This window comes from Scopulibacillus daqui (assembly GCF_016908855.1).
Lineage (GTDB): Bacteria > Bacillota > Bacilli > Bacillales > Sporolactobacillaceae > Scopulibacillus_A > Scopulibacillus_A daqui.
Genome location: NZ_JAFBER010000011.1, coordinates 1 through 56320 on the forward strand (window position 1 = coordinate 1; position 56320 = coordinate 56320).

The 56320-nt window shown below is 40.0% G+C and carries 63 protein-coding genes and 2 pseudogenes (1 of these 65 cut by a window edge); 24 read left to right on the forward strand and 41 right to left on the reverse strand.

Annotation, left to right across the window (positions count from 1 at the left end; genetic code table 11):
• Positions 1-125: 125 nt before the first annotated feature.
• The 4 genes from JOD45_RS09175 to typA form a co-directional block, all read right to left on the reverse strand.
• Complete coding sequence (locus tag JOD45_RS09175) at positions 126-416, reverse strand: YxcD family protein (protein ID WP_205003595.1); 291 nt, start codon at positions 414-416, stop codon at positions 126-128.
• Positions 404-874, reverse strand: coding sequence for a hypothetical protein (locus JOD45_RS09180; RefSeq protein WP_205003596.1), 471 nt, complete (start codon positions 872-874; stop codon positions 404-406). The genes JOD45_RS09175 and JOD45_RS09180 overlap by 13 nt, the downstream gene beginning before the upstream one ends.
• Positions 875-1057: 183 nt before the next feature.
• The gene (locus tag JOD45_RS09185; protein WP_338056062.1) at positions 1058-1387 is read right to left on the reverse strand and encodes a YlaH-like family protein; all 330 of its coding nucleotides are present in this window, start codon (positions 1385-1387) and stop codon (positions 1058-1060) included.
• 126 nt (positions 1388-1513) lie between these two features.
• On the reverse strand, positions 1514-3349 hold the full coding sequence (gene typA / locus JOD45_RS09190; protein ID WP_205003597.1) for a translational GTPase TypA: 1836 nt from the start codon (positions 3347-3349) through the stop codon (positions 1514-1516).
• A 170-nt stretch (positions 3350-3519) separates the two neighbouring features.
• Between typA and JOD45_RS09195 the strand changes: the two genes are divergently transcribed.
• Positions 3520-3690, forward strand: coding sequence for a DUF5325 family protein (locus JOD45_RS09195; protein WP_205003598.1), 171 nt, complete (start codon positions 3520-3522; stop codon positions 3688-3690).
• A 65-nt stretch (positions 3691-3755) separates the two neighbouring features.
• Here the strand turns inward: JOD45_RS09195 and JOD45_RS09200 are convergent, their stop codons facing one another.
• Positions 3756-4592, reverse strand: a complete 837-nt coding sequence (locus JOD45_RS09200) for an inositol monophosphatase family protein (RefSeq protein WP_205003599.1) — start codon at positions 4590-4592, stop codon at positions 3756-3758.
• A 169-nt stretch (positions 4593-4761) separates the two neighbouring features.
• Positions 4762-4950 (reverse strand): hypothetical protein, encoded by a 189-nt coding sequence (locus tag JOD45_RS09205; protein ID WP_205003600.1) that lies wholly within the window; start codon positions 4948-4950, stop codon positions 4762-4764.
• 351 nt (positions 4951-5301) lie between these two features.
• Here JOD45_RS09205 and JOD45_RS09210 point away from each other — a divergent pair, with 351 nt between their 5' ends.
• A complete protein-coding gene (locus tag JOD45_RS09210) occupies positions 5302-5943 on the forward strand; it encodes a YktB family protein (RefSeq protein WP_205003601.1) in 642 nt (213 codons plus the stop codon).
• A gap of 57 nt (positions 5944-6000) precedes the next feature.
• On the opposite strand, the gene JOD45_RS09215 is transcribed toward JOD45_RS09210, so the two are convergent.
• Positions 6001-6963, reverse strand: coding sequence for an NAD(P)H-dependent flavin oxidoreductase (locus JOD45_RS09215; protein WP_205003602.1), 963 nt, complete (start codon positions 6961-6963; stop codon positions 6001-6003).
• Positions 6964-7058: 95 nt separating this feature from the next.
• Here JOD45_RS09215 and JOD45_RS09220 point away from each other — a divergent pair, with 95 nt between their 5' ends.
• Complete coding sequence (locus JOD45_RS09220; protein ID WP_205003603.1) at positions 7059-8537, forward strand: aminotransferase class I/II-fold pyridoxal phosphate-dependent enzyme; 1479 nt, start codon at positions 7059-7061, stop codon at positions 8535-8537.
• A 57-nt stretch (positions 8538-8594) separates the two neighbouring features.
• On the opposite strand, the gene JOD45_RS09225 is transcribed toward JOD45_RS09220, so the two are convergent.
• On the reverse strand, positions 8595-8705 hold the full coding sequence (locus JOD45_RS09225) for a GapA-binding peptide SR1P (RefSeq protein WP_205003604.1): 111 nt from the start codon (positions 8703-8705) through the stop codon (positions 8595-8597).
• Positions 8706-9005: 300 nt separating this feature from the next.
• On the opposite strand from JOD45_RS09225, the gene JOD45_RS09230 reads away from it, so the two are divergent.
• Positions 9006-9401, forward strand: a complete 396-nt coding sequence (locus JOD45_RS09230; RefSeq protein ID WP_205003605.1) for a thioredoxin domain-containing protein — start codon at positions 9006-9008, stop codon at positions 9399-9401.
• A 69-nt stretch (positions 9402-9470) separates the two neighbouring features.
• On the opposite strand, the gene lpdA is transcribed toward JOD45_RS09230, so the two are convergent.
• From lpdA to JOD45_RS09255, 5 genes are all read right to left on the reverse strand, one after another.
• Positions 9471-10880, reverse strand: a complete 1410-nt coding sequence (gene lpdA / locus JOD45_RS09235; RefSeq protein ID WP_205003606.1) for a dihydrolipoyl dehydrogenase — start codon at positions 10878-10880, stop codon at positions 9471-9473.
• A gap of 4 nt (positions 10881-10884) precedes the next feature.
• Entirely contained in the window at positions 10885-12150 is a 1266-nt protein-coding gene (locus JOD45_RS09240; RefSeq protein WP_205003607.1) for a dihydrolipoamide acetyltransferase family protein, read from the reverse strand.
• Positions 12151-12399: 249 nt separating this feature from the next.
• Complete coding sequence (locus JOD45_RS09245; protein ID WP_205003608.1) at positions 12400-13377, reverse strand: alpha-ketoacid dehydrogenase subunit beta; 978 nt, start codon at positions 13375-13377, stop codon at positions 12400-12402.
• 3 nt (positions 13378-13380) lie between these two features.
• Entirely contained in the window at positions 13381-14424 is a 1044-nt protein-coding gene (gene pdhA, locus JOD45_RS09250; protein WP_205003684.1) for a pyruvate dehydrogenase (acetyl-transferring) E1 component subunit alpha, read from the reverse strand.
• Positions 14425-14835: 411 nt separating this feature from the next.
• On the reverse strand, positions 14836-15495 hold the full coding sequence (locus tag JOD45_RS09255; RefSeq protein ID WP_205003609.1) for a YkyA family protein: 660 nt from the start codon (positions 15493-15495) through the stop codon (positions 14836-14838).
• 405 nt (positions 15496-15900) lie between these two features.
• Here JOD45_RS09255 and JOD45_RS16975 point away from each other — a divergent pair.
• Together JOD45_RS16975 and def are read left to right on the forward strand one after the other, a co-directional pair.
• A pseudogene (locus JOD45_RS16975) lies at positions 15901-16092 on the forward strand (YjcZ family sporulation protein); the annotation flags it as partial.
• Between the two features lie 121 nt (positions 16093-16213).
• Entirely contained in the window at positions 16214-16762 is a 549-nt protein-coding gene (gene def, locus JOD45_RS09265; protein WP_205003610.1) for a peptide deformylase, read from the forward strand.
• A 72-nt stretch (positions 16763-16834) separates the two neighbouring features.
• Here def and JOD45_RS09270 read toward each other — a convergent pair whose 3' ends face one another.
• Positions 16835-17614 (reverse strand): Cof-type HAD-IIB family hydrolase, encoded by a 780-nt coding sequence (locus JOD45_RS09270; protein WP_205003611.1) that lies wholly within the window; start codon positions 17612-17614, stop codon positions 16835-16837.
• A gap of 393 nt (positions 17615-18007) precedes the next feature.
• Here JOD45_RS09270 and JOD45_RS09275 point away from each other — a divergent pair, with 393 nt between their 5' ends.
• A complete protein-coding gene (locus JOD45_RS09275; RefSeq protein ID WP_205003612.1) occupies positions 18008-18217 on the forward strand; it encodes a DNA-dependent RNA polymerase subunit epsilon in 210 nt (69 codons plus the stop codon).
• A 3-nt stretch (positions 18218-18220) separates the two neighbouring features.
• Positions 18221-19900: a ribonuclease J1 gene (rnjA, locus tag JOD45_RS09280; RefSeq protein WP_205003613.1), complete on the forward strand. Its 1680-nt coding sequence runs from the start codon at positions 18221-18223 to the stop codon at positions 19898-19900.
• A gap of 47 nt (positions 19901-19947) precedes the next feature.
• Here the strand turns inward: rnjA and JOD45_RS09285 are convergent, their stop codons facing one another.
• The 12 genes from JOD45_RS09285 to cbpB form a co-directional block, all read right to left on the reverse strand.
• Positions 19948-20616 (reverse strand): potassium channel family protein, encoded by a 669-nt coding sequence (locus JOD45_RS09285; protein WP_338056071.1) that lies wholly within the window; start codon positions 20614-20616, stop codon positions 19948-19950.
• A gap of 34 nt (positions 20617-20650) precedes the next feature.
• Positions 20651-21664 (reverse strand): cytochrome d ubiquinol oxidase subunit II, encoded by a 1014-nt coding sequence (locus JOD45_RS09290; protein WP_338056067.1) that lies wholly within the window; start codon positions 21662-21664, stop codon positions 20651-20653.
• A gap of 208 nt (positions 21665-21872) precedes the next feature.
• A complete protein-coding gene (locus JOD45_RS09295; RefSeq protein WP_205003615.1) occupies positions 21873-23234 on the reverse strand; it encodes an APC family permease in 1362 nt (453 codons plus the stop codon).
• A 204-nt stretch (positions 23235-23438) separates the two neighbouring features.
• A complete protein-coding gene (locus tag JOD45_RS09300) occupies positions 23439-23981 on the reverse strand; it encodes a peroxiredoxin (protein ID WP_205003616.1) in 543 nt (180 codons plus the stop codon).
• 265 nt (positions 23982-24246) lie between these two features.
• The gene (locus JOD45_RS09305) at positions 24247-25587 is read right to left on the reverse strand and encodes a TrkH family potassium uptake protein (protein WP_239549190.1); all 1341 of its coding nucleotides are present in this window, start codon (positions 25585-25587) and stop codon (positions 24247-24249) included.
• 194 nt (positions 25588-25781) lie between these two features.
• The gene (locus JOD45_RS09310; RefSeq protein WP_205003617.1) at positions 25782-26024 is read right to left on the reverse strand and encodes a YkuS family protein; all 243 of its coding nucleotides are present in this window, start codon (positions 26022-26024) and stop codon (positions 25782-25784) included.
• A gap of 51 nt (positions 26025-26075) precedes the next feature.
• Entirely contained in the window at positions 26076-27188 is a 1113-nt protein-coding gene (locus tag JOD45_RS09315; protein WP_205003618.1) for an N-acetyldiaminopimelate deacetylase, read from the reverse strand.
• Positions 27189-27194: 6 nt separating this feature from the next.
• Complete coding sequence (locus tag JOD45_RS09320) at positions 27195-28403, reverse strand: aspartate aminotransferase family protein (protein ID WP_205003619.1); 1209 nt, start codon at positions 28401-28403, stop codon at positions 27195-27197.
• A gap of 156 nt (positions 28404-28559) precedes the next feature.
• Entirely contained in the window at positions 28560-29279 is a 720-nt protein-coding gene (gene dapD, locus JOD45_RS09325; protein WP_205003620.1) for a 2,3,4,5-tetrahydropyridine-2,6-dicarboxylate N-acetyltransferase, read from the reverse strand.
• A gap of 95 nt (positions 29280-29374) precedes the next feature.
• Positions 29375-30232, reverse strand: coding sequence for a LysR family transcriptional regulator (locus tag JOD45_RS09330; protein ID WP_205003621.1), 858 nt, complete (start codon positions 30230-30232; stop codon positions 29375-29377).
• Positions 30233-30346: 114 nt separating this feature from the next.
• A complete protein-coding gene (locus JOD45_RS09335; protein ID WP_205003622.1) occupies positions 30347-31846 on the reverse strand; it encodes an MDR family MFS transporter in 1500 nt (499 codons plus the stop codon).
• A 68-nt stretch (positions 31847-31914) separates the two neighbouring features.
• Entirely contained in the window at positions 31915-32376 is a 462-nt protein-coding gene (gene cbpB / locus JOD45_RS09340; RefSeq protein WP_205003623.1) for a cyclic-di-AMP-binding protein CbpB, read from the reverse strand.
• A 189-nt stretch (positions 32377-32565) separates the two neighbouring features.
• Here cbpB and JOD45_RS09345 point away from each other — a divergent pair, with 189 nt between their 5' ends.
• The gene (locus tag JOD45_RS09345) at positions 32566-32739 is read left to right on the forward strand and encodes an aspartyl-phosphate phosphatase Spo0E family protein (RefSeq protein ID WP_205003624.1); all 174 of its coding nucleotides are present in this window, start codon (positions 32566-32568) and stop codon (positions 32737-32739) included.
• A gap of 29 nt (positions 32740-32768) precedes the next feature.
• Here JOD45_RS09345 and JOD45_RS09350 read toward each other — a convergent pair whose 3' ends face one another.
• From JOD45_RS09350 to JOD45_RS09360, 3 genes are all read right to left on the reverse strand, one after another.
• The gene (locus tag JOD45_RS09350) at positions 32769-33638 is read right to left on the reverse strand and encodes a 5'-3' exonuclease (protein WP_205003625.1); all 870 of its coding nucleotides are present in this window, start codon (positions 33636-33638) and stop codon (positions 32769-32771) included.
• A gap of 167 nt (positions 33639-33805) precedes the next feature.
• Positions 33806-34804 carry an inorganic phosphate transporter gene (locus tag JOD45_RS09355; protein ID WP_205003626.1) on the reverse strand — a complete coding sequence of 333 codons (999 nt, stop codon included), beginning with the start codon at positions 34802-34804 and terminating at the stop codon, positions 33806-33808.
• A gap of 14 nt (positions 34805-34818) precedes the next feature.
• The gene (locus JOD45_RS09360) at positions 34819-35439 is read right to left on the reverse strand and encodes a DUF47 domain-containing protein (protein ID WP_205003627.1); all 621 of its coding nucleotides are present in this window, start codon (positions 35437-35439) and stop codon (positions 34819-34821) included.
• A 259-nt stretch (positions 35440-35698) separates the two neighbouring features.
• Between JOD45_RS09360 and JOD45_RS09365 the strand changes: the two genes are divergently transcribed.
• The 3 genes from JOD45_RS09365 to JOD45_RS09375 all read left to right on the forward strand — a co-directional run bounded on the left by JOD45_RS09365 (position 35699) and on the right by JOD45_RS09375 (position 39677).
• Entirely contained in the window at positions 35699-35950 is a 252-nt protein-coding gene (locus JOD45_RS09365) for a sporulation protein (protein WP_205003628.1), read from the forward strand.
• 111 nt (positions 35951-36061) lie between these two features.
• Positions 36062-36532 carry a MarR family winged helix-turn-helix transcriptional regulator gene (locus tag JOD45_RS09370; protein WP_205003629.1) on the forward strand — a complete coding sequence of 157 codons (471 nt, stop codon included), beginning with the start codon at positions 36062-36064 and terminating at the stop codon, positions 36530-36532.
• Complete coding sequence (locus tag JOD45_RS09375) at positions 36516-39677, forward strand: MMPL family transporter (protein ID WP_205003630.1); 3162 nt, start codon at positions 36516-36518, stop codon at positions 39675-39677. Before JOD45_RS09370 ends, JOD45_RS09375 begins: the two co-directional genes overlap by 17 nt.
• A gap of 72 nt (positions 39678-39749) precedes the next feature.
• Here the strand turns inward: JOD45_RS09375 and JOD45_RS09380 are convergent, their stop codons facing one another.
• A complete protein-coding gene (locus tag JOD45_RS09380; RefSeq protein ID WP_205003631.1) occupies positions 39750-40028 on the reverse strand; it encodes a hypothetical protein in 279 nt (92 codons plus the stop codon).
• 104 nt (positions 40029-40132) lie between these two features.
• A complete protein-coding gene (gene cidR, locus JOD45_RS09385; RefSeq protein WP_205003632.1) occupies positions 40133-41011 on the reverse strand; it encodes a cidABC operon transcriptional activator CidR in 879 nt (292 codons plus the stop codon).
• 107 nt (positions 41012-41118) lie between these two features.
• On the opposite strand from cidR, the gene JOD45_RS09390 reads away from it, so the two are divergent.
• On the forward strand, positions 41119-41490 hold the full coding sequence (locus JOD45_RS09390) for a CidA/LrgA family protein (protein WP_205003633.1): 372 nt from the start codon (positions 41119-41121) through the stop codon (positions 41488-41490).
• Positions 41487-42167 (forward strand): LrgB family protein, encoded by a 681-nt coding sequence (locus tag JOD45_RS09395; RefSeq protein ID WP_205003634.1) that lies wholly within the window; start codon positions 41487-41489, stop codon positions 42165-42167. The genes JOD45_RS09390 and JOD45_RS09395 overlap by 4 nt, the downstream gene beginning before the upstream one ends.
• A 76-nt stretch (positions 42168-42243) precedes the next feature.
• On the opposite strand, the pseudogene JOD45_RS09400 reads toward JOD45_RS09395, so the two are convergent.
• Positions 42244-42995 (reverse strand): annotated as a pseudogene (locus JOD45_RS09400) (S8 family peptidase); the annotation flags it as partial.
• Positions 42996-43494: 499 nt separating this feature from the next.
• On the opposite strand from JOD45_RS09400, the gene brnQ reads away from it, so the two are divergent.
• The 6 genes from brnQ (at position 43495) to JOD45_RS09430 (ending at position 48738) form a co-directional block, all read left to right on the forward strand.
• Positions 43495-44841 (forward strand): branched-chain amino acid transport system II carrier protein, encoded by a 1347-nt coding sequence (gene brnQ / locus JOD45_RS09405; RefSeq protein WP_380896793.1) that lies wholly within the window; start codon positions 43495-43497, stop codon positions 44839-44841.
• A gap of 192 nt (positions 44842-45033) precedes the next feature.
• On the forward strand, positions 45034-45780 hold the full coding sequence (locus tag JOD45_RS09410; RefSeq protein WP_205003635.1) for a hypothetical protein: 747 nt from the start codon (positions 45034-45036) through the stop codon (positions 45778-45780).
• Position 45781: 1 nt separating this feature from the next.
• A complete protein-coding gene (locus tag JOD45_RS09415; RefSeq protein ID WP_205003636.1) occupies positions 45782-46171 on the forward strand; it encodes a GntR family transcriptional regulator in 390 nt (129 codons plus the stop codon).
• Positions 46164-46853 carry an ATP-binding cassette domain-containing protein gene (locus JOD45_RS09420; protein ID WP_205003637.1) on the forward strand — a complete coding sequence of 230 codons (690 nt, stop codon included), beginning with the start codon at positions 46164-46166 and terminating at the stop codon, positions 46851-46853. Before JOD45_RS09415 ends, JOD45_RS09420 begins: the two co-directional genes overlap by 8 nt.
• 15 nt (positions 46854-46868) lie before the next feature.
• Positions 46869-47792: an ABC transporter ATP-binding protein gene (locus JOD45_RS09425; RefSeq protein ID WP_205003638.1), complete on the forward strand. Its 924-nt coding sequence runs from the start codon at positions 46869-46871 to the stop codon at positions 47790-47792.
• A 1-nt stretch (position 47793) separates the two neighbouring features.
• Positions 47794-48738 (forward strand): ABC transporter permease, encoded by a 945-nt coding sequence (locus JOD45_RS09430; protein ID WP_239549197.1) that lies wholly within the window; start codon positions 47794-47796, stop codon positions 48736-48738.
• Between the two features lie 46 nt (positions 48739-48784).
• On the opposite strand, the gene JOD45_RS09435 is transcribed toward JOD45_RS09430, so the two are convergent.
• Together JOD45_RS09435 and JOD45_RS09440 are read right to left on the reverse strand one after the other, a co-directional pair.
• A complete protein-coding gene (locus JOD45_RS09435) occupies positions 48785-48931 on the reverse strand; it encodes a hypothetical protein (protein WP_205003640.1) in 147 nt (48 codons plus the stop codon).
• Positions 48932-49053: 122 nt separating this feature from the next.
• Positions 49054-50217, reverse strand: coding sequence for an iron-containing alcohol dehydrogenase (locus JOD45_RS09440; protein WP_205003641.1), 1164 nt, complete (start codon positions 50215-50217; stop codon positions 49054-49056).
• Between the two features lie 232 nt (positions 50218-50449).
• On the opposite strand from JOD45_RS09440, the gene JOD45_RS09445 reads away from it, so the two are divergent.
• The gene (locus tag JOD45_RS09445; RefSeq protein WP_205003642.1) at positions 50450-50563 is read left to right on the forward strand and encodes a YjcZ family sporulation protein; all 114 of its coding nucleotides are present in this window, start codon (positions 50450-50452) and stop codon (positions 50561-50563) included.
• Between the two features lie 104 nt (positions 50564-50667).
• Here the strand turns inward: JOD45_RS09445 and JOD45_RS09450 are convergent, their stop codons facing one another.
• The 4 genes from JOD45_RS09450 to JOD45_RS09465 all read right to left on the reverse strand — a co-directional run bounded on the left by JOD45_RS09450 (position 50668) and on the right by JOD45_RS09465 (position 52517).
• Positions 50668-51120, reverse strand: a complete 453-nt coding sequence (locus JOD45_RS09450; protein WP_205003643.1) for a DinB family protein — start codon at positions 51118-51120, stop codon at positions 50668-50670.
• A gap of 105 nt (positions 51121-51225) precedes the next feature.
• The gene (locus tag JOD45_RS09455) at positions 51226-51849 is read right to left on the reverse strand and encodes a histidine phosphatase family protein (RefSeq protein WP_205003644.1); all 624 of its coding nucleotides are present in this window, start codon (positions 51847-51849) and stop codon (positions 51226-51228) included.
• Between the two features lie 174 nt (positions 51850-52023).
• Positions 52024-52257 (reverse strand): hypothetical protein, encoded by a 234-nt coding sequence (locus JOD45_RS09460; protein WP_205003645.1) that lies wholly within the window; start codon positions 52255-52257, stop codon positions 52024-52026.
• A gap of 17 nt (positions 52258-52274) precedes the next feature.
• The gene (locus JOD45_RS09465) at positions 52275-52517 is read right to left on the reverse strand and encodes a hypothetical protein (RefSeq protein ID WP_205003689.1); all 243 of its coding nucleotides are present in this window, start codon (positions 52515-52517) and stop codon (positions 52275-52277) included.
• A gap of 71 nt (positions 52518-52588) precedes the next feature.
• Between JOD45_RS09465 and JOD45_RS09470 the strand changes: the two genes are divergently transcribed.
• Complete coding sequence (locus tag JOD45_RS09470; protein WP_205003646.1) at positions 52589-53044, forward strand: Hsp20/alpha crystallin family protein; 456 nt, start codon at positions 52589-52591, stop codon at positions 53042-53044.
• Here the strand turns inward: JOD45_RS09470 and JOD45_RS09475 are convergent.
• Positions 53041-53259 carry a hypothetical protein gene (locus tag JOD45_RS09475; protein ID WP_205003647.1) on the reverse strand — a complete coding sequence of 73 codons (219 nt, stop codon included), beginning with the start codon at positions 53257-53259 and terminating at the stop codon, positions 53041-53043. The two genes, JOD45_RS09470 and JOD45_RS09475, sit on opposite strands and share 4 nt — an antisense overlap.
• Before the next feature lie 141 nt (positions 53260-53400).
• Here JOD45_RS09475 and JOD45_RS09480 point away from each other — a divergent pair, with 141 nt between their 5' ends.
• On the forward strand, positions 53401-53910 hold the full coding sequence (locus JOD45_RS09480; protein ID WP_205003648.1) for a hypothetical protein: 510 nt from the start codon (positions 53401-53403) through the stop codon (positions 53908-53910).
• Positions 53911-53916: 6 nt separating this feature from the next.
• On the opposite strand, the gene JOD45_RS09485 is transcribed toward JOD45_RS09480, so the two are convergent.
• Together JOD45_RS09485 and JOD45_RS09490 are read right to left on the reverse strand one after the other, a co-directional pair.
• Positions 53917-54741: an alpha/beta fold hydrolase gene (locus JOD45_RS09485; protein WP_205003649.1), complete on the reverse strand. Its 825-nt coding sequence runs from the start codon at positions 54739-54741 to the stop codon at positions 53917-53919.
• Positions 54742-54832: 91 nt separating this feature from the next.
• Complete coding sequence (locus tag JOD45_RS09490; RefSeq protein WP_205003650.1) at positions 54833-55129, reverse strand: hypothetical protein; 297 nt, start codon at positions 55127-55129, stop codon at positions 54833-54835.
• 412 nt (positions 55130-55541) lie between these two features.
• Between JOD45_RS09490 and JOD45_RS09495 the strand changes: the two genes are divergently transcribed.
• On the forward strand, positions 55542-56320 hold the 5' portion of the coding sequence (locus tag JOD45_RS09495; RefSeq protein ID WP_205003651.1) for a glycine betaine uptake BCCT transporter. Its footprint extends 742 nt past the window's final position; 779 of the gene's 1521 nt are visible here — the first part of the coding sequence; it begins with the start codon at positions 55542-55544; its stop codon lies off the right edge, out of view.

Consider the following 56320-nt stretch of genomic DNA (forward strand, 5'->3'; position numbering starts at 1 on the left):
ACAAGATTGGGCGATTTTTTTGTGTACTTTTTTAAATAAAAAATGAAAAAGGGGCGCCAAAAAGTCAGTTATACTGACTTTTTGGACAGCCCCTTCAGGTTGTCGATAAAATCTCGACAACCTTTTTATTTAACATAAGCTATGATGCCTTCTTCATCATCAAGCGCGAGTTCCAAGCCGACTTGAATCGGGTCAATTTCAGTTTCAGCATCAAGCCAAAAGCGAATGGCCTCAATGATGTTAGCAGTGATAAGCACTTGCTTTCTGTCATTCACATGGGCTTCTGCTGAAAAGCCATAATCATCATCGTACAACAGTTCAACTTGAACCTCTTCAGGAGATATCTGCTTTTTATCCGCAAGATACAAACAAATAGCGTTAATAATGTCCTGCTCCGGAATCATTATTTTCTCCATGTGTTGTACTCCTCTTCTTTCTGTTTATTTTTCTTGAAAATCATTGATAAAAGACCGCGAATAATAGCGACTAGGACCGCAATGACAACCACAATAATCAATACATTAATAACCATTCCGAGAACGGAGCCTAAAGCGCCGAAATGGCTTAGCAAACCGCCAAAAAGCATGCCGGCAAGTCCGCCGAACAGCATTCCTTTAAGGAAGCCGCCTTTGCTTGATTTGTTGGCTGTTTTTTTATAGGACGAGATCGTCTTTTGCTTATTCGTTTGCGGATTTTTCTTTTGGAAAAGCGAGTGGGTGCCGCCGCTGTTTCCTTTGTTCATATTAAACGATTTGACACCTGATTTGTATCCGCGGGCGCTAGCCGAATCAGGCCCGTGATGGAAAACGGCGTCTCCAATAGGGACTAAAACAAAACTTAAAACGATAAGTGATGCTATGATCTTTTTAAGCATAAATACTCCTCCTCAATAAAAACCTTCCGTATTGTATCGTCTATAATTATACGGAACAAAAATCAAAAGGTTTCATGAATTTTTCCGGCCCCTTTATTCATTTTACACTTTACTGATTGATATATCTATGACAATGATTTAAACAGCGTTAAACAGGCTAAAACCCGCCATACGGCGAGCATCTTATAACTGCTTGTTAGATTCATTGTTCTTTTTTGAAGCTTTAAGCCTTAGTTTGTAAATAATTAATACGATTGCCGCGAAAAATAAAGAGCCGACGATTGGCAATTGCAAAGCCAGAATCGTTAAAATCAAACATCCGATGAGCAGCAGGCAATAAACGACAGCAGATTTTAAAATAGGCAGTTTTTTTGCAAACCCGAGCTTATACACAATAATCGATAATACAACGATTGTAAAATACAATATCGTTATCGTATGATCCGAAGTGAATGAATGCTCCAGCAGCCACCTGGGATAAAACGAAAAACTAATATTCCCTGAATTGCCCACGCCGGCCCCTCCATTCCCAATGATTTTTCAAAAATATATTTTGGCAGCCCAGTTGCCGGTCAGGCTCCGGCTGCCAAAATACAATTTATTGGATGACCGCAAACAGACATTGTCTTTTCTGCTTCACTACTTCGCCACTTTGGCCTTCTTCTCCTGTCTTTCTCTTTCATTTTTATTCAAGATTTTTTTGCGCATGCGCACATTCTCTGGTGTAATCTCACAATACTCGTCATCATTTAAATAGCTTAATGACTCTTCAAGCGATAATTTTCTTGGCGCTTTTAATGTCGTTGTTTGATCTTTAGTCGCGGAACGGATGTTTGTCATATGCTTGGCTTTTGTGATATTAACCGTCAGATCATTTTCACGGTTATGTTCTCCGATAATCATGCCTTCATAGACTTGGGTATTAGGCTCAATGAACATCACGCCCCGGTCTTCTAATTGTCCCATCGCATAAGCTGTTGCTTGACCCGTTTCCATTGCAACAAGAACACCTTGTCTTCTGCCCCCGATCGTTTCATTGATCATTGGCTTAAAATGGTCAAACGTATGGTTCATCACGCCGTATCCCCTTGTTTCAGTTAAGAAGTCCTTTCTGTAACCGATCAGACCTCTTGAAGGCGCAAGAAATTCAAGTTTTGTTTGGCCGCCGTCTTGCTGTTCCATATTTAACAGTTCGGCCTTTCGCTGCCCTAATGACTCAATAACTGCACCAACATATTCATCTGGTACATCAATTTGCACCCGTTCAAAAGGCTCACACTTTTTCCCGTCAATTTCTTTAATAATGACAGTTGGCTTTGAAACCGCGAGTTCATAACCTTCACGCCGCATGTTTTCAATCAAAATGGATAAATGGAGTTCTCCTCGTCCCGATACAACCCAAGCATCCGGCGAGTCGGTATTTTCCACTTTTAAGCTGACATCTCTTTCTGTTTCAGCAGCTAATCTTTCTTGCAATTTACGGCTTGTCACATATTGCCCTTCTCTGCCTGCAAAAGGACTTGTATTGACTAGGAAAGTCATTTGCATCGTCGGTTCATCTATCTTTAATATCGGCAGCGGATCAATTTTGTCAACGTCGTTAATTGTTTCCCCGATGTTGATATCCTCAATACCTGTGATGGCGATAAGATCCCCCGGCAAGGCTTGATCGATTTCTATTCTTTTCAATCCAAAATAACCGAATATTTTTGTGACACGAAAGTTTTTCACACTGCCGTCTATTTTAACCAAGGATGCCTGCTGGCCGACTTTAATAGATCCCCGGTACACCCTTCCAATCCCGACGCGTCCGACATAATCATTGTAATCAAGCATTGTCACTTGAAATTGCAAACCTTCGTCACGGTTGTCGATAGGCGCTGGAACATATTCAATAATCTTATCAAACAGAATATCCATGCCTTGATCAACATGTTCAGGGTCTTCTCCTGCAACGCCATTTACAGCCGAAGTATAAACAACCGGGAATTCAAGCTGATCTTCATCGGCTCCCAAATCGATAAAAAGATCTAGCACTTCGTCAATGACTTCTTCCGGCCTTGCCATCGGTTTATCTATTTTATTAACCACAACGATCGGCTTAAGTTTCTCTTGAAGCGCCTTTTTTAACACAAAACGCGTTTGCGGCATAACCCCTTCGTAAGCATCTACAAGAAGGAGAACCCCGTCAACCATCTTCATAATGCGTTCCACTTCACCGCTGAAATCAGCGTGCCCTGGCGTATCGACAATATTTATTTTATGATTTTTATATGAAAGGCTTGTATTTTTAGCTAAGATCGTAATCCCGCGTTCACGTTCAAGGTCATTTGAATCCAATGCACGTTCGCTCACATGCTCGTTTTCTCTAAAAGTCCCTGACTGCAGCAGCAATTGATCTACTAAAGTTGTTTTTCCATGGTCAACGTGCGCGATAATCGCTATATTTCTAATTTCTTCTCTTTTCTTTTCCATTTTAATCTAACTCCCTCATTGATACATGCACTAAACTATCCTATTATAACACTGATTACACTTTTAGGAAACTTTAGACTTGGTTTTGTACCATTGGTCTCTTTTAATCTAATGAAAAAACTTTTTATTTTTCTTTGAATGCGCTAAACTTATTGTTGGAGGCGGGAAATATGAATATTATTCTTTTTCTATTTGCTGTTTTGGTTGTTGCCTCACTTATAGGCATTGGCTGCGGCATTGCTTACGGAAGCGTCCTTGGCGTTATTTTAGGAATTATTGGCGCTTGTTTATTCATGGGCCTTGGTTTCATGATCAAGGGAAAAATGAATAAGGCATCATAAAATGCAGGAAAAGCGGGTGAAGGATACCCGCTTTTCTTTTTCGTGATTTAAGACGTATTTTGCCTTTAATCAACAGGCTTTTCAATAAACTTGCCCTCGGCTATTTCAGCTTTTATATGCTGAGTAATTTCTTGATGAATGCCGGGATTGGCAACCAATAAAGAGTTTTGTTTCAAAAGATCTATCGGCGCGCCGTCTACTCTTGTCGCCTTTCCGCCGACTTCTTCAATAAGAATCAGACCTGCCCCGTAGTCCCAAGGCGATAACCGCATTGTAAAATAAGCATCAAGCGTTCCCGCCGCGATATAGGCAAGCTCAATGGCAGCAGAGCCATAAGACCTTGTGCCTCTTGATTTCCTTGCAATCGGCCGCATGATCTCAGGATCAATTCGTTTATTGTCATTAACCCAAGTGGCGTTAATAGCAATGATCGATTCATTCAGTTTTTTATTTTCCAGCTGCGGTAATCTTTTGTCATTAATATATGCGCCTTCACCTTTAATGCAATGGTACAAATCATCTGCCATCACATCTTTAATCAGCCCGACCCGGCCAACACCATTTTCATAAACGCCGATTGATATAGCAAAGTGGCGCTGCTGATGGACAAAATTCATCGTTCCGTCGATCGGATCTAAAAGCCAAATAATTCCATCAAGCGAAGATACTTCATCCCCGAAGCCTTCTTCTGAGACAATCCGATGATCAGGGTAATGTTCATGGATGCGCTCAATTAAATACTGCTCAATTTTTCTATCCATATTAGTAACCAAATCATCATAAGAAGATTTGAACTCAACATCAATTTGTTCTTTAAGCGATTCTTTAAGGAGCTGTGCTGCTTCCTGTATCCATTGCTTTGCCTTTTCATGTACTTGAAGCCAATAATGTTGTTCCCCCATGCTCATTCTCCTTTATTACAATTCCTATACTGTCTATTATGACACAAATATCCCGGCCAAAACATGATATGCATAAGAAATTAACGATAAATTCAAAGCTAAGTACTAAAACCAATCTTTAAATCATAAATAAAAAAGGGCTCATAAAAATGAGCCGCGAAACTATTTTTTATGCCTCTAAACGAAGCATTTCTTGTCTTAATTTTTCAAGTTTGGCTTTACAAGCCTTGATGACCTCGTTATCTTCATTAATCAATGCATCGTGTAGCGTTGCCAGTTCATAATCAATTTCCAACCTAACAACTGGAATGCGTTTCTCAGCGTCCGTTCTTTTCAGAGTTTGAAGAACTTGTTTCATGGTAACCTACACTTCCTTTCTTTTATCATTTATAAAACACAACATAAATGATGACTAAATATTCTGATTATGATGTTTTTATTTAACATTTTATGATTTTAAACAATATTATGCAACAAAATAATAATTCTTGCTTATTAAATTCCACGAAAACCCTTCTTTTAAACCTTAATATCCATTATACAGCTGCATCAGTATCATAAGTTTCAAACAAGCCTTGAGGTTGGACGGCAAGCCAATGACCGCTTTTAACAGGCTAACTGGGACAATGACTGAAATGCGGCAAAGACTTTAAGTTGAAATGAATTGTGGTAAACTATGAATAAACCGCAACATATAGGAGGTAGCCATTTGGATTTTTCAGGTTTCTCACCAGAAGATTTCGATGTTTTTACAATTGACGGTCTTGATGAAAGAATGTCAGCAATTAAATCACAAATTCGTCCGAAGCTGGAGACACTGGGGAAACTCATGTCGCCTGCATTAACTGCTATCACAGGCGATGACATGTATCCCCATGTTGCCAAACATGCGAGGCGGACGGTTAATCCGCCTGATGACACCTGGGTGGCTTTCAGCCATAATGCCAGAGGGTATAAGAAATATCCGCATTTTCAAATTGGACTTTGGAACACTCATGTTTTTGCAAGATTTGCCATCATTTATGAAGCACCGATTAAGGCATCATATGCACGAACGCTTGAACAACATGCCAACGATGTTTATGGGCAAATTCCTAATGATTTTGTTTGGTCGACTGATTATACGAAACCTGACGCTGTTATGCACCGGGATTTATCGATTGAAGATTTTCATGCTATGCTTGACAGGCTCGCTAATGTTAAAAAAGCGGAAATTTTGTGCGGCATACATATTGCCCGTACTGATGATATATTAGAAAAAGGAGATCAGCTGTTAAAGAAGTTCGAACAAACATTTAAAACACTCGCGCCGTTATACGAATACGCTAAAGAGGCAGCTGCAGCGTCATAATCCGATTATGACGCTGCTTTATTTATTGATTAAAAAACGCTTCGAAAAAATAATGGTTTAACATTGACACCATTTATTTCTAATGGCTTCAGCTTCCTCATTCATTCTCTTAAATAACGTTTCTACAGATGGTATATCCTTAATTCTGCCAGCGATTTGACCAGCCCAACCAAAACCTTCGCTCGAATTTCCCCTCTGAATGTAATTGCAGTTGGACTTACCGCTAATATATGTTTTAAGCGCCTCATAAGTCCCTTCATTTTCTTCAATCTCTAAAATTTTTTCCGTCCAATGATTGTGAATAGCTCTTGCAGGAGCCCCTAAGCTTCTTTTAATAACTACAGTATCTGTTTCATCCATTTCCAAGAGCTTATTTTTGTATGAGGCATGAGCATGGATGCATTCTTTGGTCGCAATGAAACGTGTTCCCATTTCAACCCCTTCTGCCCCAAGCGCCAGCGCCGCCATTAATCCTCTGCCGTCGCCGATGCCCCCTGAGGCAACAACCGGAATGTTAACCGCATCTACAACAGATGGAACGAGAACCATTGTTCCAACATCATCTTTCCCCAAATGACCGCCGCCTTCTTGACCAACAACCATCACGGCATCAGCGCCTAGCGATTCTGCTTTAATAGCTTGTCTTTTGGAAGCGACCAAAACGAGCTTCTTAGCCGGACACCCTTCTAACGCTTCAAAAACTGGCGCAGGATTGCCTCCTGTAATCGTGATAACCGGAACATCCGCCTCAACGGCAACATTAAGAAAATCAATGTAGGAGCGTCCATGCTGACCGATGGCGAAATTAACGCCGAATGGTTTATCCGTCATTTGCCTTATTTTATTAATTTCGCTTCGAAGACCCTCGGGGCTCCCGCATGTCATTGCTGTTAATTGTCCAAGCCCGCCGGCGTTGGATACAGCCGCCGCCAATTCAGAATAAGCGAGATATGCCAGCCCCCCTTGAATAACCGGCATTTCAATGCCTAAAATTTCCGTTAATTTTGTACGCCATTTCATGATAAAACCATTCCCTTTCAATGAATTTATAACTTGAATAATGACTTAAACTTAGACTATGATAGATCTAGTTTGAAAAAATGAGGTGCAAAAGATTGACACAACATGAAACACCATTATTTACAGGACTGCTTAAGCATGTAAGATCAAATCCTGTTCAATTTCATATTCCCGGACATAAAAAAGGACAAGGCATGGATCCTGAATTCCGGGAGTTTATAGGAGAGAATGCGCTCTCAATAGATTTGATTAACATCGCGCCCCTTGATGACCTTCATCAACCGCACGGCATGATCAAGGAAGCGCAGGCTCTGGCTGCTGAAGCGTTTAACGCAGATGCCACATTCTTTTCAGTACAAGGGACAAGCGGTGCCATTATGACAATGGTTCTCTCAGTGTGTTCGCCCGGTGATAAGATTATCGTACCACGAAATGTTCATAAATCGGTATTATCTGCAATTATTTTTTCCGGTGCCGTTCCGGTATTTGTCTATCCTGAAGTTGACCGGGAGCTTGGCATTTCACACGGGATAACCATTGATGCCGTACAAAAAGCGATTCATCAACACCCGGATGCCAAGGGATTGCTTGTTATCAATCCGACATACTTTGGCGTGGCGGGCAACTTAAATGAAATTGTTGAGCTGGCCCATCATCACGGCATCCCTGTTCTTGTCGACGAAGCGCATGGCGTGCATATTCATTTTCATGATGACTTGCCGCTGTCAGCAATGCAAGCGGGAGCAGATATGGCCGCGACAAGCGTGCATAAGCTTGGAGGGTCTCTCACACAAAGTTCAATCTTAAATGTTAAAGAGGGGCTTGTATCAGCTAAACACGTACAATCCGTTCTCAGTATGATCACGACAACCTCAACATCTTATTTGCTGCTTGCATCTCTTGATGCGGCTCGACGTTTTCTGGCAACTCAAGGAAAAGAACAAATATCGAAGGCTATTGCGCTTTCAGAAAAAGCCCGCAAGCTTATTAACGATATTGATCACTTGTATTGCGCCGGCAGAGAAATATTAAACGGTCAGGCCGCGTTTGACCAAGATCCGACTAAATTGCTGATCTCGGTTAAACAATTAGGCATTAGCGGGTATGATGCGGAGCAGTGGCTGCGGGAAAAATATCAAATTGAAGTTGAGCTGTCAGATCTATATAACATTCTTTGCCTAGTCACGCCTGCGGATACCGAACAAACGATTCAACAGCTTGTTAGCGCACTCCGCCATATGTCAGACGAATTCAGTTTAATCAACCACGCCGTTAAACATAAAAAAATGCCGGTTCACGTCCCGGAAATGCCAAAGCTGTCACTGTCACCGCGTTCAGCCTTCTATGCAGAAACAGAAAATGTGGGATTTTGGGAGTCTGAGGGGCGCATCATTGCCGAGTTTGTTATGGTCTATCCGCCTGGCATACCTATTTTTACGCCTGGCGAAATCATTACACGCGATAATTTAAATTACATTATCGAAAATTTTCAGTCAGGCCTTCCAGTTCAAGGTCCTGAAGACCCAACGCTTTCGATGTTAAAGGTTGTTAAAGAAACAACGCCTATTAAATAAAAGAGCTTGCCCTTGGCAAGCTCTTTTAAGTGTATACAAAAAATATATCGGAACAAATTATTTTTTTGTTTTTTTACATTTTTTACATGTGCTGTATAAAGTTCTAACTTTGTCATCTTTCACATGTTCAATCGTGCAGTCGCATTTTTGGCAAATGATAATACCCATTTCCCCATCTCCCTTTGTAAGCGCTTGATTTTGTATTTATATAATATGACACATTATTGGCTATGTCAACCCCATTAAGTATAACACATTTATTTTAATTAAAGTCATAATATGATATACCTTTTCAAGATAGGCAGATCTAAATTATTTTACATTTACACCACTTATATTGTAATTTTGTTACATTTTAATGCTCAGTTTTCATTTTCTTAACAAATCTTGTGTTATAAAATCCCACTTCTTTTTACATGATAAAATAGACCTATAATACTCATTATTCATTGTAGCGGATGTGATATAGTGTCTATTTCTAAAATATTAAAACTTCTTCCATTGGTTTTGCTTCTCTTAATATCCAGCGAGGATCTCCATACTTATCAAATCAGCCACGCATTAAGCCCTTTTAAAGGCCACGGCATTCATACAATAATGCTTACAAATGACTCTGAATCCGGTAAATATGACAAACAATATTATTATGCTTTATTGCTTTTAAAAGATCATTATCCAAACAAAGATTGCGACGTGCATATTTATGATGTCAAAAAACATCCAGATTTAGCACCGGAATTTAAAATTCATCATTACCCAGCGCTTATCCTGTTCTCTGATAAAGAACCCATTAAAACGATCCAAGGCAAGCACAGCTGGAATCATATTTATAAGCAAATCAAGCCTTTTTTAATAAAAACGTAAAGCGATATATGTTATGCCAAAGAAAAAACCATCACTTTCCAGTGATGGTTTTTTTTACTTAGTATGATATTATTTCGCAATATGGATAGGTGAACCTAAGGCAACTTCAGCTGTTTCCATAGCAATTTCACCAAGTGTAGGGTGAGCATGGATAGTAAGTGCAATGTCTTCAGCAGTCATACCTGCTTCAATAGCAAGGCCAAGTTCAGCGATCATGTCGCTTGCACCTGAACCAGCGATTTGCGCACCAAGAAGAAGTCCGTCTTCTTTGCGTGTTACAAGTCTCATAAAGCCATCAGTATCGTTAAGTGACAAAGCACGGCCATTTGCTGCAAATGGGAATTGGCCTACTTTTACATCGTAGCCTTGTTCTTTTGCTTCCTCTTCTGATAAACCGACTGTTGCAAGTTCCGGATCAGAGAAGACAACAGCAGGAATGCCGATATAATCAACTTCTGATGGTTCTCCGCTAATGGCTTCAGCGGCAATCTTTCCTTCATAAGAAGCTTTATGAGCAAGCGCCGGACCAGGAACGATATCTCCGATAGCATAAATGCCGTCAACATTTGTTTTGCACTGCTTGTCTACTTTAATAAGTCCGCGGTCAGTCATTTCAACGCCAATCATTTCAAGGTTAAGACCTTCGGTGTTTGGACGGCGTCCAACCGTTACAAGTACATAATCAGCATCAAATGCTTCTTCTTTACCTTTAATTTCGGCTTTAACAGTCACACCGTCTTCTCTTTCTTCAACGCCTTGAGCCATAGCTTCTGTATGGATCGTAACACCCTTCTTCTTAAGACGTTTCTTAACTAGTGCTACCATTTTTTTGTCGAAAGCAGGAAGAATTGATTTTGAACCTTCTAAGATAGTCACTTCAGTGCCGAATCCCGCAAAAGCAGAGCCTAATTCAACACCGATATAGCCGCCGCCGATGACAACCATTTTCTTAGGGACTTCTTTTAATGCTAAGGCGCCTGTAGAAGAAATGACTCTTTCGCTCCACTTAAATGATGGAATTTCGATTGGGCTTGAACCTGTTGCAATAATACAGTTTTTAAATTTATAGCGAGAAGATTCATAACCGTGATTAACGCGGATTTCATCTTTCTCGACAAACAATGCTTCGCCTTCAACAACCTCAATTTTATTGGCTTTTAATAAGCCGGCAACCCCGCTGGTCAGCTTATTAACGACAGAACCTTTCCATTCTTGAAGCTTAGAAAAGTCAAGGCTGACATTTTCAGCAGTGATACCCATGTCTTGAGACTCTTGTGCGTGTTCAAAGCGATGGCTTGCAGAAATCAAGGCTTTGGATGGAATACATCCAACATTTAGACAAACGCCGCCTAGATTACCTTTTTCAATAACTGTCACTTTTTGTCCTAATTGCGCCGCACGAATGGCAGCTACATATCCCCCGGGACCAGCACCTATAACAACTGTATCGACCTCTGTTGTAAATTCTCCTACAACCATTTGCTTACGCCTCCATTATTAGTCGTTGCGGATCGTTCAACAACCGCTTGATTTTGTTTAACGCGTTTTGAGCTGTTGCGCCATCAATAAGACGATGGTCGAAGCTTAATGAAAGAGCAAGTACAGGAGCTACGACAACTTCGCCGTCTCTTACAACTGCTTTTTCAGCAATGCGTCCAATACCAAGGATAGCAACTTCCGGATGATTAATAACCGGAGTAAACCATTGTCCGCCGGCAGAACCGATATTTGTGATCGTGCAAGAGCCGCCCTTCATATCATTAGGAGCGAGTTTGCCTTCGCGGGCTTTCTCTGCATATTCGCTAATTTCAGCCGCCATTTGATACATGGACTTGCGGTCAGCATCTTTGATAACAGGTACAACCAATCCAGCATCTGTATCTGTTGCTATACCGATGTTGTAATAATGCTTGTAGACAATTTCTTCATTCTCGTCGTCAATTGTCGCATTAAGAACAGGATACTCTTTCAATGCAGATACAAGGGCTTTAATAACATAAGGCAAGTAAGTTAACTTAATGCCATGTTCAGCCGCTTCTGCCTTAAACTCTTTACGATGGGCAACAGTTTTCGACACGTCAACCTCATCCATTAGTGTAACATGAGGAGCGGTATGTTTGGAATGCACCATTGCATTTGAAATAGCTTTTCTGATGCCGCGGAGTTTTTCGCGAGTTTCCAAACCTTCTTGCTGCGGCTGAGGAGCTGCTTGTTGTGCTTGAGTTTCCGCAGGCTGTTCAGCAGCTTTTTCAGGTTGGGCATCGCCGGAAATAAATTTATCGACGTCTTCTTTTAAAATGCGGCCGTTATCCCCGGAGCCATGGATTTCACTGATGTTTACACCTTTTTCACGCGCATATTTTCTCACTGAAGGCATAGCAATGACACGAGTATCATTACCCTTAGCTGGTGCAGCTTCTTGTTGTTCCTCTTTGGATTCAGCTTTTGCTTCTGGCTGTTCTTGTTTTTCCTCGCCTGCAGCTGATTCATCAGCATCGTCGCCTTCATAGCCTTCTGCCTCTAAAGTAATAATGATGTCGCCGACAACAGCCACAGTACCTTCTTCAGCTTTAATTTCTAATACTTTTCCATCTACCGGTGATGGAATTTCAACAACAGATTTATCATTTTGAACTTCGGCAAGGACATCGTCTTCTTTTACTTCGTCGCCGGGTTTTACAAACCATTTTACAATTTCACCTTCATGAATACCTTCACCGATATCCGGAAGTTTAAAATTATACGCCATTGAAATTTAGCCTCCTTCGTATTTTTTTGCAGTCGTTCTTAGATGTATGGAAACTAGGAATCCGAATGAAACAGATTCTTATCTGCGGAATACAACCCATGTTGTCCGCTGTTGTATCATCTTAGTCAGTATATCTTGGCAACTATGCACTGATTCGGTGCAGCTGCCAAGATAGGTTGATAGCTGATGCGGGCCAGATCTTGCCGCCGCCCAAAAAGCTTCTTAATCGACAAGCTGCTCTCAGTTAGGTTAGAAGTTTAATGTTTCTTTTACTTTTTCAATTACGTCGTTTTCATCTGGAAGCCATACATTTTCCGCTGAAGCAAACGGGAATATTGTATCTGGAGCCGCAACACGGCCAACAGGCGCTTCAAGATGCAAGATCGCACGATCATTAATTTCAGCAATAACGTTAGCAGCTACTCCTGCTTGTTTTTGTGCTTCTTGTACAACAACGACACGGTTTGTTTTTTCTACGGATTTAATAATCGTTTCGATATCAAGCGGGCTGACTGTTCTTAAGTCGATCACTTCAGCGCTGATATTTTCTTTCTCCAATTGTTCCGCAGCCTTAAGAGAAGTTTGAACCATTGCACCGTAAGTAATGATTGTAACATCATTGCCTTCACGGACAACGTTGGCTTTGCCAAGTTCAATAGTATATTCTCCTTCAGGAACTTCTCCTCTGAACGAACGGTAAAGTTTCATGTGTTCAAGGAAAATGACCGGATCATTGTCGCGAATTGCAGAAATAAGCAATCCTTTTGCGTCATACGGTGTTGAAGGAATAACAACTTTAACACCAGGGCTTTGAGCAAATAGACCTTCTAAGTTGTCCGCATGAAGTTCAGGGGTTTTTACACCGCCGCCAAATGGCGCACGGATTGTGATAGGCGCTTGGTACTTTCCGCCTGAACGGTAACGAAGGCGTGCCATTTGCGATACAACGCTGTCCATTGCTTCAAATACAAACCCAAAGAACTGAATTTCCATTACTGGGCGATAATCTTGCATAGCAAGTCCAAGAGCTAATCCGCCAATACCGGATTCGGCCAGAGGTGTATCAAAGACGCGATCTTCGCCAAATTCATCTTGCAAACCTTCCGTTGCTCTGAACACACCGCCGTTTTTACCTACGTCTTCACCAAAAACAAGCACATCTTTATCACGCTTGAGCTCAGTGCGAAGCGCATCAGTAATAGCTTGGATCATTGTCATTTGCGCCATAGGTTATTTCGACTCCTTCTTAGTGTATTCTTCCAACTGTTCTTGGAGATTGTATGGAAGTTTTTCATTCATAATCTTAATAAGATCTGTTACTTTTTGCTTAGGCGTATTGTCAGCCTCTTTAAGAGCTGCTTTTATATCCTCTTTCGCTTGTTCAACCGTTTTCTCTTCGTCTTCCTTAGACCACAGACCTTTGTTCTCTAGGAATTTGCGGAAGCGGATAAGCGGATCTTTCTTTTCCCACTCGTTATCTAATTCTTCTGTACGATAACGTGTTGGGTCATCGCCGGCAGTCGTATGCGGACCGTAACGATAAGTTAATGTTTCAATAAAGGTTGGACCCTCTCCATTAACAGCATGTTCACGAGCTTCTTTTGTAGCCGCATAGACAGCAAGCGGATCCATGCCGTCAACTTGAACGCCGCGAATACCTGCCGCAACAGCTTTTTGAGCAAGCGTCTTAGAAGCTGTTTGTTTTTCAACTGGCACAGAGATTGCAAAACGGTTGTTTTGTGAGATAAATACAGCTGGAGCTTGATATGCGCCTGCAAAGTTAATGCCTTCATAGAAGTCGCCTTGTGAAGTCGCACCGTCTCCAAAATATGTTAATGCAATATTCTTTTTACCGCGTTTTTTAAGGCCTAATGCAACACCCGCTGCTTGAGTACATTGCGCAGCAATAATAATTTGCGGCATTAATGCGTTAACGCCGTCAGGGATTTGACCGCCTTCGAAATGGCCTCTTGAATATAAGAAAGCCTTTGTCAAAGGTAAGCCATGAAAAACTAATTGCGGAATATCACGATAAGATGGAAGCAGCCAGTCTTCAGCATCCATCGCAAATTGACTAGCGAGCATTGAAGCTTCCTGCCCCGCTACTGGTGCGTAGAATCCTAAACGTCCTTGCCTGTTCAATGACAATGCGCGCTGATCCCAAATTCTTGTGTAAACCATACGGCGCATTAATTCTTTCAATTGATCGTCAGAGAGATCAGGCATTGCCTTTTCGTTAACAACTTCTCCTTCTTCGTTGAGAATTTGCAGCATTTCAAATTGCTTCTCAACTTTATCGAGTTTTTTAGTTGCCAATCTTTTCACCTCTTCTTTTTTAAATAAAAAAATGTATTAATAGCAGTTTGGTTGAATTGATCACTTTTTATAATGTAGGTATGTTTATTAAAAAGTAAAAAGTTATACCATACTTGGTATACCCGTTTAAAACGCCATTTAGTCAATTTATGATATAAATGATGGGTCGTGACTGCTATTAATCTGTCTCATTCATTTTACATATATGACTAGTACAACCCATATCCATTAACAGTGTATAATACTGGCTTTATTTAAGTCAATAAGGAAGGCTCACATTCTGTTCTACAAACTGTTATAATAAAAAACCGGTATCTGTACTACATCTGTAGCAGCGCTTTCATAAAAAAAGGCGCCATAGACGCCTTTTTATTCCTCTTTATCGATATCTGCTACATTATAAAAAATTTTTTTCTGCTGATTAAATGTTTTTGTTGCTTTATTAAAAGCATCTTTATCCTTATCAATCGTCTGATAATGGCTGTTTACTTTTTCTAGCTGTTTTTGCAGCGTGTCCGCTTTCAGTTTTTGATCATTAAATAATTCATACAGCTTGCGGTCATCCGTTAAAGCTGACTGATAGTCATTGTATAGTTTTTGATAATTCTTATAACGAGTGCTCATTGTGTTTGCCATTCTTTCAGCCTCTTGCTTTGCTTCATCATCTTTTATCTTGCTGATTTGCGGAAGGATTTTTTTAAAAGTTTGATAAGCTTTGTCAATGCTATCCTTTTCTTTCTTTATTAATCGGCTTCTTTTTTCAACAGATTGAATGGCTTGTTGACTTAATTGTGAAGTTTTCTTGTCATTATTTTTATCAACGTTAACTAATTGATTGTATAACGTTTGCTCTTTTCCTTCAGCGTCGACAAGCGGCTTTTGCACTTGATTGAATTCTTTTTCTTCAGAAGCTGATTTCTCTAATTGATGATAAATCTTCTCGCATGGATTCTTTAAAAAGTTTAACTGACAGCCAGCCATTATTAACCCTGCCGCTACCATCAAGGGCACTGCACGTAAAAATTTCAAATCAGGACCTCCTCTATTTCTCTTTCTGCATTAACCAATATAGATCATAACAAATTGTGAAAAGAAATGACATCGAATAGAGGGAAAACCTTATGGGCAACTATCCAAACACATTTATACCCAAGACATATGTTATGAATGTACCCATTTTTTATAGGAGGAATTGGCATGGAACATTTTGATAATTTGGATCATTGGGGTCATTGGGATGACTGGGATCATTGGGCAAATATTGATCATTTAAATATTGAAAATCCTGTTATGATGCATCATTATTACCCGCATCATCATATGCATCATCATAAGCACCATTTTCATAAACATCATCACAAACATCATCCGCATCATCACCATTTTAAACATCCGCATGCCCATGCAGTTCTTGCGGAGCCGTATGGGGCGGGATACGGTTCCTATGGCTTTGGGGGGCCAGTAAATTGGGATTGCTGTGACGGCTATTATCCTGTGCATCGAGAATACTGTTATCCGATGTATGCAGACGGCTGCTATGGTCCTTGCGGCAATAGACATTTTATTTTAATAGTCGTACTGTTTATTTTATTAATTATCGTAGGGGCTTCTACTATAATTAATTAGTGCACGCCGGACTTGCGTCAATGATGCAAGTCCTTAATTTGATTTTTATGTTTAATATTTGTTGTGATAAACTATACATATGACAAAAAATGCAGATCGACTCAGATGAGGAGTGTTGTTAATGCTGACTATGGATGACATCGTGAGAGAAGGAGATCCTATTCTTCGTCAAGTAGCCGAAGAAGTGCAAATACCTGCTTCAAACGAAGATAAAGAAACATTAAAAAAAATGATGGAATTTCTGATTAACAGCCAAGACGAAGAAATTGCAGAAAAATATCAATTGCGGGCAGGCATTGGTTTAGCTGCTCCCCAAATAGGCATAAGCAAAAGAATGATCGCTATCTATTTAACGGACGATAAGGATAAACTTCATCAATACGCATTATTTAACCCTAAAATTATTAGCCACTCTGTTGAACAAACTTACTTAGAAGGCGGAGAAGGATGTCTCTCGGTTGACAGGGATGTTCCGGGGATCGTGCCGCGCAAAGCAAGAATTAAAGTTCATGCTTATGATATAAATAACAAGGAAGTGACATTAAGGCTAAAAGGTTTGGCTTCCATTGCTGTCCAACATGAGATTGATCATTTAGACGGCATTATGTTTTACGATCGTATTGACAAAGAAAATCCTTTTAAAATTCCTGAAGGCGCGCTCAGCGAGTAATTCAAGTTTTAACGCGCAGCAGGCATTTATTCTTTTCTTATATAAAAAAATGCTGGAGTAACTCCAGCATTTTTATACGTTTAAAAGTCCTGCTTGTTGTAAACCATAATAAATGCCATCATCTTGAACGTGCTTTGTCACATATTTTGCTGCTTGCTTAGCTTCGTCAACGCCATTTCCCATCGCGAAGCTGTGCGGGACAAAAGAAAGCATTTCTATATCATTTAATGCATCTCCAAAGGCATAGGTATTTTTGATATCGATATTAAGTTTGTTTAACAAATACTTAATTCCTTCAGCCTTCGACCCGCCGCTTGGCACAACATCCATTGAATACTCATGCCAACGGATATATTCAAAATCACTGAACATATCAAGATAATCCATTTTGTCGCTTTGTTTGCAAAAAAGCAGCGCTTGATAAATCTCTTCATTATGGTGAAACATGCGATCTTCCAGCGGAGGGATGATTTTAAGGTCGTTAAAGCTTTTTTCAATAAAAGAATGGCTGTTATTGGCCGCCATTGTTTCAGAGCCTAAGAAAGCCATTGGATGCCCGTTTTTTTCGGCCTGCTGTTCAAGTTTAAAGAGCGACTCTTTAGAAAGCGGATTTTTAAAGACGGGTTCGTTGTTGTGTACAACATACTGCCCATTAAAGCTTACAAATGTCTGTATATTTAATTGTTCTCTAATATGTTTAAACATAAATGGCGCCCGTCCAGTCGCTATGGCTGTTATCACACCGTTTTCTTGCAGCGTTTTAACGGCTTGGACTGCCGATTCCGGAATCTTCTTCTCGTCATCAACTAATGTGCCATCTATGTCAAAGAAGACTATCTTTCGGTCCTGCATGCCGGTTCCTCCTAGTTTAATTAAAAGTTAACAGTGATGCCAAATGAAGATTTAAGCAAAAATCATTTTAAGCTCATAACAGATATATATTTTACATGGTTTTATGCCAATTGTGCAAACTAATAACAAGCCATGTGATATGTGGTCAAGCTTTCCTGGATCAGCACCTAGACATGCTTCAAGGAGGGTGGCCATGTTTAGAAGAGTTAAGAAAAAATGGCTGAGAAGAATGAAAGAGCTTTTGGCTAAAAACCGCTTAGCTCAAATTTAACTCGCAGGGACCGGCGCTTCTGATAGTGCCGGTCAATAATAATATTTTACTGAAAAACAGTTTTATTTCATTTATAATAGACACAGGAAAAATATTCAGGACATATTAAGGAGAGGTTTTACATGATTTACAAAGTACTTTATCAGGAATCAATTGAAGAAGTGCCTATCAGGGAAAATACAAAAACGCTTTACATTGAAGCGGAAAGCGAACGAGAGGTTCGCGAAAAGTTAGCGGAAAAGCCATATAATATTGAGGTTATCTTAAAGGTAGACGGCGCATACCTAGACTATGAGAAACAGTCGGAAGACTTTAAAGCGGAGCAGATATAACATATGAAATTTGTAAAAAATCATCAAACCGCGGTCTTTGCCCTTGGCGGCTTAGGCGAGATCGGAAAAAATACTTATGCTGTTCAATTTCAGGATGAAATTATTCTCATAGACGCCGGCATTAAATTCCCTGAAGACGAGCTTCTTGGTATTGACTACGTTATTCCTGATTATACTTACTTAATTAAAAATGCGGATAAAGTTAAAGGGCTGTTTATTACCCATGGCCACGAGGACCATATCGGCGGTGTCCCGTATTTGCTTAGGGAAATTAACGTACCTATATATGCGGGAAAACTTGCTATTGGACTGATCCGCAATAAACTTGAAGAACACGGCTTGTTAAGGCAAGCAAAACTGAATGTGATCAATGAAGATGATGTCATTAAGTTCCAAAAGACATCCGTTACTTTTTTCCGTACAACACACAGTATTCCTGATTCGTACGGCATTGTTGTTAAAACACCGCCGGGAAATATTGTCCATACCGGTGATTTTAAATTTGATTTTACGCCGGTAGGCCATCCCGCCAATTTAACTAAAATGGCTGAAATCGGCAAAGAAGGCGTGTTGTGCCTGCTTTCAGACAGCACTAATAGTGAAGTTCCCAACTTTACAATGTCTGAACGGCAAGTCGGCGCCAATATCACAGACATTTTTCGAAAAGTTAAAGGGCGAATTATTTTTGCGACTTTCGCCTCTAATATCCACCGCCTGCAGCAAGTTGTTGAAGCTGCAATCAGCACAGGACGAAAAATTGCTGTCTTTGGACGCAGCATGGAGGCTTCAATCACAATAGGACAAGAACTTGGATACATCCGTGCACCTAAGGATACTTTTATTGAACATCAAAAGATTAATCGTCTTCCTGAGGATAAGGTAGCGATTCTTTGCACCGGAAGTCAAGGAGAGCCGATGGCTGCATTATCAAGAATCGCTAATGGAACGCACAGGCAGATCCAAATTATCCCAGGTGATACAGTTGTCTTTTCTTCATCACCTATACCAGGCAACGCAGTGAGTGTCAACAAAACCGTTAACCAGCTTTTCCGCGCAGGCGCTGATGTTATTCAGAGCAATATTACTGATATCCATACTTCAGGTCACGGCGGACAAGAGGAGCAAAAATTGATGCTTCGTTTAATCAAACCGAAGTTTTTCATGCCGATCCACGGCGAATACCGCATGCTGAAAAGGCACGTTGAACTCGCTTATGATTGCGGCGTTCCTCTTGACCACTCTTTCATTATGGATAATGGCGACGTCCTTGCATTAGATGCCGACGAAGCCCATATCGCCGGAAAGATTCCTTCCGGTTCAGTATTCATTGATGGCAGCGGCGTTGGCGATATCGGCAATATCGTATTACGGGATCGAAAAATCTTATCTGAAGAAGGGCTTGTGATCGTTGTCGTCAGCATTAATATGAAAAATCACAAGGTGCTTGCCGGTCCTGATATTATTTCAAGGGGCTTTGTCTATATGAGAGAATCCGGAGATTTAATCAGCGATGCGCAAAGCTTGTTAAGCAAACATTTAGATACCGTCATGGAAAGAAAAACAACCCAGTGGACAGAAATAAAAAATGAAATTACAGAAACGCTCGCTCCGTTTTTATATGAAAAAACACGGCGCAAACCGATGATATTGCCTATCATTATGGAAGTTTCTGAAGATAAATAAATGAAACAGACCCTTCGTTTAAGGGTCTGTTTCGTTGTTATAGACGCTTATTCATTATCCAGCATTTGTTTTTTGAAACGGTCAATATCCGGATCAGAGCCAATAATAATTAAGATATCGCCCTCGTGAACCGTTTGGTCTGCACGCGGAGACACATTAATATATCCATGTTCTTTTATAGCAACAATATTGACGCCATAGTTAGCACGAACATCCAAATCGCTTAATGTTTTTCCATCCATCTTCTTTCCAGCAATAACTTCAACAATACTATGTTTATCAGATAATTCCAGATAATCTAATACGCTTGTTGAAGTGATGTTATTGGCGATTCGAACACCCATATCCCGTTCTGGGTGAATCACAAAATCAGCGCCGATTTTTCTTAAAACTTTCTCATGATAATCATTTTGCGCTTTTGCCGTCACCTTTTTAACGCCTAATTCTTTTAAAATAAGCGTTGTTAATATACTGGCATGTATATTATCGCCAATGGCCACAATGACATGGTCAAAATTGCGGAGCCCTAAACTTTTTAATACTGATTCATCGGTTGAATCGGCAATGACCGCATGAGTGGCAATCGGCGTAAATTCATTAACCCTTTCCTCATCAATATCCACAGCGAGGACTTCTGCTCCCTGCTCGCTTAATGTGCGGCAAATGCTCCCGCCAAAACGCCCCAATCCAATCACTGCAAACTGCTTTTTCACAATCATTCCTCCATATGATCACAATAAATTTTAAAAACTACATTACATTATCTCTATTCTGCTTGTTTTTCTTTAAAATATATAGTCTTAGCCAGAGAATGATAAATGGGATAAGAATCGCCAAAAAAGTAACAGCTGCAAATAGCCATATAAGACTGGCAAATGGCAATGAAAAGTTGACATGAAATTCAACATACGGATATAAAAGAAATGGCAAATGGCTTAATCCATAGCCGAAAAAAGCAAAATAGAATTGAAGCAGAACTAAGAAAAATGCTAAACCATAATACTTTTTTCGAAAAATAAGAGTTACAGCAATGAAAAAGCAAACAAGAGATAATTCAAACATCCAAGCATGATTTAATACTTGATTAAAATGTTCAGGGTTATGCACTTGCAATGCGGCAAAAACTAATGCACAAGCCAATATTGTCGGTACACTCCAACAAAGCGCTGCCGCACGCATTTTTTCGGATGCCTGCCTCTCATTTACCTTATTCGCATAATAAGTTAAAAACATAGCGCTTATATACAGCACGCTGACTATCGCCAACATGATAACAGCCCAAGAATAAAAACTGGTCAGAAGCTTGCTGATGAGTAAATGACCTTTATTATTCTTTAAACTGATAAAGCCGCCTTCACTAATCGTTAAAACCGTCGAAAGAACAGCAGGTATCAGCAATCCGGTCACACCATAAAAAGTTCTGAATATCTTCCCATCTCTGGAGGTGTAATAATAAAATGCATATAAACAACCTCTAAGCGCCATTAAAATAAGCGCAAAACTTCCAGGCACTAACAGCCCCGTGCCATAATAAAAGGCCGTTTGCGGGAAAAGTCCGATGACACAAACAAACAGCAGAACAAAACAAATATTCAGCCCTTCCCATGCCGGCGACAAATAACGATTAATAACCGAACTCACTGCCTGTTTATTTTGTATTCTATCGTAAAATGAAAAAAATCCTGCACCGAAATCAATCGACGCTAATATTAGATAACTGTAGAGAAAAATCCATAGTACCGTTATCCCTAACCAGCCAACCACATCAGTCCCCCTCTTCATTTGTACAAACAATCGCTTTTACTCGTTATTTTAGACAAAATCTAATCCATTCAGTATTATACAATATAAAATGTCTAACTTGTCCAAGGATAGACAGCATATAAAAGCCGTCAATTTAATTAAAACATAAATTTTTTATAAAGTCTTGCACAAAAAAACGTTGCGGCATGCCACAACGTATAACCCAATACTATAAATTAGTTTCTGCAGACTTCTCTGTTTGCTCAAAGCCGAAATCTGCTGCTTTCGTCCTAAAGAACCTTGTTTTATACAACATATAAGCAAATCCGATCATCACCCAAACGATACCGCCTTTTAAAGCATCTGAATGCAGAAAATACCATAGAACGCCTGTACAGCCGGCCCCTATGAGAGGCAAAATAATAAATGAAAAAACGTCTTTTGCCGTTTTATACCTTTTTTTGCGAAATACAAAATAAGCAATAACTGAGAAATTAACAAAAGTAAAGGCGATCAAAGCCCCAAAGTTAATCACTGATGAAATAAGATCCAAGCTTGGCGTGATCGCAAACAACGAAATAACGCCGACTAAAATGATGTCAAAGATTGGTGTTCGAAAGCGCGGATGGACATACCCGAATAACTTTCTCGGAAATACGCCATTGCGCCCCATAACATACAAAAGACGGGATACACTTGCATGTGAAGAAAGCCCTGAAGCAAACGTACTTGCAAAGCCTCCAGCTATAAAAAGGGCTTGAAATATTTTTCCTCCTACGAACAGGCCGATTTCCGGCAATGTATCATCTTTATTTTTGAAAATTGAGATATCTGGAAACAAAGCTTGTGTAAAATAGGCTGCAATAAAAAATACGCCTCCGCCGATCAGCACTGTTAAAATAATTGCCTTCGGAACGACCGATGGATTTTTCGCTTCTTCAGTATACATGGTTACAGCATCAAATCCGATAAATGAAAAGCAAACGACTGTTGCCCCCATCAGAACTTGAGAAATATGCACATTTGCATGAAAGAGCGGCTGAGTTGTGAAAATTGTCCCCTCCCCCATACCGTGTGCCAACTGTATAAAGGAAAGTATGATAAAAGCTATGATTAAAGTTATTGAAAAGGCAAGAAGGAACATATTAAGATTCGATGTCGAGTTCATACTCCAGATAATAACGCCCGTAACAATGATGACGTAGCTTACAACCCAAACCCACGCGGGAACATGAGGAAACAATGACTGCATATATATCCGAATAATCAAGGCATTGACCATTGGCAAAAGAATATAATCTAATAATGCCGCCCATCCAACCATAAACCCCAAATGCGGATTCATTGTCTCCTTTGTATATGTATAAGCTGAACCAGCGCTCGGAAAGACCCTGACCATTTTCCCATAGCTCAAGGCCGTAAATAACATTGCGACCATTGAAGCTAAATAAGCAAGCGGAACAACACCATGTGTATCTCCGGAAACAATACCAAATGTGTCAAAGATAACAGTGGGCGTCATATATCCTAATCCCAATCCTACAATTGCCCAAAGCCCAAGCGTTCGCTTAAGAGTCGTTTTTTCTGACAATATCAATTCCTCCTTTTCAACATTAAATTACAAAATTGAATATTGCAAATTTTATGCCAGAATAAATAGACGTTTAAACCTATTTGTTTGACTATGAAGTTATTATCATTTGCATAATTTATTCTGCTTTGAATAGCAATTCAAAAAAATTATCAAATAAAAAAGCCGTTGACTGTTACGTCAACGGCTTTTATTAAGATTAAATTAAAGTGTTTTTTGACCTGGTTTCCAGTTAGCTGGGCAAAGTCCGCCAGTTTGAAGCGCTTGAAGCACACGGATTGTTTCATCAACGTTACGGCCAATATTATTGTGATGAACAACACTGTATTGAAGTTCGCCTTCTGGGCTTATAATGAAGAGACCGCGCAATGCTACGCCTTCTTCTTCGATAAGTACGCCATATTTCCGAGCTACTTCATGATTTGTATCTGCAGCAAGCGGATATTTAAGGTCACCTAGACCATTGTCTTCACGAGGTGTTTTAATCCAAGCCAGGTGAGTATGAATTGTGTCAGTAGACACGCCGATAACTTCTGCATCAAGATCTTCAAATTCTTCATAGCGATCGCTGAATGCAGTAATTTCTGTCGGGCAGACAAAAGTGAAGTCCATAGGATAGAAGAACAACACTGTCCATTTATCATTTTTCATGTTTTCTTCTAAGCTGACTTTGCCAAATTCTTTGTTTGGCATAACTGCATCCATTTCAAAGCGTGGTGCTTGTTTTGCTACCGTACGTTCTGGCATAATAGTAATCCCTCCTAGATAATTTCCTCTACCTGAGGTTACATAAGTCATTATAGTACAAGGCTTATTTCAAGTCAATTTTAAATGATAATAAATTTAATCTAGTTGAATCTATTGATAGACAAGGTCTTTTTCTACTTCCCTAAAGATAAACTGCTATCATTTAATGACATTGTTTATTATTGATGAAATTTTTCCCTTTCAGCCAATCATATAGAAAGTCAACATTTTTATAATAGATGAAAGCATCCCATCATCGTGTTTTTTAACCGGTAAAAACGTCGCCGTTCGGAAAACGAATATTCCCTTTTTTTGGTACAGACAATGAGAACGCAAGCGTTAACGGACCCACTCGCCCAAAGAACATCATAAACATTATGATTATTCTCCCTGCGGTTGACAAATGATCTGTCAATCCCATTGTTAGACCAACCGTTCCAAACGCAGAAACAGCCTCAAATAAAATCTTAATAAATGGTGCATGTTCCGTAATGGTTAATAAAAGCACGGCTACAAACAAAGCGGTTAAGCTGATAATAACAACAGCAAGCGAACGCATAATCGTTGATGGTCTGATTGAACGTTTAAACACTATTGTTTGATCCTTTCCGCGAATAAATGAAAAAACAGCCAGAATGATGATGATGAACGTCGTTACTTTAATCCCGCTGCCTGTTGAACCGCTGCCGGCACCAATAAACATCAGCATAATCGTAATGATGGCCGTTCCATCGTGGATTTGGCTGAAATCGATTGTATTAAAACCGGCAGTACGCGGCACAATGCCTTGGAAATAAGAAGCAAGCCACTTGGTGCCGAATGAGAGCTTGCCAAGCGTACCTGGATTACGGTACTCAAGAACAAAAAAGAACAAAATTGCAGCAGCATTAATAATGACTGTGCCAACGATCATTAATTTAGAATGAAGCGACAGTTGGCGAAATTCCTTACTGTACCAAATATCCGATAAGACAGTAAATCCTAGTCCGCCTGTTATAATCAATAGGGAAATCACGATGTTGACAACCGGATCACCGACAAAACCGGAAAGGTTGTCTTTCCATAAAGCAAACCCTGCATTATTAAAAGCAGAAACTGAATGAAACAAACTATAAAATAACCCCTTAAACCATCCCATCTTCGGCACCCATTCAAGAGACAGCAGAATAGTTGCCGACAGCTCAATGGTCAGCGAAAAAATAAACAGCACGCGAACCAGACGGACAACGCCGCCTACGGAAGGCTGGTTAAGCGCTTCTTGGATAAGCATTCGCTGCTTGAGGCCAATCTTTTTCCCTAAAAGCATAATGACTAGAACAGCAAAGGACATAAAGCCTAAACCGCCGACTTGGATAAGACACATAATAATTATTTGACCAAACAATGTATATGTACTTCCAGGATCAACTACATTTAACCCTGTCACGGTTGTGGCTGATGTTGATGTGAACAGCGCATCCAAAAAACTGATATTTTTGGTTGTTGATATTGGCAGCCACAGTAAAAACCCGCCGATAAAAATTAATGCAATAAATCCTAAAGCTAAAATTTGCGGCGGATGCAGTTCCCCTAATAATTGTTGCTTTGTTTTTCTTTTTTTAAACAAAGACCTATCCCCTTTTTTAAACAAAAATTAGCATCGTTCATTGTTCGATATATAGAATGGTAAAACTTTCAATTATTATACCTTAAACAACCTCGGATGTCATGGTTTCGATGATTGAATCTTTCCGCCTGTCATCATCTCTTCAATTTTAGCCAATTCAAAAGGCAGCTAGTGTTAGCTGCCCGTCATCATATTTAATGTAAGCGTGATTCAACCTCTTCGCAAACTTCATTAGCATTTAGACCTCTTGCATCAATTACAGGACCTTCTATAACGATATCTTGGATGCCCATGACATTAACATCGCCGCCTGTAACCACACAGCAGTCGCATCCTTTTGCATCACTTTCTGATTTTAGCGTTATAACTTCATGGCCTTTATTTTCAAGAGCGTCTTTTACCGCAGTCAAAGAATCTTCAACAGCAATTTTTGCCATGATCACACCTCCTTGACTTATAGCTTGCCAAATTATTATAAACGCTATACCTTAAGAGCCTTTATATCTTATAAAGCCGCTTACAATATCGACAGCCTTGCTCAATGCCCCTTCATCCGGCATTAATTTTGAAGAATGAAGACCCGCTTCAGAATTAACGCCGAGCCAGAACATAAAGCCTGGTATTTCTTTCAAAAAGTAACCGAAGTCTTCTCCCGTCATTGCTTCCGGGCAGATCGTAAACGCATAATCATTTTCCTTGCAATAGTTGATAAATGATTCTGTTAAGGTATGGTCATTGTAGACTTGATAGTAATTGGCACCGTAATCAATTGATGCCTGGCACTGATAAGATGCTTCAATACCGGCAGCGTGCGCTTCAATATTCTTTTTAATCTCTTTCATAGTATCTGGATCCAATGCGCGAATAGTCCCTTCAATGCGCGCTTCTTCAGCAATAATGTTTTGTTTCGTACCGGCGGATATTTTGCCGATTGTGATGACAGCTGAATCCAGCGGGTTTATACGGCGGGCAACAATGCTTTGAATTTGCATAACAAACGCACTGGCCGCTACGACCATATCATTGGCAAGGTGGGGGTATGCCGCATGACCGCCTTTTCCTTTAAGGTCAATAAACAACTCTGATGTATTTGCGAATAATAACCCTTTTTTGACAGCGACCATGCCTGTCGGATATTCAGGCGCAATGTGCAAAGCTAAAATAATATCCGGACGCCATGCTTTAAACACGTCACTTTCAAGCATTGGCTTGGCTCCGCCGGGACCTTCCTCAGCCGGTTGGAAAATAAAGACAACATGATCTTTTACAGGCTGACGGGCTAATTTATCCAAAACACCTAACGCAATGGTCATATGGAAATCATGCCCGCACGCATGCATCTGTCCTTCATGATCAGATTGAAATGAATAGCCTGTCTCTTCACGGATCGGCAATCCATCAATATCACAGCGGTAGCCGATCGTTTTAGCCGGATCGGTGCCCGCTACTTTTACCAGAATACCTGTCCGCCATGTTCTTATCTCTAAATGTTCCTGGGGCATTTGTTTGATTTTATTCAGCAAAAACCTCTGCGTTTTAAATTCGTTAAAACCAAGTTCCGGTATACGGTGAAGTGCTCTCCGTGTTTCGATAAGATCCATAGCGTATCAACCTTTGTCCAAAGATAACAAGTGTTTTTTAAACGTTTCTATAAAGCGGTCAACATCCGTATTCGTTAATGTTAAAGGCGGAAGCAAACGAATGATTGTTTTTTGGGTCACATCGATGAGAATGCCGTCATTTAACAAGTTTGTCCGCAACGTCTTAGCATTTTCAGGATTTCCTTTTAATACAATGCCCGTCATAAATCCTTTGCCTCGGATATCTTCGATTAAATGGTTGCAGGAAGCTTTCAAATCTGTTAATTGTCCCCATAAGCAGCTGGATACTTGGCGCGATCTGTCAAGAAGTCCATCTTCTAATAAAATATCAAGCACTGTGTTTCCTAAAGCTGAACTTAGCGGCGACGGCGCAAAAGTCGTCCCATGATCGCCTGGGGCGAATAGATCAGATAGATCCGGTTTGCTGATAATGCCCCCAAGAGGCAGCCCGCCGCCGACTCCTTTGGCAAAAAGAATCAAATCAGGCTCAATGCCCGCTTGTTCATAAGCAAACAGCGTTCCCGTGCGGCCTATGCCGGTTTGAATTTCGTCCATGCATAAAAGGACATGATTAGTCTTACATAGTTCTTCAGCTTTTTGCAGGTAATCTTCAGGCAATGGGTAAATTCCCGCTGATCCGAGTACAGGTTCCATCAATACAGCCAAAGGTTTTTGTTTAATCGCTTCTTCTAATTCTTCAAAATTCCCAGGTTCAATCTCGATAATTTTATACGGCGGCAGCGGGAAATCCTGGTAGACCCCAGGCTGTCTTGTTAATTTTAATGCACCTAAAGTTCGGCCATGAAAGCCTTTTTTAAGAACGACAATCCCTTCTCTATCAGGTGCTTTCTTCTGCTGATATTTATGAATAAACTTGACTGCAGCCTCTGAAGCTTCCGCGCCGGAATTAGTAAAAAATACTTTCCCGCCAATTGTCAAATCCGATAAGCGTTTGGCTAAACGAATAGCGGGCGGGTTCAGATAAACGTTGGAGATATGCAGAAAGCGCTCCCCTTGCTCTTTTAATGCCCGAACAATTTTTGGATGTGAATGACCGACGACATTTACCGCAAGCCCCGTAAATAAATCCAAGTAAGCCTTGCCTTCAGTGTCATAAAGGTAGTTGCCTTCACCTTTTTCAATCGCAATCGGTAATTTCAGGCTTGAATAGGTTGGCATTAAATAACGGCGATCCAATTCCGCCCAGTTTTCCATTATTGGCGCCCCCTGTATCCATTGTTGTTATGATAAAGAAAACTTGAGGTGCCAAGCCTTAGGCGCAGCCAACTGCCTTATTGCAGCGGCTGCAAAGCAGTGAAATGCCTGTTCAGCTTGGCAACCGTCTGATCTTTATATTAGTCAACGCATGACTTAGTCTTCTTTAAGCTGGCGAAGTTCTTGTTTGATCTCCGTTTTCGATTTGGTTTGTTCATCTAATTGTTTGATAACACGAGCCGGCGTACCTGCAACTACGGTATTTTCAGGAACGTCCTCAATAACAACCGCTCCAGCTGCGACTACTGAGCCTTTGCCTACTTTAACGCCTTCTAGAATAACGGCGTTAGCGCCTACGACAACATCATCTTCAATAATAACAGGACGAGCGGAAGGCGGCTCAATAACACCTGCCAAAACAGCGCCTGCACCAATATGGCAATTTTTTCCGACTGTGGCTCTGCCGCCTAGAACTGCGTTCATGTCTATCATTGTGCCTTCGCCGACAATTGAGCCAATATTAATCATTGCCCCCATCATAATTACGGCATTTTTGCCAATTTCAACTTGATCGCGAATAATGGCACCAGGTTCAATGCGAGCTTGTACTTTTTTATAATCAAGCAATGGAATCGCAGAGTGTCTGCGGTCATTTTCTAATACATAATCTTCAATTTTGTCGCTATGCTCTTCAAGAATCGGTCTAATCGTTTTCCATTCACCGAACAATACGCCGGCATCACCGTTTATGAACGTCTTAGTATCGGCGCCGAAATCAATGCCTTCTAAATTCCCCTTTATGTATACCTTCACCGGGGTTGATTTTTCACTGTTTTGTATAAAAGAAATGATTTCATTTGCATCCATCATTTTCATGATTTATGGCCTCCTCTAGTTTTATAATCTTCATTATCGTAACGAATTTTTTGTCGAAAGTCTATGAGAATGAAAGGTATTTTTATGTTTTTTCCTTAAGCGTCAGACAACAAATCGACGAAAGCTTTGACTTGTTTATGCTTAAGCGCTTCATCTGAACTCAACAGCCATGTTTCTCTTGTCAGCAGGCGGCCATGCTTATCTTTTAATGGCATTTTATAGACATTGTCTTTTTCAGTAAGGCTCATTGACGGAAGTATGGCATAACCAATACCATTTATAGCCATCTGCTTGCATGTTTCTATTTGGTCAACATATATTGTTCTTTCTGGGGGCTTTAGAGAGTGTTGATGCCACCATTCTTGTATTTCTTGATAGTAGCTTGAATCACTCCGAAATTGAATATAGGCTTTTTCACTCTTTCGCAATTCCTTAATTGAAGATAAGGATGTATCAACGAGATTAAGGGTATCGGAAAATAAGTGCTGTTTTCTTCCCCGCCATTTAGGATTTCCTCTAATGATCCCAATATGACATCCCTCGTACATATGTCTCAGTATTTCACTTGACCAGCCAGTCACCAGTGAAATCTTAACCAATGGGTATTTTTCAACAAACTTCTTTAATACACGGGGAAGCCAATATTGGCCGGTAATGGTGGCAACGGCTAATTTCAGCGTTCCATAAATATTCGTTTCGTTTGAGACAATTTCTTCTCTTACTTGCTCTTCCCGGGAGAGTGTTTCTTTTGCAAAAGCAACAATTTTTTCGCCGGATGCTGTTAAACTAAGGCCTCTTTTGGATCTGACGAAGATCGTCGTTCCCCAATCTTCTTCAATGCCTTGAAGCCTTTGGCTTAAGGCCGGCTGAGACACAAACAGCCTTTCCGCAGCTCTCCTCATATTCTCTTCTTCCGCTAATATTGTAAGAATTTGCAAATCGCTTCTTTGCATGATGCTACCTCTTCTTATAGTCCTATATTGATATACAAATTAATTATAACTTTTTCTTATTAAAATTCATCCTATTCATCGATTTTTCTATCAGCCAGACAAGCAAAAATGGGATTAATGATTTTCATTATCCAGCTCCGCTATCGATTGCTTTGGAGTAAATAAAATCAAAATAAGAGAAATCACCGCAAAAATAAAAACGGCGATATAAACAGTATGCAAAGCAAGGGTTAATCCTTCTCTTAACAGCGACATGGTGCGGCTTGAAAAGTGGCTTTTCTGGCCGGACAGCACTGCATTTGCAGAGTTAACTGATAAATGGCTGCCTGCCCCTTCAGATTCAATAAAAGTATTCAACCTTTTATTGAGAATACCGCCAAGCAAAGCCGCTCCAACCGAGTTGCCCATCTGTCTCATAAACATATTGGAAGCAGTAGCGACGCCTCTAAGCTTCCAATCGACGCTATTTTGGATAGAGATGATATACACGGTGGTTGTCATGCCCATGCCAATGCCGATAAAAAAGGAACCTATTCCCGCCCAAACAGGACCTTTGCTTGGACTTAATAATAAGAAAAAACAGCCGCCGATGATTAAACTTACGCCGCCAATCACCGCAAGCGGACGATAACCCATTCGTAAAATCAGCCGTCCGGTGATTGTTGAGGCTATCGGCCAGCCAATCGACATGGTGGTTAACGTAAACCCGGCTACGACTGCCGGCTCTCCCATAACTATTTGCACATAGGCAGGCAAAAAGCTGGACAGCCCAATCATAATCACGCCAGTAGTTAAATTAACACTGTTTGCAATAGCTATTAACGGCTTCTTCCATACAGCCAGAGGGACTATTGGCTCTTCTGCTTTTGTTTCTTGAATGATAAATAAACTAAAACAAACAAGAAACAGCAAAATTAATAATATGATCGGAAGACTTGTCCAACCCCAGGCTGTTCCTCCTTCAATAAAAACTATCATTATAGAAGAAATGGCGAGAAATAGAAGCGCTGATCCTTTATAGTCGATGTCATGTGTTGTCTTTTCAAGATTTTCATGGAAAAAGAGGCTGATGCCGATAAGGGATAGCAGACCTAATGGAATATTCATCCAAAACACCCATGCCCAATTCAAGTATTGAACAAACACCCCTCCGAGCGCCGGTCCGATAATAGCTGAAATCCCCCATACACTTGATAAATAACCTTGAATCTTCGAGCGTTCCTGAACGGTGTATATATCACCGACCATTGTTGTCGCAATCGGTTGAACGGCACCAGCACCAATCCCTTGTATAAAGCGGAATAAGATAAGTAATGTCATAGAAGAAGACAACCCTGCCAGCAATGAGCCAATGACAAAGATGCTGATGCCGAAAATCATAACAGGCTTTCTGCCGAATAAATCTGCCAGTTTTCCATAGATTAAAATCGTTAAAGCTGTCATCAGCAAATAACCGGAAAAAACCCAGCTGTATAAAGAAAAGCCGCCAAGGTCTCCGACAATGCTCGGCATTGCTGTTGACACGATCGTTCCTTCTATAGCAGACATAAACATCGCCAAAATAATAGATGACAGAACGAGCGGCCTTTTAGATGTCCTCGTTTTATTTGCCATGGTTTCACCCCCAATTTAATTTTACATTGGACCGAGCGGTTATGCATGCAAAAAAAAATCTGTCAGTTCTATAGACTGACAGATTTTTTCGTGTTTTTATCTCTTAAATAATGATTTAAGAATTTCAGCAAGGCGCTTCGGGGTAAAATCCCTTGAAATATATGATTTTCATCTTCAACACATAAGAAAGTTTCATTGATCGACAATTTGACGGCTTCTATAAAAGGATCGTCTGTTTTTAAAATCGGCATGCTTGTCTTCATCACTTCGGAAACCCGATGATCACTTAACTTTTCAAATTCAATTCTTTCAATGCCCAAAATAAAATCAAGGATTAATGTTTTGCTGACAATCCCTCTTAATTTATAGGATGCATCCAAGACGGGAATAGCGGAATAGCCTGTTTTTACTAGAACTAACAGGGCATGTTCCAAAGGATTATCAACTTGAACATGAGCGACTTGATCGCTTGGAATAATCAAATCCATGATATCTTTATTTAAAACATCTTCAATGGTCAATTTTTTCATAAAATCATCCCTTCCTCCACACAAGGAATGGTTTTTTTCAAACAAAAAACTTTCAAAACAGCATATACGAGTGGCCATCTGTCGAATTTTGGTATATTTAGTTGAAACCCTTTAATTGTATAACTATTTGTACGATAATATAAGCAACCTGCTCTTTCCAGAGGAATTTGAAAAGGGGCGCCATATTATATGACAAACAATGAGATTGAAAAGAAACGCATTCAATTAATCGAAACGGCTAATCAGCACGGCTTTACTTCTACAAAAACTTTACTTTGCAGCCAAGAACTGGACCGTTTATTAATTAAATATCAGCATCAGCAAAAGACGAATGCGCCACGGCGAAAAATCCAGCCCATGTAAATCCCTTTCATGATATAATGCCAGTTATCCTACGATGAAGGCATCATGGCGTCCAGCAAAGAACGAAACTCTAATCTTTCAAATGTTTTCTTCATTTTCGAATGTTCAAACCTTAATTCTGATTCCATCAAGTGGATATTAATCGGAACACCACAATCTATCCTGGCCAATTTTCTCGACAACAGGAGCATATCGATATCCTTCTCAATATTCGAGCGGATTCTCATCGAGAGATCTTCTTTATTTTTCAATATTTCATCAACACTTCCATATTCTCGGATCAGTTTTTGAGCTGTTTTCTCTCCGATGCCTCTAACGCCTGGATAGTGATCGCTCTGATCTCCCATTAACGCTTTTAAATCAATTAATTGCTCAGGTGAAAAACCTTTTTCTTCCTCAAATTTTTCTTTTGTATACACATTGTAGCGTCCGAATCCTTTTGCCATGATAATAACCCGGATACGATGATCAATGAGCTGCAAGGTATCATGGTCTCCCGATAAAATATCGACATCAATGTCAATTGCATATTTTTTTGCTAATGTTCCAATGAGATCATCTGCCTCATAACCTTCATAACTTATATTAAGTATTCCCATGCTCTCAATAACATTTTGCGCGAGCTGAAATTGCGGTATCAGCGCTTCCGGCGGGGCAGGACGGCCAGTCTTATATTCACTATACATTTTATTCCTAAAGGTTGGCGCAGGTGTGTCCCAACAGCAAACTAAATGGGTTGGCTGAAATGTTTGGATTGTATGCCACAAATATTTGACCAGCCAATGAACAGCATTGGTCGGCAGCCCTTCTTTTGTTTTTCTTATTCGCCCATAGCCTGCTGTTGCATAGTACCCTCTGAATAGCAAAGACATACCGTCTACCAACATGATTCTTGACATCGCGAGCGTTCCTCTCCTTTATCCCTGATTTTAGCATAACATATTTCATATAAAAGATGAGCCATTAAAAATAACAAAAACGACTTCTCAATTTTTTATTTGCAGAGCGAATTCACAAAAATAAAAAGCTCGCCTTAAAAAAGGCAAGCCGTCTAACGTTATTGGCATTAAACAAATATCGCTAGGATTTTATAAATAATGGCAGCTAAGATAGCTGTAATCGGCAATGTAATAACCCAAGTGATCACAATATTAATCGCAACGCCCCAGTTTACATTTTTCACTCTTTGCGCTGACCCGACACCCATGATTGATGAAGAAATAACATGCGTGGAGCTGACTGGCAAATGCAAGGCTGTAAAACCAAAAATGATAACTGCAGATGTTAGATCAGCTGCCGCACCGTTTACCGGCTTGATTTTCATAATCTTTCCGCCGACGGTTTTAATAATTTTCCAGCCGCCGATCGATGTGCCGAAAGCCATGGCAAAAGCTGATGCCAGCCTTACCCACATTGGAATATCCATCGTTGATTGATATTGTCCAGCAACCAAAGCTAATGTAATAATTCCCATTGCTTTTTGCGCATCATTTGTCCCATGTGTAAAAGACTGCAAAGCTGCAGTGAACACTTGAAACATCCTAAATCCTTGATTGCCTTTAGATAAACTAATATTTTTAAATACGATGCTAAAAATGGTCATCATTATAAAACCGCCGGCCAGTGCAACGATTGGTGAAATAATCAGCGCTTCAATAATGCCGATAAAACCATGATAATTAATCCCGCCGAATCCCAAAGCCGAGATGCCGGCTCCGGCTAAAGCACCGATAATGGCATGCGACGAACTGCTCGGTATGCCGAAAAACCATGTAATAAGATTCCATATAATAGCCGTAATTAAAGCAGCAAGGACGATAACTGAGCCGTTTTTAATTTGGAAAGGATCAACGATGCCTTTGCCAATCGTTTGCGCGACACCTGTAAAGGTTAAGGCGCCAATAAAGTTCATTGATGCAGCTAACATAATTGCAGCCTTTGGCTTTAACGCTCTTGTCGAAACAGACGTGGCAATTGTATTAGCCGTATCATGAAAGCCGTTAATAAAATCAAATAACAAGGAAAAAATGACGATAAAAACCGTTAAAATCAACAGACTATCCATACTCAGAGCTCCCTTTATGCATTCCTCATGATAATGGTTTCTAAAGTATTAGCAACATCTTCACAGCTGTCGGCGATTTCCTCAAGCATTTCATAAAGCTCTTTGTATTGAATAATCTTAATAGGATCTTTCTCTGTCATAAACAGCTGGCGAATGCTTTCTTGAAGCAATTCATCGCATTCCGATTCATAATCATTAATTTTAATAACATTATTGCGAATATTTAACAGCTTCTTTTTATTAAGCAATCCTGCAGCTTGGGCAATTTCTTTTGTCGCGCTTAATAAAATATCAACTGTTTTTTGCATATACTCATCCGCCTGCGTGATGTTGTATATGCCGAGGCGTGAGGTCCATTGTTCTAAACCATCTAGAACATCATCCATCTTCATAGCCAGTGCGAGAATATCTTCGCGTTCCAATGGTGTTATGAATGTTTTATTTAAAGCTACGATGAGTTCATGAATATAAGTATCGCCTTTTTTTTCATAACTCTTCATCACTTTAGAAAACTCTTGAAGCTCATCTTCATTGTTAATTTTAAAATCAACAAAATATTGGGCCGCTTCTTCTAAATTCGTAGCGATCTTGCATAGCATGTTCAAAAACTTGTCATTCTTAGCTGGAAATAACACAAATGCCACCTCACAAATATTATTTAAATGATCAGCCTTTTTAATTTTAGCAAATCATGTCGGATTTACAATTGTTTTTAATATCCTTTACAATAACTTAACAATTCAATGCGTCAATCTTGGGCAAAATATTAACTTAGATGTCAGCGGCAGCAACTTTTACTTCACTTTTTTAGATTTAAACATTTGTTGGAAATCTGTGCCTCGTATGATGAAACCGCTTAGAGAGGCATGATAAATTGAAAAGGAGGGATGACTGATGGATTATACGCTCGACTATTTAAAAGAAGCTTTATCAAATTGGGCAGATCGCGATGACCGCGCCTTAAATCTTTTTCAAAAAATAGATGATCATCAATTTCCCAACGAAGAAGCTTTTGCTGAAGTGCTGAGCGAAGAAGAAGCACAATACTTATCCGGCATTCTGCGAAAAGAAATGGCTTACGCGGAAAATGAACAAGATGAAGTGAGATTTAATGAGCTGAATCATGTTTATGAACAGCTGATTTAAGAAGCTGTCACCATTGACTTCATTGTTTGACAGATGAAATAGCGCAATTTATAGTTAAACACATGAATAGTTAAACAAATAAATCAATTGTCCATGGGAGAGGAGATTTTTATGGATGAACAGACATTAAGCGCCATTATCGAGCGTTATTTTAACGTTGTGAAAAAGGCCGAAGCCCTGATAAAAACAGAAATCAGCGAAGAATTGACAAAAGACCAGCACGCTGTTTTGCGGTTTATAAAAGCAAACGGTCAATGTACATCCTCACAGCTCGCCAAAGCTTTTTTCGTAAAGAAAAGCGCCATCACAGCCATTGTTAATCGCTTGGCCGAAAAAAATATCATCGCAAGGCAACGTGACGCTAATGATCGGCGCGTTGTTTACTTAACATTGACTGATTACGGAGAAAAGCTCTATCAGCATTGCAGCGAAAATATTCGCACCCTTGCCGCTTCGCTCACATCCTATTTTAAACAAGATGAAGTAAAAGCCTTTTTAAACATTTATGAAAAACTGGATCAAATATTGGACCAGAAAATAAATGACGCACTGAAGGGTGTTAAAAATGAAGTACATACTTAAAGGCAAATGGGCTGTTTTTGCCATTTGGATTATTGCGATTGCCGCTCTTCTCTTTTTAGCGCCTAATATGGCTAAGCTCGTACAAGAAAAAGGACAAGCGACGGTGCCTGAGGGTTATTCATCTACAAAAGCAGCAAAAATTATCGATGAAATGAATAAACAAAAAGGCCGTCAAAAAACATCTTCCGCGACACTCGCCTTTTATAATGAACACGGCCTTACCAAAAAAGATAAGGAAGATATCAAACATGCGATCTCAGAGTTGAAAGAAAAAAAGAATCAACTCGGTATAACCCAAATAACCAATCCTTTTGATCAGCCCAGTCTGCAAAGTCAGCTGATCTCAAAAAACGGAAAAACATTGCTGGTATCGCTAAACATTAACACGAACGGGAAAAATAAGGAGAAACTCACAAACGATTTATATAAAACGATAGACGATATTCGGGTTGATCACTATTATACAAGCGACTGGATGGTCAATAATGACATGATGACCAGCACTCAAAAAGGTTTGCATAAAACGGAATGGATTACAGTTATCTTTATTCTCGCTGTTTTGCTTATTGTTTTCCGTTCAATCGTCGCGCCTTTAATTCCGTTAATCACAGTGGGTGTATCTTTTTTAGCATCACAATCTATTGTGTCCTTTTTGGTAGATTGGGCGGATTTCCCTATCTCAAACTTTACGCAAATCTTTCTTGTTGCAGTATTGTTTGGCGTCGGTACCGATTACTGTATATTGCTTCTTAATCGGTTTAAAGAAGAATTGCCGAAACACGAGACGGTTAACGATGCGATAATTTCAACATACAAACATGCCGGCAAAACAGTCTTTTTCAGCGGATTAGCGGTTCTTATCGGTTTTTCTGCGATCGGGTTATCGCAATTCAGCATCTATAAATCCGCTGCCGGAGTTGCTGTCGGTATATTTGTTTTGCTCATTGCTTTGGTGACAATTGTTCCATTTTTTATGTCTGTTCTCGGCAAAAAGATTTTTTGGCCTGCCAAAGGTTCGCTTGAACATAAGCAAAGCAAATTGTGGGATCGTGCCGGACGCTTTGCTTTAGCAAGAACCTTGATTGCTTTTGTTATTGTTTTAATCATTACAGTGCCGTTTCTAATCAAATATGACGGCCATCTTTCTTTTAATACATTAGATGAGCTTGGTGACCAATATAAGTCTGTCAAAGGATTTCATATTATTTCCGATAACTTCAATCCCGGCGAATCAATGCCAACGAAAATCGCCATTAAAAATGACGATAAAATGGATGGACGAGAGCCTTTGCAAACCATCGAGGCCATAACACGTGAAGTGAAAAAAGTTGATGGCGTTGAAACCGTTCGAAGCGTCACTCAGCCAATGGGGAAACCTGTAAAAGATTTTCTTGTTCCGAATCAAGCGCAAACATTAAGTGATGGCCTATCTCAAGCTAATCAAGCCATTAATAAAATCAGCAGCGGCCTTAAAGGTGCCGATTCGTCAATCATGAAATCCGGACCGCAATTGAATCAGGCGACGGGCGGCGTGGATGAGCTTATTAATGGAACCAGCGCCTTAAAAAACGGCATTTCCCGATTATCAGACAGCATGTCCCAGCTGCAAAAAGGGCTTGAAACAGGATCTGCCAGCGCCAAACAATTGCAAAGCGGCATCAAACAAAGCGTGCAAGGCGCAAGGCAGCTGCAAAGCCAAAGCCAGCAGCTGTTAAATGGATACGAACAAATCGGAAACAGCATTAGCGACATTAACAATCAAATCAATAAAAGTTACCAAGACATTCAGCCTTATTTAAATAAAGTTGACAGCGGAGTATCTGTCATTAGCGACCGTTTTAACAGCCTTGAAAATAAATATCCGGAAATTAAAAACGATGCTAACTTTGAAATCATCTCCCAAGCGCTGCCGCAAGTGAAGTCAACGATGAGCCAATTAGAAAATCATCTTAAACAACTGTCCAGCGGCATGAATACATTGTCAGAAAAAATGAATGAAGCCAATAGCCATTTTGCCCAACTTATTGACGGGCAAAAAACTGTGACATCCAGCCTTGGAAGACTGGCAGACGGTATGGGGCAGTTAGAGCAAGGCATCCAAAGCGCCGCCAGCGGACAAACTCAAATTAACCGCAAATTGCCCGATTTAGAAAACGGCGCTTCATCGATCCAGCAAGGCCAAGAAAAACTCAAAGAAGGCTTCTCGCAATTTAATGGTCAAATCGGCCAATTATCGAGCGGATTAAATAACAGTGCAAAAGGTCTTGACAAAGTTTCAAAAGGATTGCAGTCAGCCAATGATTTTCTAAATGAACTTTCAGCATCTAACAGTTCACTGTCAGGCTTTTACATCCCTGATCAAGCGCTTAAGAGCAATCAATTTAAAAATGCTCTTGATACTTATATGTCTAAAGACCGCAAAATCACTACGATTGATGTTATTTTTAAATATAATCCATATTCTACGGAAGCAATGGACCAAATTGACAAAATTAAATCAGCGGTTAAAAGAGCAGCTAAAGGTACGCAGCTTGAAAATGCCGAAGTCGGGATCAGCGGCATTACGAGCACAAACAACGACTTAAGAACCATTTCTCACAAAGACTACACAAGAACTGCAACGCTCATGCTGATCGGCATTGGGCTAATATTGATCATATTGCTGCGTTCACTGATTATGCCGGTTTATATCATTGCTTCGCTCATTTTGACATACTTTACATCACTCGGCCTTTCGGAAATCATTTTTGAAAATATCTTGGGATACAGCGGACTAAGCTGGGCTGTTCCATTCTTCGCCTTTGTTATGCTCATTGCACTCGGTGTCGATTACAGCATCTTTATTATGGATCGATTTAACGAATACTTTGACCTCCCGATTCGAGAAGCAATCATTGAAGCGATGCGGAATATGGGGACAGTCATTATGTCTGCGGCACTTATTCTCGGCGGTACATTTGCAGCCATGATGCCATCCGGTGTATTAACGCTCATTGAGATAGCTGTCATTATTATCATCGGATTAATCCTGTATAACCTAGTGATCCTGCCGCTGTTTATTCCGATAATGGTTAAAACGTTCGGCAAAGCCAATTGGTGGCCGTTCAGGCGATCAGAAACGATGAGACATCATCATGAAGATTAAACAAGAGCAGCGATGGCGCTGCTCCTGTTTTTATTTAAGACTTTTGTAACTGTAGATCTTTTTGTTTCAATATCACCCAATTTTTTTGAACATGTTCCTTGCATGCATGTAATATCGCAAGGTTTTCATCCACCTTTTAGCATGCGGGCCTTCAACGATCACAAGCATTTCCCTCTCTTCAGCTGTTAAGAAAAAGCAAATCAGTTCTGTCATGCGTTCAATCTTGCAAGTTCTGCCTTTATAGAACAAATAAATGGTTTGGCCTGCATTCATGGAATAAAAATAAAAATCAATTAAATCTACTAGTTTGACCTGCGGCGTCGATACTTTAAACGAGACAATTCTCTTCATGGTGAAACCCCTTTGCCTTATAAACTCCATTATCTATTTTCACATAATCCAAAAGTTTTCTGAAGCGGGTATTTTTGTCGATAAGGCACTATTTTTATAAAAAATTACAGAAACTTTTTCGTAAAAGCAATCCATTCTCTCGCCGCAAAAGATAAATATCTGTCTTTTCTCCAAACAATAGCTAATTGCCAGGGTATCACAGGTTCTACCAGCTTGATTACGCTCACTTTTTTGCGATTTAACTCCTTACAGATGGTCTCCGGCAAAAGAGCAACCCCGAGTTTGGCAGCCGCTAGTTGGCTGATAAAATCCCACTGTGAACTTTCGTAAGCAATTTTCGGTTTATAGCCGGCTTGAATACACGTTTGGATAATTTGATCGTGAAGAGCAAAATCTTCGCGGAATAAAATAAATGGTTCATCTTTCAGTTCAATTAACTTAACTTCTTCTTTCACTGCCAAGGGGTGTTCCGGATGAACAACTAAGCGCAAGGATTCTTTGACGAAAGATATCGTATGAAACAGCTTGAGGTCAACTGGCTGAACAACAACCCCTATTTCCAGCGCCCCGCTCTCGACATCATTCATAACCTTTTTCGCTCCGGCTTCAAATACTTGAATCATAATATCCGGATAAGCTTCCCGAAACCGTCCGAGAACCCGGGGAAAAAAATAAGCCCCGACCATCGGCGGTAATCCTATCGTTATCTTCCCCCGCTTAATATTCATTAAATCAGAAAGTTCATTAGTCAAATCATCAAAGGATTGGACGATTTTCTGGGCGTGCTTAAACACAATTTCACCCGCATCTGTCATCACTGCTTTCCTGCCTGTCCGTTCCAAAAGCGGTACACCATATTCATCCTCAATATCTTTAATCATCTTACTTATGGTTGGCTGAGTAATATGGAGCGTTTCTGCCGCTTTTGTAAAACTTTTTTGTTTGACAACTTCTAAAAAGTATTGCAAGTGTCGAACATCCATTCATTTTATCCCCTTATTATAGATTTTTTCTATGGAAGTTATTCAAAATATGTATTTTACCTATATAGAAAACTCTTGTAAACTTCCTTATGAGAGGAGATCTGTTTATGAAAAAGGTGTTGCTAATCGTTGTTCAAGTCATTTTGCTCAGCTTGTTTTCTTTAGCAGGAAATTTTATTTCAAAAGTTTTTTATTTGCCTATCTCAGGCAGCATTATAGGATTATTCCTGTTATTTATTTGTCTTCATTTTAAAATCATTAAATTATCTTGGGTTGAAATCGGCGCCGGCTTTCTTCTGGCAGAACTGCTGCTTTTCTTTATTCCTTCAGCTGTCGGAGTGATTCAATATAAAAGCGACATGATCCACAATGGATTGAAATTTATCATCATCATTGTTTTAAGCACCTTGATTGTCATGCTGGTTACCGGCTTCTCAGCGGAATTCTTACTCAGAAGAAAGGAGCGCTCTAAGCAATGACCGCAGGATTTATCAGTTTTATCGCCACTGTTGCCATTTACTATTTATCTAAAAAAATTTATCAAAAAAAGACTTGGGTGATTCTCTCTCCGCTATTGATCGCCCCGGTGATTTTAGTTGCATTGCTCTCAATCACACATACAACCTATAAATCTTATAGCTCCGGGGGACAATGGCTGACTGAAATCCTTCAGCCCGCCACTGTGGCTTTTGCTGTTCCATTATATAAATACCGCCATATTTTAAAAAAACAAATGGCTGTTATTGCTCTAAGTATGACAGCAGGCGTTACCATCGCTTTTATTAGCTCTGATTTCATTGCCAGGCTGACTCATGTCAGCCCCAATGTCATCTTAAGCATGCTGCCTCGTTCCGTTACAACACCGATTGCTATGGCTGTGTCTATAAACATTGGCGGCATTCCTGCGATGACAGCTGCCTTTGTTATCATGACCGGAATTACCGGCATCATCATCGGACCGTTATTGATTAAATGGCTGCCGATTAATGATAAACTGTCAAAAGGCTTATTACTGGGCATGGGAGCTCATGGCGCCGGTACTTCTAAAGCTCTGGAAATCGGCAAAGAAGAAGGCGCCGCCGCAAGCTTGGCTATGGTTATTGCTGCTGTCTTTACACTGGCGCTCGCTCCCGTTTTAATGACCTTTCTCACTTAATAAAGTTCAATCCCCGGGCGTCCCGGGGATTTCCTAGATTAGAAGGTAAAAAGCTAATGATTATTTATGAAATGCTTGATGTTCCTGAAAGTTTGGCATATTTGCCGCCCATATAAGTTGATAGAATCTCTACGCCGGGAGCAACAACATCTATTTCATTATTGGTATTAGAAAATTCAGCTATTTTGAGGTCGAAATCAACCGCACCGACTTCGATAACCTCATATAACTTCCAGGATAACTGAGCTCAGGCGTATCGTCGCGGCCGTCACCTTCGTTTCCTGCCGCACATACTACCAAAATATTGTTTTCAACCGCGCGTTTGACCGCCTGATGAAGTTCAGGAACATCTTGCGGTCCGCCAAGCGACATCGAGATAACATTGACTTTCTCTTTATTTGGCCCTTCCCAATCTACGGCATAATGAATGGCATCAATAATCCATTCTAATTGTCCGCTGCCATCTTTGCTTAAAGCTTTTAAGACAAGAAGATTGGCTTTTGGCGCAACACCGAGGATGCCTTCATTATTTTCATTCGCTGCGATTGTCCCGCAGACGTGTGTGCCGTGACCGTTATTATCTAAGTAGTTTGTTTCGCCGCTGTTATAATCTGCGGTAAAATTTTTCCCATCGATGACGCGGCCTTTTAAATCAGGATGGTTAATATCGCAACCTGTATCTATGACAGCTACAACAATACCTTGACCTTCTTCACTTTCTTTCCAAACATCTGGCGCTTCAATCAATTGCACACCTTGAGGGATGACTTCTTTTGACTGCTCAACCACTTCTTTTACTTCAAACGGTATCAGTCTTACATCATTCATGTTACCCCTCCTAAAAATGTTTTGCCATACACTTCTGGTATGTTATCTTCTAATAAAAATACGATAAATCAATTGATAATCCTGCAAGACTTTTAGACTATTGTTAATTCTTCCAAATTATAGATAGACCTTTATAACGGTGCCCTTATTATCAAATCATTGATAAGATTCGACATAAAACGGGGTTTGCAAAATATTATAAAATGTTTTATGATAGTTGTCAGACTTGAAAGTTTAGAAACATAGTGAGCCGTTTCATCATATGTCTGAAAATTCAATCCAATAAAACTCGGCGATGGCGATTCCGATCCCAAACACGCAATGAGCTGACAGTTGAGCAGATGCTTAGTACCCTTCTATCATGAGCATCGCGCATACCCGCGATACTTGGAACTTTAAATTGGCAACGCGTTGAATCATTACACTGTCGCTGATTGATGCAATTAGTATAAAAAAACAAACACTTACAGCAATGTCTGACAACATCTAGGAGGTATACATCGTGGACAAAAAGTTCTCATTTAAGGACACATTTTTTATCGGTTTAATGATGTTCGCATTATTTTTCGGTGCGGGTAATATGATTTTTCCGCCATCATTAGGTCAAGATGCCGGAACAAATGTATGGGTCGCTATTCTCGGTTTTCTGATCACCGGTGTCGGTCTGCCTTTATGCGGTGTTATTGCCGTTTCCATTTCAGGAAGCAGTTTACGAGATTTATCTAATAAGGTTCATCCTGTTTTCGGTGTTATTTTTACGAGCATCTGCTTCTTAGTCATCGGGCCGTTTTTTGCAACACCAAGAACCGGCACCGTTGCTTTCGAAATCGGTGTCACACCGTTCCTGCCGCCATCAGTGCATGCGCATGGCTTACCGCTTGCCATCTATACTATTATTTTCTTTGGTGTAACGCTTTGGTTATGTCTTAATCCGACAAAGCTTGTTGATCGTATTGGGAAAATTCTAACACCTGTCCTGCTGTTAGTGATTGCAATTATTGTTGTTAAAGGGATTATTCATCCAATCGATCATTATAGTCAGCCTGTAACATCTTATGCGGCTCATCCCTTTTTTAACGGATTTCTCCACGGCTATTTAACAATGGACGCTATCGCTTCTTTAATATTTGGCATTGTTGTGACTAAAGCTGTTAAAGACAAAGGGATTACAAGTCAAAAGAAAATTTCCAAAGTGACCATCGGTTCCGGAATTATCGCAGCGATTGGCTTAGCGCTTGTATATATATCACTTGCCTTTATTGGCGCTACAAGCAAAGGGCTTGTCGGTCAAACTTCAAACGGCGGAGATATTTTAACGACTGTTACGCAATATTTATACGGCGGAGCCGGACAGATGCTATTGGCCCTTGCCATTACCTTTGCATGTTTGACAACAGCCATAGGTCTCATTACCTCATGTGCGGAATACTTTTCTAATATGATGCCGAAAATTTCGTACCGATGGTTTGTCGTTATCTTCTCGGCCTTCAGTGCATTAGTTGCAAATGTTGGATTAACGCAATTAATTATGATCTCAGCGCCTGTATTAACAGCTATTTATCCGCTTACGATCGTACTCATTATTTTGACTTTTATCGACAAATCGATCGGTGTTTCAAGAGGGATATACGTTGGTGCACTCATCGGTGCAGGAGTGATTAGTATTTTTGACGGCCTCAAAGGTGCAGGCATTCAATTTCAAGCAGCAGAAAATTTGCTCGGCCACTTGCCGCTATACACCGACGGAATGGGTTGGCTTATTCCTGCCTTTGTTTGCGGAATCATTGGACTGGTCATTTCTAAACTTAAAGCTTCTAAAACAGCACAGCGCAAAAATGCTGCATAGTGAAAAAACGTTGGCGTCTCTTATAAGCGCCAACGTTTTTTGTGTCTTTCAATAATTTTATGTTTTTCGTCCCCACCAAATCGGGGTTTTTCTTTTATTAAGAAAAGGGTTTGACAATTTTATACGAACCAGTGTATTATGTCACTAGTACACCATTACACTATGACAATAAAAGTTGTTAGGAGGATTTTAATGTCTGCTTGGTTAGGCTTATTGAAAAAAGAATGCCGATTAGGATTCATCGGCTTTTTGATTGCATTCATGCTCATGATGGTTATTTTAATCTTCGGGGTGATTAACACATTCCGATATCACGCACCTGAAGCTATATTTGCAGTCGGCGCATTTATCATTGGCGGCCATATATTTTACTTTCTAGGCTATATGATTGTCAGCCTATCTCTTGAAAGAAAAACGCTGCACCTGTGGCTCAATTCTCCGCGGTCCGGAGCGGCTTTGCTCAGCGCTAAATTAGTCAGCGGCATTTTAGCATTATTAGTGTCTATGGCAGCCGCTGGTCTATACACTCTTTTTGGGGTGCTTTTTAATACTCATTTACTAAAGGAAATGAATTTAACTTTAAGCGAAATGATCCGTTCCGGCTTAAGTATCTGTGTCATCATTTCATTAAACGCTATATACATCGGACTTATTTTTACATTTATTTGGACGTTGTATCAAACATTGCGTTCAAAGATTGGAAAATGGGTATGGCTTGTCATTATTGCATTGATTTTTATTGCGCCATCGGTGTTAGGCAAGCTGGAATTCACTGGTCTTTACCGGCTGTTAACACATTGGGGAGCAATCAACTTTCACCTTATAGCAAACAGCGCAATAACTGTCTATTCCGGCACTTTCATCTTCCACTTTGTTATCGCAATGATTTTATTTGCAATATCATCATGGCTATTAGACAGACAAATCGAGGTGTCTTAATGTGGTTGAAGAATTTAATCCATCTACCCCCATTTACTTGCAATTAGCTCATCGCATATTCCGGCAAATTATTAGAAATGAGTTAAATCCAGGCGATAAACTGCCGTCCGTCCGCGACATGGCAGTCCAATCGGGTGTCAACCCAAATACCGTACAAAGAACTTACCGGGAATTAGAAGGGATGGAAATAGTGGAAACTCGGAGAGGCCAAGGCACCTTTGTGAGTGAGAATGAGACGGTTTTGAACAACATGCGTGAACATTTAAAAGAAGAGCATATTTCCCAATTTGTCCGTGATATGAAGGAAATGGGCTACACTGTAAACGAAATGCTGGACGGGCTGAAACAATATGTAGAAAAACAAAGCAAAGATGGTGATGATCGTGATTAAGCTTGAAAATGTATCAAAACGATACCTGACTAACACTGCTTTAAAGGATATTAATTTGGAAATTAAAACCGGCCATATCATTGGTCTTGTCGGATCCAACGGAAGCGGAAAATCAACAACACTGAAACTCATGTCCGGTTTAGTAAGGCCTTCCAAAGGAAAGGTTCTCATTAACGGCAAGAAAGCTGATCGGAAAATTTGCACTGAAGTGGCATACCTTTCAGAGCTTGACACCTACTACTCTTTTTATACTTGTGAACAAACGATCTATTTTTATGCGAGCCAATTTAAAGACTTTAATGTCGAAAAAGCGTTTAGTATTTTGTCATTTATGAAGTTGGATCCAAAACAAAAGGTGAAAAACCTATCTAAGGGCAACCGCGGACGGCTTAAAATTGTTCTGACACTGGCTCGCGAAGTTCCTTATATCCTAATGGACGAACCTTTGTCAGGCCTTGATCCAATGGTTCGCCAATCAATCGTTAAAGGGTTAATTTCATTTATCGATTTAGAAAAGCAAACACTCCTTATCACTACACATGAAATTAAGGAAGTTGAACCATTGTTCGATACTGTTATCGCCATCAAAGATGGTCAAATTCTTGACGTTCAAACCGTTGAAGCCATCAGATATGAACAAAATTTAAGCATTGTTGAATGGTTGACAAAACGCTACGAATAAGAGGAGGAATTTTCATTGGAAAAGCCTGCAATTACATTAGAAAATGTCAAAAAGGTGATCGGAGGGAAAACGATTATTCACGGCCTGACTTTTGGTATTTATCCTGGAGAGGTGTTCGGATTTCTCGGTCCGAACGGCGCCGGGAAGACAACAACCATTCGGATGATTGTTGGCCTCATGTCAATGACCGAAGGCAATATTTATATTCAAGGACACAGCATAAAAAAAGACTTTAAAAAAGCCATTAAAAACATTGGCGCTATCGTTGAAAATCCAGAAATGTATAAATTTCTTACCGGATATCAAAATCTTCTGCATTACAGCCGGATGGCCGGCGGGGTTTCGCGTGAAAGAATCAGTGAAGTGATTGAGCTTGTCGGCTTAAAAGACCGCATCCATGAAAAGGTGAAGACTTATTCACTTGGGATGAGACAAAGGCTTGGATTAGCTCAAGCTCTGCTCCATTCACCTTCTGTATTGATTCTTGATGAACCGACAAACGGGCTGGATCCGGCAGGCATTCGCGAAATTCGCCATTATATCCGCAGGCTCGCTGAAAAGGAAAGCCTTGCCATCATCGTTTCAAGCCATTTATTGTCAGAGATGGAGTTAATGTGCGACCGGATTGGCATTATCCAAAAAGGTCAATTAATTGATGTTCAAACTGTCAATGACTTTGTTCAAGATGAAAAACAGATGAGTGTCGCTTTCACTGTTGATGATATTGACAAAGCTGTCCGAGTGGCGGCAGAACAATGTCATTTCAAAATCGTCAAAACTAAATCTGACGGCATAGAACTGCAATTAGAAAAGGAACAGATTCCAATCGTTGCCGAGACATTAATGAAAAACAAAATCAAACTTTACGGCATAGAATCAACAGCAAAAACATTAGAAGATAAATTCCTTGAAATAACAGGAGGTAAAGAAATTGTCTAGTATGCTCCGTCTTATTCAAAATGAAAATATGAAAATTTACCGCAAAGGCACAAACCGCATCATGCTGCTGATGCTTGTCGGACTCATTCTGGCTGCCGGGCTTATTCTCAAATTAAATACACCAAGCCCTAAGCCGCATGTCAATGACTCCTGGAAACAGGCGCTTATAAAAGAAAATAAGAATTTGGAAAAAGAAATAAAGAAAGTGCCGAAAGAAAGTCAAAGCTATCTGAAAAAAGAGATCGCTATCAATCAATATCGAATTGATCATCATCTGCCGCCGGTCAATGGTCTTCACATATGGAAATTTGTCGATTTAATGACTAATCTTGTAATGGTTATTGCTATTTTTACGATTATTCTTGCTGGAGGCAGCATCGCCAGCGAATTTAACTCGGGAACCATTAAACTGCTGCTGATAAGGCCTGTCAGCCGAACAGCGGTACTCTTTTCAAAATACATCGCAGCACTGCTCTACGCAGTCCTTATGCTTGTTGTTTTGTTTATTGTTTCTTGGCTTGTCGGCGGTATCTTATTTGGCTTTAACGGACTGACCCAGCCTTACTTGCAATATCATAACGGCCATGTAACTGAAACAAATATGGTTCTTTATATTTTTAAGGAGTACGGACTGAATGGCGTCCAGCTGCTCATGTATGTCACTTTAGCGGCTATGATCTCATCCGTCTTCCGCAACAGCGCGTTAGCTATCGGTCTGTCTATCTTCTTGCTTATGGTCGGGCCAACGGCAGTCCAGTTCTTGAGCAAATATGATTGGGTTAAATATGTCTTATTTGCTAACACAAACTTAACCCAGTATATCACAGGCACTCCGGTTGTCAGCGATATGACCCTGGGCTTTTCAATCGCTGTTCTCGCCGTATATTATGCTGCCTTTGTCCTTATCGGATGGCTGTTCTTTACAAAACGCGATATAACGGCGTAATTCTGTTAAGGTGATGCATGCAGCATCGCCTTATTTCTGCTACCTATTATTTTAAGCGGAGTTTGACGATGGCTTTTTGTTTTTTTAATTCATATTTTCTCCTTTGCAGCGCGTGTTTGCGTTCTTCAGTGAGCCATTTTTCCGGTTTCATTTCCTTTGCAAGTTGATCGTCATTCAAGTTAATTTTGTCCATAGTTTTCGCCGCTTTCTTTTATAACAATTTGACGATTAATCATTCTTTGATTATATTATACGACATTAATCGACAAATTTAAAAGACGACGCACTGTGCGCCGTCTTTTAAATTTGTTCACTTTATAAAGAAGCTCGATAAATGGCTAGAACGTCATCCCTGTTAAGCTTTTTAAAATGGCCAAACTCTCCGTTAGCCATCGCCTTATCAGCCATGACATCCAGTTCTTCTTCACCGATGCCATAATCAGCTAAACGGGAAGGCGCGCCAATCGATGTCCAGAAACGGCGCAATGCTTGAATGCCTTCCAAAGCCGCTTCCCGATCAGTTTTCCCTTCTATCTCAACATTAAAGACACGCACTGCCATTTGTTTGAAGCGCGCCACATTTTCATCTAAAACGTGAGTCATCCAATTCGGGAATAAAATAGCGAGTCCGCCGCCATGCGGAATATCATAGACAGCAGAGACTGCGTGCTCGATATTATGAGTCGCCCAATCGCCTTGAACACCCATGGCTAATATGCCATTCAATGCCATTGTCCCACAGTATAAAATGGTTTCCCGATACTCATAATTCTCAAGATCCTGAATTAATTTTGGGGCTGTCTCAATAACCGTTTTTAAGATCGATTCACAGTAGCGATCTTGAACGGGTGTATTTTTGCCATGATGAAAATAGGCTTCGAAAACATGAGACATCATATCGACTATGCCGTATACTGTTTGATCAAGCGGCACCGAAAATGTGTGAACAGGGTCCAGAATAGAGAATTTCGGGTATGTATAGGGACTACCCCATCCGTACTTTTCATTGGTTTCCCAGTTAGTGATCACAGAGCCGGCGTTCATTTCCGAGCCGGTAGCGGCTATTGTAAGCACAGTGCCAAAAGGCAGCGCCTCTTGTGCGACAGCTTTCTTCGTAACAATATCCCAGACATCGCCATTATATTTCGCGCCTGCTGCGATCGCTTTTGTACAGTCAATCACGCTTCCGCCGCCGACAGCAAGAATAAAATCGACATGATTTTCTCTAGCTATTTGTATACCCTTTTTTACTGTCGACAAGCGCGGATTAGCTTCAACACCGCTTAATTCAAACACCTGTGCATCCAGGTCGTCTAGAATTGATAAAATGTTATCATATATGCCGTTTCGCTTAATGCTTCCTCCGCCGTAGACAAGCAATATTTTCTTGCCGTACTTCGGGACCTCTATTTTTAATTGTTCTAATTGTCCCTTGCCAAAAATAAGTTTCGTGGGATTTTGAAATACAAAGTTTTGCATGACGACAACCCTTTCAATGTAATATATAAACGATTAACTCATAAGATATCACAATATGTCTTGCTTCAAAAATCTTTTGCACTACAAAATATAAAATAAACTTATTTGATTTCAAAAACGGCCGCTGCCGGCGTTTTTTTAAAAATATCTTCGGCTAAAGAGAAAAACTGTGTTTTTTCGTTAAAAATGAGCGCCCTTTCTTATATCAGTTGAGTGACCATCGGCATAGGATATGACAAAGCATATTTTTCCTCCTATTTTAAAGGAGTTGTCTTATATGGGAACGTTTATTTTAATCCTTGTCCTATTTATTCTCCTGGTCATCGTCGGGGTTATTATTTTTTAATCGTGCAATGGATGAAAATTTAATAATGCCTAAAGAAACATGAACAAACCTCTAAGGCTTTTTAGAACCCTAGAGGCTTTTTTTCTGCTTATTTTTGATCATCCCTATCTAAGAGCTTGCTTAAGGCCTTTAATGGTGCCAAGGTGTAAGTTTTCATGGCATGTAAAAAAGAAAATAAGTTCCCCAATCGTTTTCATTCCGAAAAAAGTCTTTTCCATTTCTGAGTCTAAACGGCCCCTTGTCGCTTTCTCCAAGCGTTTCGCCTGATCTTCCAAATGGGCGCGAACCTCTTTCATTGACGGCGGTGTGCCATGCCACTCTTTGGGACTTGTCCCTGGATTGAAAAAATCCCAATAAGGCTTTGGCAAAACTGCATTTTCTTCAACAAAATGAAAGATATGCTCCGAAGCAACTAATATATGCCCAAAATTCCAGTGAATATTGTTTGAGAATCCTTCCAGCATCTTATCAGCTTGTTCTATAGTTGTTTCATCCAGTTCTTTGAGAGTGCTTTGGCGGGCAAAATTAAATTGATAAAACAGCTGTTCTTCATTCATCCTTCTCCCTCCCTTCCAATCTTCTAAATATTATAGCAATCATTCAAATAAATTGTGGCGTTTTATTTATTCCCTAAATGCCTATCCGTATGCAAAATATTTTGTCTATTTAAAAGGCATGACTCTGAAATGCTTCATATCCGCATATTGGATAATTCGCGAATGATCACCATTGATTTCAATCGTACTGAGACTCGCCCCCAATATTTGCTTGCCTTCCCACAGCTGTTCAAGCGGCCGCTTTTCAAAATAACTGAGCAGCACCTTTAGAACAACTGGATGTGAAACAATGAGCAAATTTTTATCCTGATATTGATTTAAAAGATACTTAAGCCGAGGCAAAACCCTTTCCCTCACTTGATAAAAGTCTTCGCCGTTCTTAGATATAAACAAATGAGGCTGATGCCAAAAAAGATAAGACTTTTCAGGATATTCTTGTTTGATCTCATCTATCTTTCTGCCTTCCCAATCTCCCGCATCCATTTCAAGAAAATGTTCATCCTGTATAATCTTAATATCACGGTCAGCACGAATAATTTCTGCCGTTTCAAGTGTGCGCGGACTTGGGCTCGAAATGATAAGATTGATATTTTCCCCGCTCAAACGCTGCGATAACCAAGCCGCTTCTTCTTTTCCCCTTTTCGTAAGTAAAGAATTCTTTCTGCCTTGCATGCGCTCTTCAACATTCCATTCAGTTTCCCCGTGCCCAGTCAAAAATAACCTTTGCATTTCCGGTCCTCCTCAAATGGTTTACAAACCCCCAAAATGCATCAAATTTCTTCTGCTTACTCTGATATTCGATTTTATTCCATCAAATCCCTTTTATCAGACTATTTTACTTATGATAGATTAGTGTGATGCATATATTTGCAAACAAAATAAAAACTTGCCAATCGGCAAGCTCTAAATCAAACTGTTTTTTTGTGAATTCATGTCTAATAAATCAGGATCAAAGACTGTGCTTACAGGCAGATACATGGCAACGGCATCCCCATTTTGTTCCCCATAAGCCTGATTGCGTTTTGTTGATTGATAAAAATCAGCCTGCTGGATAGGGCCAAAAGCGATGGTTGAAGAGCGGTCCATTGAATTAACCTTAAAGCCCAGCAAATTAACAGTCATTGGTGAAAATATCATGTAGACGCCTCCATTATTTATTCAAAAGACATCGGCTGAGTGTTCTGTAGTGCTGGAGAGTCAATAACATCACGGTCGTCAACGACACCCTTTGTTTGAAAACAAGACTCATCGCCAAAATTTTGCCCAAACCCTTGACTTTTTTTGGAAGAATTATTCCAATCGGCCAAAAAATTCTCCCCTATATTTACAGCTGATGCGTTTTCGAACGAATTAATTTTAAAAAGGAAAATATTTATGGCTATAGAAGGTGTTTGCATCATGAACTCCCCCTTTAGCTTCAAATATATGTTATGGATATAAAGTTATGTATGAATTGAGGTGTCAGGAGATGGATGTTGAAAAACTTAAACAATGGTTGGAGATGGCGCAAAAATTCCAGGGAAAAGATTTTTGGAGCGATATTTTTGATCAGTCAATGCCAGAACAGCCGCAAGCAAATCCAGAATCAGATTCAAGATCATCTGCATCACCTCAACTGCCATTATATGACATATTACAAACCGATCATCTTTGGATTATTCTTATCGATTTGCCTGGTGTAGAAAAAGGCGATATTCAACTGACCATTGCCGGCAATCAAATCCAAATCAGCGGAAGAGCAAGATGCCCTTATGACAACGTTGCGATTATACATTCAGAAAGATTGAACGGAACATTTCAAAGAACGATTCATCTGCCTGAAATCATCAGCGAAGAACAAGCAAAAGCTGTGTTTGATCAAGGCGTTTTAGAAATAAAGATCCCGCGGAATGTGCCGCGGGGAAAGAATATACATATTGACTAAAAACGTTTTCCTGCTCTGACTTGGCTGTCCGCGATATCATGATCCAAAATCATGCCGTCCGGCTGGGATATCACGCAGTCGCCGCTTTGTTCACCGAAGCCTTGTGACTTTTTGGTTTTTGAATACTTTTTTACAGCTATGGATTGTGAGAAAGTAACCGTTGACAATTGATCATAAGCATTAATTTTAAGCGACCCTATATTAATTTCCCTCACTATGATCCCTCCTGAATACATCTTTATGCTGTATGCCTGTTCTCAATACTTATCATAAGGACATGAAATTAATGATGAATCATACACATGTATTAACGTGAAGTTTCATTAACACAAATTTGACATGGAATGCGGGATAGAATGTCTATCAAAAACTTTTTTAATCGCTTATTGCATGATAATGATGATTTTCGCAAAATTGAAAAGAAGCTGATTGAAATAGAATGCGAGATCAAATATTTGAAAGAGGCGCTTCAACAACAGCAAAACAAAGTTCAGGTTCATACGCCTCAATTTCATACTGCACAATTTCAAACTGCTCAATGCCATGCTGATCAATGCAAAAATCAGAGTAAATCAAAGCAGGATGAAGCGCCGACTGTAGAATCACCAACTATTATAGAACAAGTGAATGTTGATAAAATTATTATAGATCGCTACGAGCAAAGCAATAATTTTGGCGCGCTCGGCATTAAATCGCTTGAAGGAAAGTTAAATATTGGTGCAAATTATGGTTTGTCCAGACCCATCCCAAAAGAAAAAAAGGAAAAGTATGATCAAAAAATGAAAAAAGTCGGCTTCTTGGAACGAAACCAACCTAAACAAAAAAAACCCGGAGAACCGCTGAAATGGAATATAAAATCAAAATAAGAACGATTAAATTCGCTGATTTAAGAAAGCGTCAATGTCCTTCGCCGTTTCTTCCGGCTTTTCTTCTGGAAGCAAATGTCCCGTGTTTTCGTATATCCTCAATTCAGAAGCTGGAAGATCAGCATTCAAGCGCTTTCCAATAGATACTGGAACTACTTTATCTTCTTTTCCCCAAAGCAATAAAACCGGCTGTCTAATTTGTTTTATTTCCGACGAATACATATCCCCCTCCCGATGGCGAGCCAATCTGAGCAGCGAACGGTAAAAATTGATATCTCTCATTGGCTTAAGATAGCCTTCTTTCATTGATTCATCAATAAGATCACGGTTATGGACAACATCAAGGAACACTTTCATAGCGTCTTTCTTTTCAAAATAACGTTTTATATAATAACTTATAAAAGGTATATAAGAGGCAAATCTTATCGTACGTTTAACCTTGCCCATATAGCCCGATGCGGATAAACAAACCACTTTTGAAATGAGGCGCGGACTTTTTTTAGCTGCATTCAGGCAAATTTGCCCTCCCATAGAATGGCCGATGAGAACCGCTTTTTTTATATTCATAGTGTCAATGAAAGCAATCACCAGCTTAGCATAATTCTCCAAAGAGTAAACAAATGTCATAGATTTTTCGCTTTGGCCAAATCCAGGTAAATCCAGGGCATATATTTGATACTTATCTTTTAAATAAGGAATTAAAGTCCGAAAGCTGAATGTAGAGGACAAATAGCCGTGCACCATAACCAGGACGGGCTGATTCTGTTGAGGAGAACCGTGCTTTTCATAGTATATTTTAACGCCGTTAATACACTTCGTATATTCCGTCATTCCAACCAACTTCCTTAGACTTTTTCCTAAAGTGTATCATAAATTAATTTTGCAGCTAAGCACTTGAAAACTCGCCGAACGGCGAGCTTTCTTATTTTTCAACGTGATGAATTTGTTCACAAGCATTTAAAGCCTGGTTAATGGCATTTTGAATTTGGTCTTGTTGCTGATTTTCATTTTGGCAGACATTTGCCGCTTGCCTAACCGCATTTAAAGCGCTTTGCACCTGTTGAATGGTGCTTGGGTTATTCGCTTGCTGCGCCTCGGATAATGCTTGCTCCAGCTGCGACTCAACTTCTTTAAATTTTTCTTGTGAACCTTGATTTTGCTGAATATCCTCCATTGCTTTCTGTGCATTTTGTACGGCATTTTCGAATGTTTCTAACATGGCTTACCCTCCTAAATAATATCCGACAAGACATAGCATGATACGATAGAGGAACAATTATACATCTCTAGAACATCATCATTCGCGGCATAGTTTATGCTTTTGTCAGAGACAGGAAATGCAAAGGGACAAAGCTCTTATAAAATTACAAAAATAGGCAATCAACAATTAAACTGAATGGGATGTCCCAGTATAGCAGAGAATTTTTAGGGATAAATGCAAAAAAGCATAGATTCATACTAACAAGAGCTTTATATCCGATTAAACACCCTTATATAAAGAAGTATTACCATGTTCGGTCTTTGTGCTTTACATGCCACTTATTATAAAATATCCATTGTGTGTTGTTTTGAAAAGGATCGCTGATTCCAATCCGATCATTATTTCATCCAAAATATGAAAGGTGGATTTGATGAAAAAAGGAGCAATAGTTTTTACAATATCACTTGTTATAGCCATCCTATTTATCCTCTGGGGCGTTATCGCACCTCATAACTTATCCGTTATTACGTCCTCGATTCAGGGTTTCTTACAAACAAAGTTCGGATGGTTCTATCTTATTTCGGCCAGCACCTTCTTAATCTTTGCCATTTATTTGATTTTCTCACGATTTGGCAATATTAAGCTTGGCAAAGATAATGAAGAACCAGAATACAGCTTAATAAGTTGGTTCGCTATGTTGTTCAGCGCGGGAATGGGCATCGGCCTGGTTTTCTATGGTGTTGCCGAACCGCTGTCCCATTATATGGACCCTCCATACGGCGAGCCAGGTACAGAAGATGCTGCTAACACAGCTATGCGCTACTCAATTTTCCACTGGGGCCTTCATCCTTGGGGTGTCTATGCCATTATCGCACTGGCGCTCGCGTATTTTAAATTTAGAAAAGGCGCTCCCGGTACAATCAGTGCTACATTTCAGCCAATTCTAGGTGATCGGACAAATGGCTGGATCGGTAAACTTATTGATATCATCGCAGTATTTGCGACCATTTTCGGAGTCGCTACATCACTCGGTTTGGGAGCTGCCCAAATTAACGGCGGCTTGCACTATTTGAATAGCGGCATTCCTAATACTAAAGGCGTTCAATTAATCATCATTCTTGCCGTAACGGTCTTATTTATGTTATCGGCTATTTCCGGACTTGGCCGGGGAATTAAATGGCTGAGTAATTTTAATATTCTTCTTGCCGT

What these genes read in the sequence shown, in the direction of transcription:
- JOD45_RS09450 (WP_205003643.1), bottom strand. Translation starts at nt 51,120, where the DNA reads ATGAATGAAGAACAGCTGTTTTATCAATTTAATTTTGCCCGCCAAAGC.
- JOD45_RS09380 (WP_205003631.1), bottom strand. Translation starts at nt 40,028, where the DNA reads ATGAAGAGAATTGTCTCGTTTAAAGTATCGACGCCGCAGGTCAAACTA.
- JOD45_RS09430 (WP_239549197.1), top strand. Translation starts at nt 47,794, where the DNA reads ATGCTCCGTCTTATTCAAAATGAAAATATGAAAATTTACCGCAAAGGC.
- JOD45_RS09445 (WP_205003642.1), top strand. Translation starts at nt 50,450, where the DNA reads ATGACAAAGCATATTTTTCCTCCTATTTTAAAGGAGTTGTCTTATATG.
- JOD45_RS09200 (WP_205003599.1), bottom strand. Translation starts at nt 4,592, where the DNA reads ATGGGGGAACAACATTATTGGCTTCAAGTACATGAAAAGGCAAAGCAA.
- JOD45_RS09390 (WP_205003633.1), top strand. Translation starts at nt 41,119, where the DNA reads ATGAAAAAGGTGTTGCTAATCGTTGTTCAAGTCATTTTGCTCAGCTTG.
- JOD45_RS09350 (WP_205003625.1), bottom strand. Translation starts at nt 33,638, where the DNA reads ATGTCAAGAATCATGTTGGTAGACGGTATGTCTTTGCTATTCAGAGGG.
- JOD45_RS09175 (WP_205003595.1), bottom strand. Translation starts at nt 416, where the DNA reads ATGGAGAAAATAATGATTCCGGAGCAGGACATTATTAACGCTATTTGT.
- JOD45_RS09275 (WP_205003612.1), top strand. Translation starts at nt 18,008, where the DNA reads ATGATTTACAAAGTACTTTATCAGGAATCAATTGAAGAAGTGCCTATC.
- pdhA (WP_205003684.1), bottom strand. Translation starts at nt 14,424, where the DNA reads ATGCTGCAAATTCTCAACGAAGAAGGAGAAGTTGTTAACGAAAAGGCA.
- lpdA (WP_205003606.1), bottom strand. Translation starts at nt 10,880, where the DNA reads ATGGTTGTAGGAGAATTTACAACAGAGGTCGATACAGTTGTTATAGGT.
- JOD45_RS09370 (WP_205003629.1), top strand. Translation starts at nt 36,062, where the DNA reads ATGGATGAACAGACATTAAGCGCCATTATCGAGCGTTATTTTAACGTT.
- JOD45_RS09345 (WP_205003624.1), top strand. Translation starts at nt 32,566, where the DNA reads ATGACAAACAATGAGATTGAAAAGAAACGCATTCAATTAATCGAAACG.
- JOD45_RS09375 (WP_205003630.1), top strand. Translation starts at nt 36,516, where the DNA reads ATGAAGTACATACTTAAAGGCAAATGGGCTGTTTTTGCCATTTGGATT.
- JOD45_RS09470 (WP_205003646.1), top strand. Translation starts at nt 52,589, where the DNA reads ATGGATGTTGAAAAACTTAAACAATGGTTGGAGATGGCGCAAAAATTC.
- JOD45_RS09330 (WP_205003621.1), bottom strand. Translation starts at nt 30,232, where the DNA reads ATGCAAAGAAGCGATTTGCAAATTCTTACAATATTAGCGGAAGAAGAG.
- JOD45_RS09240 (WP_205003607.1), bottom strand. Translation starts at nt 12,150, where the DNA reads ATGGCGTATAATTTTAAACTTCCGGATATCGGTGAAGGTATTCATGAA.
- cbpB (WP_205003623.1), bottom strand. Translation starts at nt 32,376, where the DNA reads ATGAAAAAATTGACCATTGAAGATGTTTTAAATAAAGATATCATGGAT.
- JOD45_RS09455 (WP_205003644.1), bottom strand. Translation starts at nt 51,849, where the DNA reads ATGCAAAGGTTATTTTTGACTGGGCACGGGGAAACTGAATGGAATGTT.
- JOD45_RS09310 (WP_205003617.1), bottom strand. Translation starts at nt 26,024, where the DNA reads ATGGCAAAAATTGCTGTTGAAGATTCTTTGACTGCGGTAAAAGACGCT.
- cidR (WP_205003632.1), bottom strand. Translation starts at nt 41,011, where the DNA reads ATGGATGTTCGACACTTGCAATACTTTTTAGAAGTTGTCAAACAAAAA.
- JOD45_RS09480 (WP_205003648.1), top strand. Translation starts at nt 53,401, where the DNA reads ATGTCTATCAAAAACTTTTTTAATCGCTTATTGCATGATAATGATGAT.
- JOD45_RS09435 (WP_205003640.1), bottom strand. Translation starts at nt 48,931, where the DNA reads ATGGACAAAATTAACTTGAATGACGATCAACTTGCAAAGGAAATGAAA.
- typA (WP_205003597.1), bottom strand. Translation starts at nt 3,349, where the DNA reads ATGGAAAAGAAAAGAGAAGAAATTAGAAATATAGCGATTATCGCGCAC.
- dapD (WP_205003620.1), bottom strand. Translation starts at nt 29,279, where the DNA reads ATGAAAATGATGGATGCAAATGAAATCATTTCTTTTATACAAAACAGT.
- JOD45_RS09195 (WP_205003598.1), top strand. Translation starts at nt 3,520, where the DNA reads ATGAATATTATTCTTTTTCTATTTGCTGTTTTGGTTGTTGCCTCACTT.
- JOD45_RS09490 (WP_205003650.1), bottom strand. Translation starts at nt 55,129, where the DNA reads ATGTTAGAAACATTCGAAAATGCCGTACAAAATGCACAGAAAGCAATG.
- JOD45_RS09485 (WP_205003649.1), bottom strand. Translation starts at nt 54,741, where the DNA reads ATGACGGAATATACGAAGTGTATTAACGGCGTTAAAATATACTATGAA.
- rnjA (WP_205003613.1), top strand. Translation starts at nt 18,221, where the DNA reads ATGAAATTTGTAAAAAATCATCAAACCGCGGTCTTTGCCCTTGGCGGC.
- JOD45_RS09205 (WP_205003600.1), bottom strand. Translation starts at nt 4,950, where the DNA reads ATGAAACAAGTTCTTCAAACTCTGAAAAGAACGGACGCTGAGAAACGC.
- JOD45_RS09320 (WP_205003619.1), bottom strand. Translation starts at nt 28,403, where the DNA reads ATGGAAAACTGGGCGGAATTGGATCGCCGTTATTTAATGCCAACCTAT.
- JOD45_RS09465 (WP_205003689.1), bottom strand. Translation starts at nt 52,517, where the DNA reads ATGCAAACACCTTCTATAGCCATAAATATTTTCCTTTTTAAAATTAAT.
- JOD45_RS09440 (WP_205003641.1), bottom strand. Translation starts at nt 50,217, where the DNA reads ATGCAAAACTTTGTATTTCAAAATCCCACGAAACTTATTTTTGGCAAG.
- JOD45_RS09460 (WP_205003645.1), bottom strand. Translation starts at nt 52,257, where the DNA reads ATGATATTTTCACCAATGACTGTTAATTTGCTGGGCTTTAAGGTTAAT.
- JOD45_RS09180 (WP_205003596.1), bottom strand. Translation starts at nt 874, where the DNA reads ATGCTTAAAAAGATCATAGCATCACTTATCGTTTTAAGTTTTGTTTTA.
- JOD45_RS09365 (WP_205003628.1), top strand. Translation starts at nt 35,699, where the DNA reads ATGGATTATACGCTCGACTATTTAAAAGAAGCTTTATCAAATTGGGCA.
- JOD45_RS09355 (WP_205003626.1), bottom strand. Translation starts at nt 34,804, where the DNA reads ATGGATAGTCTGTTGATTTTAACGGTTTTTATCGTCATTTTTTCCTTG.
- JOD45_RS09215 (WP_205003602.1), bottom strand. Translation starts at nt 6,963, where the DNA reads ATGAAATGGCGTACAAAATTAACGGAAATTTTAGGCATTGAAATGCCG.
- JOD45_RS09395 (WP_205003634.1), top strand. Translation starts at nt 41,487, where the DNA reads ATGACCGCAGGATTTATCAGTTTTATCGCCACTGTTGCCATTTACTAT.
- JOD45_RS09315 (WP_205003618.1), bottom strand. Translation starts at nt 27,188, where the DNA reads ATGGATCTTATCGAAACACGGAGAGCACTTCACCGTATACCGGAACTT.
- JOD45_RS09245 (WP_205003608.1), bottom strand. Translation starts at nt 13,377, where the DNA reads ATGGCGCAAATGACAATGATCCAAGCTATTACTGATGCGCTTCGCACT.
- JOD45_RS09225 (WP_205003604.1), bottom strand. Translation starts at nt 8,705, where the DNA reads ATGGGTATTATCATTTGCCAAAAATGCGACTGCACGATTGAACATGTG.
- JOD45_RS09300 (WP_205003616.1), bottom strand. Translation starts at nt 23,981, where the DNA reads ATGCCAGAACGTACGGTAGCAAAACAAGCACCACGCTTTGAAATGGAT.
- JOD45_RS09335 (WP_205003622.1), bottom strand. Translation starts at nt 31,846, where the DNA reads ATGGCAAATAAAACGAGGACATCTAAAAGGCCGCTCGTTCTGTCATCT.
- JOD45_RS09270 (WP_205003611.1), bottom strand. Translation starts at nt 17,614, where the DNA reads ATGCAGGACCGAAAGATAGTCTTCTTTGACATAGATGGCACATTAGTT.
- JOD45_RS09410 (WP_205003635.1), top strand. Translation starts at nt 45,034, where the DNA reads ATGTCTGCTTGGTTAGGCTTATTGAAAAAAGAATGCCGATTAGGATTC.
- def (WP_205003610.1), top strand. Translation starts at nt 16,214, where the DNA reads ATGCTGACTATGGATGACATCGTGAGAGAAGGAGATCCTATTCTTCGT.